57 protein-coding genes and 2 tRNA genes (1 of these 59 running past the window's edge) are annotated in these 56,672 nt (G+C 58.9%); 17 read left to right on the top strand and 42 right to left on the bottom strand.

From position 1 onward, the window contains the following. The 5 genes from WMP97_RS02105 to WMP97_RS02085 form a co-directional block, all read right to left on the bottom strand. Positions 1–196, bottom strand: partial view of an ABC transporter ATP-binding protein gene (locus WMP97_RS02105; protein WP_340439692.1) — the start only. The gene continues 566 nt to the left of window position 1, outside the view; 196 of the gene's 762 nt are visible here — the first part of the coding sequence; it begins with the start codon at positions 194–196; the stop codon falls past the left edge of the window. Next, positions 187–1,242 (bottom strand): FecCD family ABC transporter permease, encoded by a 1,056-nt coding sequence (locus WMP97_RS02100; protein ID WP_023027896.1) that lies wholly within the window; start codon positions 1,240–1,242, stop codon positions 187–189. The genes WMP97_RS02105 and WMP97_RS02100 overlap by 10 nt, the downstream gene beginning before the upstream one ends. Next, a complete protein-coding gene (locus WMP97_RS02095; protein ID WP_340439691.1) occupies positions 1,242–2,405 on the bottom strand; it encodes an ABC transporter substrate-binding protein in 1,164 nt (387 codons plus the stop codon). Before WMP97_RS02095 ends, WMP97_RS02100 begins: the two co-directional genes overlap by 1 nt. 89 nt (positions 2,406–2,494) lie before the next feature. Further along, entirely contained in the window at positions 2,495–3,772 is a 1,278-nt protein-coding gene (locus WMP97_RS02090; RefSeq protein ID WP_340432280.1) for a glutaminase, read from the bottom strand. 58 nt (positions 3,773–3,830) lie between these two features. Then, positions 3,831–4,109, bottom strand: coding sequence for a DUF3618 domain-containing protein (locus tag WMP97_RS02085; RefSeq protein WP_005323988.1), 279 nt, complete (start codon positions 4,107–4,109; stop codon positions 3,831–3,833). Positions 4,110–4,205: 96 nt separating this feature from the next. On the opposite strand from WMP97_RS02085, the gene bcp reads away from it, so the two are divergent. Together bcp and WMP97_RS02075 are read left to right on the top strand one after the other, a co-directional pair. After that, positions 4,206–4,673, top strand: a complete 468-nt coding sequence (gene bcp, locus WMP97_RS02080) for a thioredoxin-dependent thiol peroxidase (protein WP_150851338.1) — start codon at positions 4,206–4,208, stop codon at positions 4,671–4,673. 258 nt (positions 4,674–4,931) lie between these two features. Next, positions 4,932–5,918, top strand: coding sequence for an HNH endonuclease signature motif containing protein (locus WMP97_RS02075; protein ID WP_301732119.1), 987 nt, complete (start codon positions 4,932–4,934; stop codon positions 5,916–5,918). Positions 5,919–5,939: 21 nt separating this feature from the next. On the opposite strand, the gene bioD is transcribed toward WMP97_RS02075, so the two are convergent. Next, entirely contained in the window at positions 5,940–6,599 is a 660-nt protein-coding gene (bioD, locus tag WMP97_RS02070; RefSeq protein WP_239204935.1) for a dethiobiotin synthase, read from the bottom strand. Next, complete coding sequence (locus tag WMP97_RS02065) at positions 6,596–7,867, bottom strand: adenosylmethionine--8-amino-7-oxononanoate transaminase (RefSeq protein WP_239204933.1); 1,272 nt, start codon at positions 7,865–7,867, stop codon at positions 6,596–6,598. Before WMP97_RS02065 ends, bioD begins: the two co-directional genes overlap by 4 nt. Positions 7,868–7,910: 43 nt before the next feature. Here WMP97_RS02065 and WMP97_RS02060 point away from each other — a divergent pair, with 43 nt between their 5' ends. Continuing rightward, entirely contained in the window at positions 7,911–9,341 is a 1,431-nt protein-coding gene (locus tag WMP97_RS02060; protein WP_239204931.1) for a peptide MFS transporter, read from the top strand. A gap of 131 nt (positions 9,342–9,472) precedes the next feature. On the opposite strand, the gene WMP97_RS02055 is transcribed toward WMP97_RS02060, so the two are convergent. The 5 genes from WMP97_RS02055 to pflB are packed head-to-tail and all read right to left on the bottom strand — an operon-like array spanning position 9,473 to position 15,182. After that, the gene (locus tag WMP97_RS02055) at positions 9,473–10,621 is read right to left on the bottom strand and encodes an SPFH domain-containing protein (protein ID WP_200288698.1); all 1,149 of its coding nucleotides are present in this window, start codon (positions 10,619–10,621) and stop codon (positions 9,473–9,475) included. Between the two features lie 59 nt (positions 10,622–10,680). Beyond that, entirely contained in the window at positions 10,681–11,919 is a 1,239-nt protein-coding gene (locus WMP97_RS02050; protein WP_340439690.1) for an alpha/beta fold hydrolase, read from the bottom strand. An 11-nt stretch (positions 11,920–11,930) separates the two neighbouring features. Beyond that, positions 11,931–12,800 carry a pyruvate formate-lyase-activating protein gene (pflA, locus tag WMP97_RS02045; protein ID WP_049360991.1) on the bottom strand — a complete coding sequence of 290 codons (870 nt, stop codon included), beginning with the start codon at positions 12,798–12,800 and terminating at the stop codon, positions 11,931–11,933. A gap of 2 nt (positions 12,801–12,802) precedes the next feature. After that, complete coding sequence (gene grcA2, locus WMP97_RS02040) at positions 12,803–13,054, bottom strand: autonomous glycyl radical cofactor GrcA2 (RefSeq protein ID WP_005323969.1); 252 nt, start codon at positions 13,052–13,054, stop codon at positions 12,803–12,805. Between the two features lie 40 nt (positions 13,055–13,094). Next, a complete protein-coding gene (gene pflB / locus WMP97_RS02035) occupies positions 13,095–15,182 on the bottom strand; it encodes a formate C-acetyltransferase (protein WP_239270266.1) in 2,088 nt (695 codons plus the stop codon). A 314-nt stretch (positions 15,183–15,496) separates the two neighbouring features. On the opposite strand from pflB, the gene WMP97_RS02030 reads away from it, so the two are divergent. Next, positions 15,497–17,407: a solute carrier family 23 protein gene (locus tag WMP97_RS02030; protein ID WP_340439689.1), complete on the top strand. Its 1,911-nt coding sequence runs from the start codon at positions 15,497–15,499 to the stop codon at positions 17,405–17,407. Here WMP97_RS02030 and WMP97_RS02025 read toward each other — a convergent pair whose 3' ends face one another. After that, positions 17,408–17,998 (bottom strand): hypothetical protein, encoded by a 591-nt coding sequence (locus WMP97_RS02025; RefSeq protein ID WP_239204925.1) that lies wholly within the window; start codon positions 17,996–17,998, stop codon positions 17,408–17,410. A 74-nt stretch (positions 17,999–18,072) separates the two neighbouring features. Continuing rightward, a tRNA-Leu gene (locus tag WMP97_RS02020) sits at positions 18,073–18,157 on the bottom strand. Positions 18,158–18,247: 90 nt separating this feature from the next. Here WMP97_RS02020 and WMP97_RS02015 point away from each other — a divergent pair. Beyond that, complete coding sequence (locus tag WMP97_RS02015; protein ID WP_316328116.1) at positions 18,248–18,670, top strand: hypothetical protein; 423 nt, start codon at positions 18,248–18,250, stop codon at positions 18,668–18,670. Between the two features lie 2 nt (positions 18,671–18,672). Next, entirely contained in the window at positions 18,673–19,017 is a 345-nt protein-coding gene (locus tag WMP97_RS02010) for a DUF3817 domain-containing protein (RefSeq protein ID WP_023020867.1), read from the top strand. Here the strand turns inward: WMP97_RS02010 and rdgB are convergent. The 8 genes from rdgB to clpS form a co-directional block, all read right to left on the bottom strand. Then, positions 19,014–19,622 carry an RdgB/HAM1 family non-canonical purine NTP pyrophosphatase gene (gene rdgB, locus WMP97_RS02005; RefSeq protein ID WP_340439688.1) on the bottom strand — a complete coding sequence of 203 codons (609 nt, stop codon included), beginning with the start codon at positions 19,620–19,622 and terminating at the stop codon, positions 19,014–19,016. The genes WMP97_RS02010 and rdgB overlap by 4 nt on opposite strands. Beyond that, on the bottom strand, positions 19,616–20,344 hold the full coding sequence (gene rph / locus WMP97_RS02000) for a ribonuclease PH (RefSeq protein WP_340439687.1): 729 nt from the start codon (positions 20,342–20,344) through the stop codon (positions 19,616–19,618). Before rph ends, rdgB begins: the two co-directional genes overlap by 7 nt. Positions 20,345–20,359: 15 nt before the next feature. Then, positions 20,360–21,121 (bottom strand): MBL fold metallo-hydrolase, encoded by a 762-nt coding sequence (locus WMP97_RS01995; RefSeq protein ID WP_023020865.1) that lies wholly within the window; start codon positions 21,119–21,121, stop codon positions 20,360–20,362. Between the two features lie 72 nt (positions 21,122–21,193). Next, positions 21,194–21,973 (bottom strand): glutamate racemase, encoded by a 780-nt coding sequence (murI, locus tag WMP97_RS01990; protein WP_023020864.1) that lies wholly within the window; start codon positions 21,971–21,973, stop codon positions 21,194–21,196. Next, positions 21,973–22,626, bottom strand: a complete 654-nt coding sequence (locus WMP97_RS01985) for a rhomboid family intramembrane serine protease (RefSeq protein ID WP_023020863.1) — start codon at positions 22,624–22,626, stop codon at positions 21,973–21,975. The genes murI and WMP97_RS01985 overlap by 1 nt, the downstream gene beginning before the upstream one ends. Positions 22,627–22,639: 13 nt before the next feature. Beyond that, a complete protein-coding gene (locus tag WMP97_RS01980; protein WP_340439836.1) occupies positions 22,640–23,566 on the bottom strand; it encodes a P1 family peptidase in 927 nt (308 codons plus the stop codon). Further along, entirely contained in the window at positions 23,566–24,102 is a 537-nt protein-coding gene (locus WMP97_RS01975) for a DUF2017 domain-containing protein (protein ID WP_239204919.1), read from the bottom strand. Before WMP97_RS01975 ends, WMP97_RS01980 begins: the two co-directional genes overlap by 1 nt. A gap of 4 nt (positions 24,103–24,106) precedes the next feature. After that, positions 24,107–24,433, bottom strand: coding sequence for an ATP-dependent Clp protease adapter ClpS (clpS, locus tag WMP97_RS01970; protein ID WP_023020860.1), 327 nt, complete (start codon positions 24,431–24,433; stop codon positions 24,107–24,109). Positions 24,434–24,555: 122 nt separating this feature from the next. On the opposite strand from clpS, the gene WMP97_RS01965 reads away from it, so the two are divergent. Beyond that, positions 24,556–25,884, top strand: coding sequence for a nicotinate phosphoribosyltransferase (locus tag WMP97_RS01965; protein WP_324291865.1), 1,329 nt, complete (start codon positions 24,556–24,558; stop codon positions 25,882–25,884). An 18-nt stretch (positions 25,885–25,902) separates the two neighbouring features. Beyond that, on the top strand, positions 25,903–27,882 hold the full coding sequence (locus tag WMP97_RS01960; RefSeq protein WP_200288694.1) for an ATP-dependent DNA helicase: 1,980 nt from the start codon (positions 25,903–25,905) through the stop codon (positions 27,880–27,882). On the opposite strand, the gene WMP97_RS01955 is transcribed toward WMP97_RS01960, so the two are convergent. The 4 genes from WMP97_RS01955 to nrdF all read right to left on the bottom strand — a co-directional run bounded on the left by WMP97_RS01955 (position 27,848) and on the right by nrdF (position 32,890). Beyond that, positions 27,848–28,579: an aminoacyl-tRNA hydrolase gene (locus WMP97_RS01955; protein WP_239204917.1), complete on the bottom strand. Its 732-nt coding sequence runs from the start codon at positions 28,577–28,579 to the stop codon at positions 27,848–27,850. The genes WMP97_RS01960 and WMP97_RS01955 overlap by 35 nt on opposite strands. Then, entirely contained in the window at positions 28,572–29,762 is a 1,191-nt protein-coding gene (serB, locus tag WMP97_RS01950) for a phosphoserine phosphatase SerB (RefSeq protein ID WP_340439686.1), read from the bottom strand. Before serB ends, WMP97_RS01955 begins: the two co-directional genes overlap by 8 nt. Before the next feature lie 101 nt (positions 29,763–29,863). Further along, entirely contained in the window at positions 29,864–31,558 is a 1,695-nt protein-coding gene (gene ctaD, locus WMP97_RS01945; RefSeq protein WP_023020855.1) for an aa3-type cytochrome oxidase subunit I, read from the bottom strand. 342 nt (positions 31,559–31,900) lie between these two features. Beyond that, on the bottom strand, positions 31,901–32,890 hold the full coding sequence (nrdF, locus tag WMP97_RS01940; protein WP_023020854.1) for a class 1b ribonucleoside-diphosphate reductase subunit beta: 990 nt from the start codon (positions 32,888–32,890) through the stop codon (positions 31,901–31,903). A 142-nt stretch (positions 32,891–33,032) separates the two neighbouring features. On the opposite strand from nrdF, the gene WMP97_RS01935 reads away from it, so the two are divergent. Beyond that, entirely contained in the window at positions 33,033–33,728 is a 696-nt protein-coding gene (locus WMP97_RS01935; RefSeq protein ID WP_023020853.1) for a FadR/GntR family transcriptional regulator, read from the top strand. A gap of 55 nt (positions 33,729–33,783) precedes the next feature. Here WMP97_RS01935 and nrdE read toward each other — a convergent pair whose 3' ends face one another. From nrdE to WMP97_RS01905, 6 genes are all read right to left on the bottom strand, one after another. Continuing rightward, complete coding sequence (gene nrdE, locus WMP97_RS01930) at positions 33,784–35,946, bottom strand: class 1b ribonucleoside-diphosphate reductase subunit alpha (protein WP_340439685.1); 2,163 nt, start codon at positions 35,944–35,946, stop codon at positions 33,784–33,786. A 54-nt stretch (positions 35,947–36,000) separates the two neighbouring features. Then, positions 36,001–36,432: a class Ib ribonucleoside-diphosphate reductase assembly flavoprotein NrdI gene (gene nrdI, locus WMP97_RS01925; RefSeq protein WP_023020851.1), complete on the bottom strand. Its 432-nt coding sequence runs from the start codon at positions 36,430–36,432 to the stop codon at positions 36,001–36,003. Between the two features lie 22 nt (positions 36,433–36,454). Next, the gene (gene nrdH / locus WMP97_RS01920) at positions 36,455–36,694 is read right to left on the bottom strand and encodes a glutaredoxin-like protein NrdH (RefSeq protein WP_023020850.1); all 240 of its coding nucleotides are present in this window, start codon (positions 36,692–36,694) and stop codon (positions 36,455–36,457) included. Positions 36,695–36,998: 304 nt separating this feature from the next. Further along, positions 36,999–37,904 (bottom strand): esterase/lipase family protein, encoded by a 906-nt coding sequence (locus WMP97_RS01915; protein WP_340439684.1) that lies wholly within the window; start codon positions 37,902–37,904, stop codon positions 36,999–37,001. Between the two features lie 163 nt (positions 37,905–38,067). Then, positions 38,068–38,190, bottom strand: coding sequence for a type B 50S ribosomal protein L36 (gene ykgO / locus WMP97_RS01910; protein WP_003847162.1), 123 nt, complete (start codon positions 38,188–38,190; stop codon positions 38,068–38,070). A gap of 120 nt (positions 38,191–38,310) precedes the next feature. Next, positions 38,311–39,666: a sugar porter family MFS transporter gene (locus WMP97_RS01905; protein ID WP_239204909.1), complete on the bottom strand. Its 1,356-nt coding sequence runs from the start codon at positions 39,664–39,666 to the stop codon at positions 38,311–38,313. Positions 39,667–39,693: 27 nt separating this feature from the next. Between WMP97_RS01905 and nadE the strand changes: the two genes are divergently transcribed. Then, positions 39,694–40,515: an ammonia-dependent NAD(+) synthetase gene (gene nadE, locus WMP97_RS01900; RefSeq protein WP_239204907.1), complete on the top strand. Its 822-nt coding sequence runs from the start codon at positions 39,694–39,696 to the stop codon at positions 40,513–40,515. Here the strand turns inward: nadE and WMP97_RS01895 are convergent. Then, positions 40,512–41,237, bottom strand: coding sequence for a fructosamine kinase family protein (locus WMP97_RS01895; protein WP_340439683.1), 726 nt, complete (start codon positions 41,235–41,237; stop codon positions 40,512–40,514). The genes nadE and WMP97_RS01895 overlap by 4 nt on opposite strands. A gap of 30 nt (positions 41,238–41,267) precedes the next feature. Beyond that, positions 41,268–41,642: a DUF805 domain-containing protein gene (locus tag WMP97_RS01890; RefSeq protein WP_239204903.1), complete on the bottom strand. Its 375-nt coding sequence runs from the start codon at positions 41,640–41,642 to the stop codon at positions 41,268–41,270. A 78-nt stretch (positions 41,643–41,720) separates the two neighbouring features. On the opposite strand from WMP97_RS01890, the gene WMP97_RS01885 reads away from it, so the two are divergent. Then, the gene (locus WMP97_RS01885) at positions 41,721–42,629 is read left to right on the top strand and encodes an NAD(P)/FAD-dependent oxidoreductase (protein WP_340439681.1); all 909 of its coding nucleotides are present in this window, start codon (positions 41,721–41,723) and stop codon (positions 42,627–42,629) included. 53 nt (positions 42,630–42,682) lie between these two features. Here WMP97_RS01885 and WMP97_RS01880 read toward each other — a convergent pair. From WMP97_RS01880 to pgm, 4 genes are all read right to left on the bottom strand, one after another. Further along, positions 42,683–42,755 (bottom strand) — tRNA-Ala (locus tag WMP97_RS01880). Between the two features lie 76 nt (positions 42,756–42,831). After that, positions 42,832–43,581: a DsbA family protein gene (locus WMP97_RS01875; protein ID WP_239207955.1), complete on the bottom strand. Its 750-nt coding sequence runs from the start codon at positions 43,579–43,581 to the stop codon at positions 42,832–42,834. Positions 43,582–43,635: 54 nt separating this feature from the next. Next, entirely contained in the window at positions 43,636–44,100 is a 465-nt protein-coding gene (locus tag WMP97_RS01870) for a MauE/DoxX family redox-associated membrane protein (RefSeq protein WP_239204897.1), read from the bottom strand. Positions 44,101–44,116: 16 nt separating this feature from the next. Continuing rightward, entirely contained in the window at positions 44,117–45,733 is a 1,617-nt protein-coding gene (gene pgm / locus WMP97_RS01865) for a phosphoglucomutase (alpha-D-glucose-1,6-bisphosphate-dependent) (RefSeq protein WP_340439680.1), read from the bottom strand. A gap of 133 nt (positions 45,734–45,866) precedes the next feature. Between pgm and WMP97_RS01860 the strand changes: the two genes are divergently transcribed. From WMP97_RS01860 to WMP97_RS01840, 5 genes are all read left to right on the top strand, one after another. Next, on the top strand, positions 45,867–47,288 hold the full coding sequence (locus tag WMP97_RS01860; protein ID WP_340439679.1) for an alanine/glycine:cation symporter family protein: 1,422 nt from the start codon (positions 45,867–45,869) through the stop codon (positions 47,286–47,288). 10 nt (positions 47,289–47,298) lie between these two features. Further along, on the top strand, positions 47,299–47,601 hold the full coding sequence (locus tag WMP97_RS01855) for a fluoride efflux transporter family protein (protein ID WP_340439678.1): 303 nt from the start codon (positions 47,299–47,301) through the stop codon (positions 47,599–47,601). After that, the gene (locus WMP97_RS01850; protein WP_340439677.1) at positions 47,598–47,957 is read left to right on the top strand and encodes a fluoride efflux transporter FluC; all 360 of its coding nucleotides are present in this window, start codon (positions 47,598–47,600) and stop codon (positions 47,955–47,957) included. Before WMP97_RS01855 ends, WMP97_RS01850 begins: the two co-directional genes overlap by 4 nt. Positions 47,958–48,018: 61 nt before the next feature. Continuing rightward, complete coding sequence (locus tag WMP97_RS01845) at positions 48,019–49,221, top strand: alpha/beta hydrolase (protein ID WP_340439676.1); 1,203 nt, start codon at positions 48,019–48,021, stop codon at positions 49,219–49,221. Beyond that, on the top strand, positions 49,208–51,517 hold the full coding sequence (locus WMP97_RS01840) for a bifunctional lysylphosphatidylglycerol flippase/synthetase MprF (protein ID WP_340439675.1): 2,310 nt from the start codon (positions 49,208–49,210) through the stop codon (positions 51,515–51,517). The genes WMP97_RS01845 and WMP97_RS01840 overlap by 14 nt, the downstream gene beginning before the upstream one ends. Before the next feature lie 54 nt (positions 51,518–51,571). On the opposite strand, the gene WMP97_RS01835 is transcribed toward WMP97_RS01840, so the two are convergent. From WMP97_RS01835 to WMP97_RS01820, 4 genes are all read right to left on the bottom strand, one after another. Further along, on the bottom strand, positions 51,572–54,115 hold the full coding sequence (locus tag WMP97_RS01835) for an ABC transporter permease (RefSeq protein ID WP_340439674.1): 2,544 nt from the start codon (positions 54,113–54,115) through the stop codon (positions 51,572–51,574). Beyond that, complete coding sequence (locus WMP97_RS01830; protein WP_023020834.1) at positions 54,116–54,844, bottom strand: ABC transporter ATP-binding protein; 729 nt, start codon at positions 54,842–54,844, stop codon at positions 54,116–54,118. Positions 54,845–54,988: 144 nt separating this feature from the next. Continuing rightward, the gene (locus WMP97_RS01825) at positions 54,989–55,393 is read right to left on the bottom strand and encodes an HNH endonuclease signature motif containing protein (protein ID WP_340439673.1); all 405 of its coding nucleotides are present in this window, start codon (positions 55,391–55,393) and stop codon (positions 54,989–54,991) included. After that, positions 55,371–56,237, bottom strand: a complete 867-nt coding sequence (locus WMP97_RS01820) for a hypothetical protein (RefSeq protein ID WP_340439672.1) — start codon at positions 56,235–56,237, stop codon at positions 55,371–55,373. The genes WMP97_RS01825 and WMP97_RS01820 overlap by 23 nt, the downstream gene beginning before the upstream one ends. Positions 56,238–56,443: 206 nt before the next feature. Here WMP97_RS01820 and WMP97_RS01815 point away from each other — a divergent pair. Beyond that, a partial coding sequence (locus WMP97_RS01815; RefSeq protein ID WP_340439671.1) for a hypothetical protein occupies positions 56,444–56,672 on the top strand: 229 nt, incomplete at its 3' end.

The raw sequence follows: 56,672 nt of genomic DNA, 5'->3' as shown, positions 1-56,672 counted from the left end.
CGCGGAAATCCACGTCTCCGTCGCAACCGCGGTGCACGCCGGCCAGGGACTTAATGAGCGTGGTCTTGCCGGAGGCATTCGGCCCCAACAATCCCACCAGCTGCCCGCCGTGGAGTTTTTCCACATCCACAGACTCCAGCACGCGGTGCTTGCCATAGGCCGCACTCAGCCCGGAAATAGTCAGTTCTACGTCCACAGGGCCCTCCTTCGGGTCATAACGATGGCAATGAAGAATGGCACGCCCAGAAGCGAAGTAACAATGCCAATAGGAATAGCCAGGCCCGGCTTAATCATCAGACTCACCGCATGCGCGGCACACATCACGGCCGCGCCCGCCGCCATGGAGGCCGGCAAGAAGTAGCGCTGGTCCTCGCCCACCAGCATGCGGGCGATGTGCGGGCCCACCAAGCCAATGAAGCCGATGATGCCTGCGAAGGCCACGGTGGTCGCCGCAACGAGCGAAACTACGATGAGCACTACAACGCGCAGACGGGAGGTATTGATTCCCATGGCGGTAGCGCGGGCGTCGCCAAGCCGCAAGGCAGTAAGGCGCCAGCCCAGCGCCCATAGGATGGGCAGGGCGATAATCAGCACGGCGGCCAGTACGCCGTTGGCCGCCCAATTGGCGCGGGTAAGTGAGCCCATGGACCAAAAGACGATCTGTTGCAGCGCTTCGGCCGAGGACTGGTACTGAATGAGCGCCAGCATAGCTTGGAAGAAGAACACCAAGCCGATGCCCAACAGCACCATGGTCTCCGCCTTCGCGCCGCGGATAACGGCCGCGATAACAATAATGGCCGTAGCCACCGCGGCAGCAAGCCACGCCATCAGCGCCAGGTTGAACTGCGGCTGCGCAATCAGCTGCCACTTGAGCACGATGGAGGTGGCGCCGCCAAACGCGGCGGCCGCAGAAATGCCGAGGGTAAAAGGCTCAGCCAGCGGGTTATTGAGGATGGTCTGCATCTCCGCGCCAGCCAAAGACAGGGCCGTGCCGATGAGCACGGCCATCACGGCCATGGGCAGGCGCAGCTGCCACAGCACCGTGCGCGTCTGGTCATCCAGCCCCGCGGGATTCACGATGCCCTTCATGACCTCGGCCGGGCTGATATCAATCGCGCCCACAAAGTTGCTGATAATAAAGGCCACGGCCGCAATCAGCGTCAGGCCCGCAACGATGCCGATGCGTTGCCAGGTTAACTTCTTATGTTGCCGCGCGAGGGCGGCTACCTCTGCGCCCTGCATTAGTTGGTGCTAAAGAAGGTTCCCTCGCCGGAGACCGGCGAGTACTTTTCTTGCGCATCCATCCACTGCTTGGCGACGTCCATATCGGCATACGCCTCCGGGTCGATCCACTCCGCCACCTGCAGCAGTGCCAGGTAGTTAAACGGCGAATCATAGAACTGGTGCCACATGCTGTGCAGGTGGTGCTCCTTAACCGCACGCAGCTTATCGAAGCCAGCCTGCTTCTCCGGCAGCTTCGCGATGCTGCCCTTGGCTTCCTTTTCATCAATGCCGTAGCCCACTGCAGCGTATCCGACAGGGTGGCCTTCATCGTCCTTCATCTCGGACCAATCGCCACCGGTGGCGATGATCATATCCGGGTCAGATTCCAGGACCTTTTCCGGGGTGATTGTGCCGGACTCGCCCGGAATGACTTTATCGCCGATATTCTCGCCGCCGGCCGCGTTGACCAGCTGGGAGATATTGGAATCGTTCCACGAACCGCAGCAATCGGAGACACCTGCTGCTCTCCAAACGAAGGTCTTTGGTTTATCTTTTACCTTCTCTGCGCGGTCTTCAACCAGATCCACCGTCTCTTGCCAATCCGCGTTGAATTCCTCAGCGCGATCCTCTTGGCCAAAGATCTCGCCGAAGATGTCCATAGTCTTTGGCGTATTCTCCAGCGGGTCGCGGCGGAAGTCGGTGACTGCATACTTCAAACCAGCCTGGTCCATCTTGTCGGTCAGGCCCGCTTCGCGGGAGGCATCGTATTGATCCAGCGAGAGCACAATGAGCTCCGGGTCTAGGCTCACGAGTTTTTCCACGGTCACATCGCCCTTGGCAAAGCCGCCAATCTCTGGAACCTCGTTTACGGACGGCAGTTCCTTTTCCAGCGCCTTGTAGTAATCCGGCACGTTCTGCTTGAGATCTGTACCGATGCCAACGACCTTGTCCAGTGGATTATCGGGGTCGAGTACACCGGTGGCAAAAATCGATCGACCCTCCCCCAAAATCACGCGATCGGGAGCCTTATCTAGTTCCACGTCACGGCCAGTGATATCAGTAAAAGAGAAGGCAGCATCGTCGCTTGCTCCGCCGGTTACTTCCTCGGCCGCACCGCAGCCGACCAGCGCCATTGCCGACGCCGCCACAACCGCCATCACCTTAAGGGGAGTATGAGCCATTTTTAGTCCTTGGTCGTTGGATGCCCCGCGGCTAACGCGAAGGGCCTTACATAGGACATCCTAACCTGATTAAGTAAGGTAACCCAAACCTAAACGGGTTCACCGTTGATCGCATAGTCTTCCGGCTCGCCCTTGGGCACCTCGGTGCCGTCCGACATGGTGCGATCTTCCAGCTCTCCATCCGGATCCACGATGGCGATATCGAAGCCGGACTCGCGAATTCGGCGCAGCCCCTCTTTCAGCATGCGCCGGCCCATGCGGTTCGTACCGGTGATATGCGATAGCTCGAGCACCACCGTGCCTTCGCCAAAATCCGACTCCATCAGCTCGTACAAGATGGTCTCGGCCGCGTTGAAGTTAATCAGGCCCTGCAGATAGATGACGGTCAGCTCGGCATCCTGCTCCACCTTGCGCACTGGGTTCACGCCATAGCGCTCATCCGTAGACATTAGGTGCAGGCCCATATCCTTCGACAACAACTTAAACGCATCCACCCCGCGCACCGAGTTGCCCTCCTTGTTCAGCCGCGGCGAGAACGTCGCCACACCCAGCTGGCCGGGCAGCGTGCCCAAGAGGCCACCTGAAACACCCGACTTCGCCGGGATTCCCACCTCGGCCATCCACCGGCCGGCGCCGTCGTACATGCCGGCCGAGCTCATCACTGACAGCGTCAGTCGGCACACGTCCGCATCCAAAATCTTGTCTCCCGTTACCGGCTGCACCCCACCATTGGCCAGAGTTGCCGACATCACGGCCAAGTCCCGCACCGTCACCACAATCGAACACTGCTCGATATACGTCGAGACCGCATCGTGTGCCTCGTCCTGGATGATGTCGTAATTGCGCAGCATGTGCGCTAGCGAAAGGTTGCGTTCGCTGACATCGAGCTCGGAGGAGCGCATGGCGTCGTCGATAAGCAAGTCGCGGCCTGCCAACCGGGAGAAATAGGTGCGCAGCCGCTCCACGCGCGCGGCCGGCTCCGAATCCACGCCATTAATCAACTGCGTGACCGCAATCGCGCCCGCATTGATCATGGGGTTGACCGGCCGGTGGTCATCACGGTTGAGCGAAAGCTCATTGAAAGCCTCCCCCGAAGGCTCCATGCCCACTATCTCACGCACCGCGGAAAGGCCGAGCTCCTGCAGCGCCAGCGCGTAAACAAACGGTTTAGACAGGGATTGCAGGGTAAATTCCACCTCATCATCGCCCGCAGAATATACGTGGCCGGTGGTGGTGCACATCGCGGCGCCGAGGTACTCGGGCTCCGCCTTAGCCAACTCCGGAATATAATCCGCCACGGTGCCGTCGCGATTATCGCGCACTTTATTGAGGATTTCCTGCAAATAAAAAGGGATTGGTGTCTTCATCCCAACCCAGCCTACGAAAAAAGTCCCCGCGGTGTGCGGGGACTTCCTTAATTAGTAATTAGTGGCGCTCGGACAGCAGGCGCTGCAGCTCCTTCAAGTCGCTCTTGCGGCGGCGAGAGCGGAAGACTGAGAAAGCAATTAGTCCAACCACAGCGGCGCCGACGCCGCCAAGGGCCATCTGCACGTTGCGGTCCTGCAGCTTATCGGTAGCCGCGGTCTTGGCCTCGTTGGCAAAGTTCTGCGGCTTGCTGCGCTGCGCAAGCTCGTCCAGGGTGCCGGCCAGCTGGCGGCGAGTGCGCTCGATATCGCGTTGAATGTCTTCAATATTGCGTGCCACGAAGTTCTCCTCTTAACTTAGGTTCGCTCTTAACGGGCTCATTCTACCCCGCCGGTGCAAAAGCGTGCAGCCCGGCCGGTAAGTATGGTGGGAACCATGACTGAAAACCGATTGAACGTTGGAGATACCGCCCCTGCCTTTGCGCTTGCCGACGACGCCGGAAACACCGTTTCCCTCGCCGATTACGCAGGCCAACGCGTACTCGTCTATTTCTACCCCCGCGCCAATACCCCGGGCTGCACCAAGGAGGCCTGCGATTTCCGTGATTCCTTGGAGCAGCTCAATGATCTCAATATTGCCGTCGTAGGCATCTCGCCCGATAAGCCAGAGGCGCTGGCAAAATTCCGCGCGGACCATGAGCTGAACTTCCCGCTCCTGTCGGATCCGGATAAGTCCGTCATGACCGCCTACGGCGCGTTTGGGGAAAAGAAGAATTACGGCAAGGTTGTCCAGGGCGTTATCCGCTCCACCTTCTTGGTCGAGCCGGACGGCACCATCGGCCAGACGCACTACAATGTCAAGGCCACCGGCCACGTCGCCCGCGTGATGAAGGGCCTAAACTAGCGCGGCGTCGTCCAGCGCAGTGACGAACGCATTGACCGGGCCGGTCTCCTTATCCACAGCCTGGCCGTACGGTGCAATTGCGCAACTGCGCGCGATCCGGGGGCCTTTCTAGCACGGTGGTAGCGATCTAAAGCGCGCTCGTTTCGCGCCTTTGTGCCACTTCCGCCCACCGCAGGCAGTTGACACTTAAACAAGCTATCCACAGCTGCGGCCGTCTACGACTCGGTTCTACTGCCGGCCCTGTTTAGAGTTGCGGCCATGAGCGCACTGAAGGCTTATGCCTCCCACATAGCCTCGGCGATGGATATCCTCGCCGAGGCCCGCGGCATGTCTGAGCGCGCCCTCATCGAGCTGGGTCTACCAGATGTAGAAGCTCGCAACCTCCGCGCGCTTGCCGCAGTTTATTACGGCCCAACCCGCTTCAGCCGGAAGCAACGCCACGCCACCACGGCCGCTCGCCACCATGACCTCATAACGCTCAAGCTGATTGAAAAATATGTCTCCCGCGTGCGCACACAGCGCGATGCGTGGAACTTGCGGGTAGAGCTGTGCCGCCTGCGAGGCCCCGCCTCTGAAATCGCCCGCCGCGCCAAGCAACGCCTGCGCGACCTCCGCCCGCGCCGCACGCCGCCCCGCGAAGGGGTCCAGCTCCTTCGCCGCCCGAATGGCCCCTGGACCATGCGGATTACCGCCCCCTCGGCCTTCCTCGCGGAGTTTGACGCCGCGCTCGACCCCGCGCGCCCACTCGATTCCCTGCGCGATCTCCTTCGCGGCACGGGTGCGCCTTCGGCGCGCACCACAACCAACGTCATCATCCCGCTCAACGCGCTGGACCGCATCTTGGACGGCGACGGTGAAGAAGTCACCCTGCGGCTGACTAATGGCGCCACGATTACCGGCGCCGAGTTGGTCGAGCGCACCTTCACCGAGCACGGACTAGCCACCCTTATCCATCCCGTTAAAGGCCCCGTCAACCTGTATCGCACCTCGCGCTACGCCACCGAGAAACAGCGGCAGATGGCCGCGGCCGAAAACCCTACCTGCCCGTGGCCGCCGTGCAACCACCCTGCGGACAAGGCCCAGATCCATCACCTGAAGGCTTGGAAGCACGGAGGACTGACCAATATGGACAACCTCACGGTGTGCTGCCCGTATCACAACGGGGTCAACCAAGATGATCCGAATGCCCCGCCGCTGCGTGGGCGCCTTGCCCGAGTCAATGGCAAGGTTCGTTGGGTCCGCTAGCGCTGCCTCTGCGAGGTAGCGCTACTCGGCGTGCTCGACAAAGTCCGCGTAGACTTCCGCGGCTACCCGAGCGAATTCGGCCGGTGCCATGCGCGCCATGCCCTCCGGCAGGCTGCCCCAAAACGTACAGCCTGTCACCTCCGGCATCTCCTCCAGGTTCAGGCGCGTAGCCAAGTCCGGATCGGCCGGCAGCGAGCCGCCAACTAGCCCGAGCACCTCAATTCCACGGCGTTGTGCCTCGCGCACGGTCAGCTCGGCCGCGTTGAGGCTTCCTAGGTTAAGGGAGGTGACGATGAGGAGCTTATCGGCGACGTCGGCAAGCGTATAGGCGTCCGTTAAACGCACGAGGAGCCCGCCGGCGCCTTCCACGAGCACCACACGGCCGGGTGCGTCAAGGGCGGCAATCCATTCTTTAAGTTCCTGCAGGCTGGGTTGGCCCATGCCGGCCCGGCGCGCAGAAAGATTCGGCGCCAGCGGCTCCGGAAAGCGCACCATCTCTGCTATCTCCACCCCCGCAAGCTTGCCGACAGTCGCCGCATCCCCCTTGCCTTCCGGCTCTCCCGTCTGCAGTGGCTTAGCGTAGACCACCTCGCGGCCGCGCTGCTTGAACGCGCTGGCGAGCGCGGCCGTGGCCACAGTCTTACCGACGTCAGTATTCGTCCCCGTCACGTAAATTATCACTGTCGTCCTCCTGCCACCGCAGCGCGCACGCCGCGGCACATTTGCGCTATTTCATCTGCGGTGCTGATAAACGGCGGCATGATATAAATCAACCGGCCGAACGGACGTAACCACACACCTTGGGCTACGGCTGCGGCCGTCGCTGCGGACATATTTACATCGCATTCCATTTCCACCACACCTATGGCGCCAAGTACGCGCACGTCGGCTACCCCAGGTTCCTCGGACAGGCCCTCAAACCCTCGTTGCAGCTGCTTTTCGATGCCGGCTACCTGCTCGCGCCAATTGCCCTCCAAAATGAGCGCAGTTGCCTCGGCCGAAACGGCACAAGCGAGTGGATTAGCCATAAATGTTGGTCCGTGCATTAGCGCGCGCGGACGCATCCCCACGGCCACCTTCGCGGTGGCGAGCGTGGCAGCCATGGTCATAAAACCGCCGGTCATCGCCTTGCCAACGCACATGATATCTGGCACAACGCCAGCGGCTTGGGTGGCAAAAAGTTCGCCGGTTCGCCCGAACCCGGTGGCGATTTCGTCCGCGATCAGCACGATACCGTGGCGGTCGCAGATTTCTCGGGCCCCGCGGACCAGCTCGTGGTCGTGAAAGCGCATGCCACCCGCACCTTGGACTACAGGTTCAATAATTAGCCCCGCAACTTCTTCCGTGATGCACGCTTCCAGCTCGCGCAGATAGTTCGCGCGCTCGGCCGGGCTAGCCCCGCGAGTGGGCGGCGCCGGGGCGAAAATCTGCTGAGCTAAGGTACCGGTCCACATCGAGTGCATGCCGCCTTCGGGATCGCACACACTCATCGCCGCGAAGGTATCGCCGTGATACCCCGATCGCCATGTCAGCATCTTGGTGCGCTCTGGGTGCCCTGCGCCACGGGCATACTGCAGTGCCATTTTGATGGCTACTTCTACCGATACAGATCCGGAATCGGAATAAAAGACCTGCTCAAAATCACCACGCGTTAATTCCATGAGGTTACGAGTAAGCCGCGCAGCCGGTTCGTGGGTGAGTCCGCCGAACATGACGTGGCTCACCCTCTCGATTTGTTCGTTCGCTGCCGCCTTGAGCCGTGGGTGACTGTGGCCGTGGGCGGCGGCCCACCAGGAAGACATGGCGTCGATAAGCGTGGTGCCATCCGCGAGTGTTAAATAAACGCCGGCGGCCGAGTCCACCACAAGCGTGGGCTCGCCTGGCTCGGCGTAGGGATGCCAAATGTGGCGTGCGTCGAGAGCGGCAATGTCCTCCGCTGAAATATCCATGATTTTAGGTTTATCACAGACTTTCGGCCGTTATAGTGCTTTTATGACAATTATTAAACATCGTTCAATTCGGCGTTTACCGGTGGCTTTGCCAGCAATCGCCGGAATTGAAATGTGGGAGCGCTTTAGCTTCTACGGCATGCAGGCCATCCTCGCCTACTATCTCTATTCCACCTCCGGCGGACTCGGCATGGACCAGGCGCAGGCCACGGCGCTCGTCGGTGCCTACGGCAGTCTGCTCTACCTGTGCACGTTCGTTGGCGGGTGGGTCAGCGACCGGCTCCTAGGTGCCGAACGCACGTTGCTTACCGGCGCGAGTCTGCTCATGTGCGGGCACCTTTCGCTGTCCTTGGTGCCTGGTATGGCGGGCCTCGTGGCCGGACTGTTGCCGCTTGCGCTGGGTTCAGGGCTGCTTAAAACGGCGGCAATTACCATTCTGGGCGCGGCTTTTCCTCCCACAGCCGGCGCACGGGATGGGGCTTTTCAAATCTTTTACCTGGGGATAAATATCGGCGCTTTACTCGGACCGATGCTCACGGGCTGGCTGGCACAAAAGCACGGCTACCATGCCGGTTTCCTCGCAGCCGCAGGCCTCATGTGCTGCGGGTGTGTCTTCTACGGGTTATTGCGCCAGCGGGTAGTCACGGAGTTCGATACCCGGCCTCCCAACCCTACTGCCGCGCCAGGCAAGGCCGCGGCGGTAGCTGTGGTGGCTGTAGTGGGCAGCGTCGCGGTCGCGGTGACGGTCCCACCAGACAAGCTCGCCATGCTTTTGCTCTTTGCGACGATCGCGGCCGCCCTCGCTCTCTTCGCCAGCATGCTGCGATCCCCGCGGGTCAGCGTGCCGGAGCGGAAGCAGGTTCTGGCGTATATCCCGCTCTTTTTCTGCTCGACGGCCTACTGGACTCTCCAGCCGCAGATTTACGGGGTGCTAGCCGTGTACTCGGATCAACGTGTAGACCGCATGGTCGGCGGGTTTGAGATTCCGGCGGCATGGACGCAATCGCTCAATCCACTGTTCATCCTGGCATTGTCCCTACCGCTGGCGGCGAGCATGTCTCGGTGGGCATGCTCGCGGCGTGTGCTGATGGCCGTAGGCATCATGGTGGCAGGTTCCGGAATGTTTGTGCTGTTGCCATTCGTCGGGGGCGGAGAAAATTCAACGCCATTTGTGGTGTTGGCCGTGACCATCTTGTTGATGTCGCTCGGCGAGCTATTTATCGGGCCGGTGGGTATGGCGGCATCGGCCGCGCACGCGCCGCGAGCGTACGCGACGCGCTTTTCCGCGCTGTATTTCCTCACCATGGCCATTGGAACCTCGCTAGCGGGAACGCTGTCGACGCTGTATGACCCTTCCTCGGCGGGTGCGGAGCGGACCTACTTACTTGTTGTCGGAATTGTCCCCGTCGCGCTGGGACTCATGCTCTTGGTCGGCAGAAAGGGCGTCGTGAACGAGGCTTCGGGCAGCGTTTAAGGCATCGACTTGTGAGGCAGCCTTGGTCTCGGCGGGGAAAATCTGACACTCGTGGTCGGGTACAACTTCTGCGCGGCGGGTAATACCGCGCTGGGCGGTATAGGCGTCAAAGAGGTTATCGATGCTCAGGGCTAGTCCTCGTTTTTGAGTTGGTCGCGCAGCTGCTGGAAGTACTCGCGGGCAGCCTGGGGCTGCGCGGTGGAGTGCTGGCCCTGCTGCGCCTGTTGCTCACCGCGATTTTGCTCGGAGCGCTCCTGCTCAGCACGCTGGGAGGCAGCGATGGCTTCGCGCTTGGCACGCTCTGCCTGACGCTTGGACTCGCGCTCGATTTCCTCGGCGCGGGATGGCTTGTGCGGCTGCGGGCGGCGGTGCTGAGGCGCCCCCTCGGCGGAGTCGAGGGCGCGGTTGGCCATGAGCACGTCGCGCATGCCGCTGAAGAGGTCACCCATGCCCTGCGGGTTGGAGGGCATGTACAGCACAGAGGCCTGGCCGTTGTGGGAGACATCGACCATCGCGTCAAGGTATTGAGAGACCAGCATGAGCGCCTCGGGGGATTCTTCCACGCCGGCGTCGCGAAGCATTTCGTATTGCTGGGCAATGCCCTCGACGATTTCCTTGCGCTGGTCCGCAACGCCGCGTCCCTGCAGCTTCTTTGCTTCGGCGGCACCCTCGGCCTCTTTGACCACGCGGATCTTCTCGGCCTCTGCTTGGGCGACGGCCGCTTCGCGCTCACGCTGCGCCGCGTTAATGGAGTTCATGGACTCGCGCACGCGGGAATCGGGGCGGATATCGGTAACCAGGGTGTTGACAAAGTTCCAGCCGTACTCGGCCATATTATCGCGCAGGGAAGCCGCAACATTGCGAGCAATGGTGTCCTTGGAGGAGAAGGAATCATCCAAGTCCATATTCGCCACGGAGGAACGAACATTATCCTGCACGTAGGCCACAATCTGCTGTTCGTGGTTGGAGAGCATGTAATATGCCTCGCGCTCTCGGCCTTCAACTACCTCGTATTGCACGGCCACAGGGATCTGGACGAAGACATTGTCCTTGGTCTTGGTCTCCACCATCACATCCAGCTGGCGCACCTGCAGCGAAATTTTATCGCGTACGCGGTCTACCCACGGCATCTTGAAGTGCAGGCCAGCATGCGCCACCTTTTGGAATTTACCCAAGCGCTCCAAGATGGCAGCTTCGCGAGTGCGAACGATGAAATAGCCATCAAAGAGGGTTCCCAAGATAAGCAACAGGATGAGGACTATAACTATGGTGGCGATCAAAATATCTCCCTAAATGTCGTGACAATCACCAATATTTTCGCATAGGAAATAGCGAAACGCTAGTGATCGTCGATAAGCGCAAAAAGCCTGCCCAGGATGGTCGCACCGTCTTCGCGAATGCCGTTGTGCTGGAACTCGTTGCTAATCCACGGCCGCAGGTCCCCCAGGTGGGCGGCGGTAGCCAAGGATTCTTCGAGCGGAACGAAAATATCATCGACATATATGGCCGCGGCCGTGGTCGGCACCTCACCGAGCGCATAGGGCGGGGAGAATTCGTGGCGGGCGAGGCCGTGGGCGGCGTCGGCAAACGCGTGCAGAGCAGGGTCCTCGTCGAACTGCCAGGGAAAGATATGCTCGCCAGTCAACCACGTGCCGGACTCCGCAAACTCCGGGAATTCCTCGCGCACACGATGCGCCGCCCAATGAGTAACGGCCTGCCCACCGGCGCCGCCATAGATTGACTCATGGATAGCGGCATACAGCGGGCCGTCTGCAAAGCTCACGCGCTGGCCGACATCCACCAAGAAATCGCCGCGCAGCCGCTTCTCCCCTGCCACGGTGCGGAAAGGCTCTTCCAGCAGATAAGCCAGCGAATCAAAACCGGTGCCGCGGCCGAGCTCAATACCGATGGTGCGAAACCGCAGCGAGGACAGACGCTCTCCGGTGGGAAGGCACTCATCCGAATTGTCCAAGTGGGAGATGATCTCCTCGATACGGTCCTGGGCCCACGGGAATTCGCGGTAGAAACGCTGCTGGCGGGCCTTGAGCTTGCTAAAAGTGGCGCGGTAGAGATCGTCTGCCCCCTTCAGCGTGGGGATGCCGCCGGTGAAAAATGCATGCTCAATGTGCTCGGGCGCCTGGGATAGGTAGGCGGTAATGCAGAAGCCACCGAAAGATTGGCCAAAAAGTGACCACTTCTCCAGGCCGAGGTGCTCGCGCAAACGCTCGGCGTCGCGGACGATATTATCTTGGCGCAGCAACGCCAAGTGCGCTGCGGTGCGCTCCGCGGCCGGGCTCAATGCATCGATGCGGTGCGATCGGCCGGTGCCGCGCTGGTCCATGAGGATCACGCGGTACCGCTCCAGTGCCTTGCCAATAAGCCCCGTGGGTGTCAGCGGCCGGGGTGCTGGGAAACCAGGCCCGCCCTGGAGGTAAAGCAACGCGGGCAGGCCCTCTCCGCCGGGCGGGATGATTTCGCGGGCATAAAGCCCAAAAGTCCCGTGGGGATTGGAATAATCCCACGGGACTTCTAGGTGGTGCTCTTTAATTGTGTGGCCAAAGCGGCGGTAGTCGGTCATGCCCTCCCAGGCTAGTAGACTTCCAAGCCCTTCGAGCGGAAGACGTCGCGGATTTTCTCCACGTCCTCCGGCTTTGGCGGCTTCGTGTCTGCCAACTGGTAGGTCATATCTAGGCCTTCCCACTTGTCCTTGCCCATATTGTGGAAGGGCAAGACCTCGACGCGTTCGACGTTAGATTTCCATCGAGCCACGATATTGGCCACATTTTCCACGTTCTCTGGCGAGTCCGTGAGGTCAGGCACCACTACGAAGCGGATCCATACCGGCTTACCTATCTTGTTCAACCTGTCGCCGAAATCCAGTGTTGGCTGGAGCTGGCGTTGGGTGACCTTGCGGTAAGTTTCCTCGTCGCCCGACTTGACGTCGAGAAGCACGAGGTCGATATTGTCTAGGTCCTCGTCGCGCAAGCGCGCGCCCAAGTACCCAGCCGTATCGATGGTGGTGTGAATACCCGCATCGTGGACTTCCTTAAGCACGCGGCGCGTGAAGGAAATCTGGAAGAGGGGTTCGCCACCGGAGATGGTCAGACCGCCACCGGAAGCTTGGAAGATGGGCTTATAACGCTTGATGCGCTTGACCACATCCTCGACCCGCTCCAGTGTGCCGGTCTTCATCTCCCAGGTGTCTGGATTATGGCAGTACTGGCAGCGCAGTGGGCATCCGGACATGAACATCGTCATGCGGGTTCCTGGGCCATCGACGGCGGTCACGAGCTCCCAAGAGTGCACGAGGGCGATATCGCCGGTACGGCGCGCCTCCATGAGCTCCGGGCGGGTAATGTCATCGAGTTGTGCATTATCTCCCAGGCCCGCAGCTACGCCGCGGACACGCTCTCCTTCTTCCGGAGAGAGGGTGACAACACCAGTAACGCCATCAGCCATGATTAAGAACCCTGGTGGAAGGTGCGGGAGATAACGTCGAGCTGCTGCTCCTTGGTCAGCTTGACAAAGTTAACAGCGTAGCCAGAGACGCGAACGGTGAGGTTCGGGTACTTCTCTGGGTGCTCAACGGCGTCCTCGAGGGTGGACTTGTCCAGCACGTTGATGTTGGCGTGGTACAGACCAGAGTTCATCTGGTGTGCATCGCGGTTTGCCTTCATTGCTGACATGCGGTCTTCGAAAGTTGGGGTTGCCATGATTTTCTCCTTTTCGAGATGGTTGAGGGTTGAGTGGTTTTTACTTCTCCATGATGAAGCCGGCATCCAGAACGCCCACCAAGTTATTGATGCGCTCTTCTGGGGTGCGGCCCAATCCGGAAGGAGTAATGGTGTTGGTCAGCGAGATGCCGTCCAAGGCGTCCTTGTAATCCAGCTTGCCAACGGACAGCATGGAAGCAACCATGCCGTGGCTGTCGGCACCGTTTTCAGGGTTTGCGCCTGGGGAGAACGGCGTGCCGGCCTTGTGGCCCGACGGGAAGGCGCCTGTTGCCTTGCCGTAGACCACGTTCGAGGTAATGGTCAGCACGGACTGGGTTGGGATGGCGTTGCGGTACATCGGGATGGCCTTAATCTTTTCCATCACGGTGTGGACGATGGTTGCGGCGATGTCATCGGCGCGGTCATCATCGTTGCCATAGAACGGGAACTCGCCCTCGGTGACGTAGTCCGTAATCAGGCCGGTCTCGTCACGGACCGGAGTGACCTTGGCGTACTTGATAGCAGCCAGGGAGTCGGCGACGATGGACAGGCCGGCGATGCCGCAGCCCATGGAGCGTACGATATTGGAATCGTGCAGCGCCATCTCGACTGCCTCGTAGGCGTACTTGTCGTGAGAGTAGTGGATGATGTTGAGGGCCTCAACATAGGTGCCAACAACCCAGTCCAGCATCTCTTCGTACTTCTGCCAAACTTCATCGAAGTCCAGCGGGCCATCGCCCTTGATGGGCTCGTAGCCTTCTACGACCTGCTTGCCGGTTACCTCATCGCGGCCACCGTTGATGGCGTAAAGCAGAGCCTTAGCGGCGTTCACACGAGCGCCGAAGAACTGCATCTGCTTGCCCACTTCCATCGGGGAAACACAGCAGGCAATTGCGGCGTCGTCGCCCCACTGCTCACGAATCTGGCGGTCAGACTCGTACTGGATGGAGGAGGTCTCAATCGAGATGTGGGCACAGAATTCCTTGTAGCCCTCTGGCAGCTTTGGATCCCAGAAAATGGTGATATTTGGCTCTGGTGAGGGGCCAAGGTTTACCAGGGTCTGCAGCAGACGGAAGGAGGTCTTGGTGACCATGTGGCGGCCGTCGTTGCCGAAGCCAGCATCAGACCAGGTTGCCCAGTACGGGTCGCCGGAGAAGATCTGGTCATAATCGATGGTGCGCAGGAAGCGGACGATGCGCAGCTTGAGAACCAGGGAGTCGATGATTTCCTGGGCGTCTTCCTCGGTGATGATGCCAGCGGCGAGGTCGCGCTCGAAGTAGCAATCGAAGAAGGCGGACAGGCGGCCGATGGACATTGCGGCGCCATCCTGGGACTTAATGGATGCCAGGTAGCCGAAGTAGGTCCACTGTACTGCCTCGTGAGCGGTCTTAGCCGGCTTGGAGATGTCGAAGCCGTAGGACTCAGCCATCTTCTTGAGCTTCTTCAGGGCCTTGATCTGCTCGGAGTGTTCCTCGCGGAAGCGTGCCCAGTGCTCAGAGAAGCCAGCGTCTGCGACGGAATCGCGGGAAGCCTGCTTTTCCTCGATCAGGTAGTCCACACCGTAGAGAGCCACGCGGCGGTAGTCACCGATGATGCGGCCACGGCCATAAGCATCCGGCAGACCGGTGATGATGTGTGATGAACGAGCAGCGCGGATGCGCGGGGTGTAGATATCGAAGACCGCATCGTTGTGGGTCTTGCGGTAACGGGTGAAGATCTTCTCCACCTCAGGGTCGACTTCCTTGCCTGCTTCGCCGATGGCCTGCTTGACCATGCGCCAGCCACCGAACGGCATCATGGCGCGCTTCAGCGGGGTATCGGTCTGCAGACCGACGATAACGTCGTCGTCCTCTGAGATATAGCCGGCCGGGAAAGCGTCAATGTCGGTCGGGGTGTGGGTGTCAACGTCGTAGACGCGCTTTTCGCGCTCGACGGACAGGTAGTTCTTCTCCAGGGTCTCCCAGACGCGCTTGGTCTTTTCGGTCGGGCCCGCCAGGAAGCTGGAATCGCCGTCGTACGGCGTGTAGTTACGCTGAATGAAGTCGCGGACGTTGATGCCCTCGGTCCATGGACCGGACTCAAATCCCTTCCACGCTTCAAACTGTTGAGGCTGCGTTGCGGTAGTCATAATTCCCTTCTTTCGGGCGAATTTCTATCAGGGGTAAATGCCGCTTTTTCGAGCCACAGCACCAAGCCCCTCTGGCCTCAATTGTTGACTACATCAGCGGTAATAACAAGTTCAGCAGACGTTGGAAAGGCTAAAAATAAACCGGTCGTGTTGTTTCGCTGGTTAGTGATTTCATGCAGAACGCACGTACGTCTTAGATCGGGGGTGAACTAGCCCCGAACGTGTTCCTCATCACCCCGATTTTTTGGCCGCTACCTGCACGAACCTCTACTGTTAAACCCGTTCAGCTTCGCTTCCGCACAAAGGAGGACTTCGTGGCTTCCCAGCCCAAGCATCCAGTAGATACCGTCCCACCCGCCCCCAAACTAGCCGCCTTGGGTTTGCAGCACGTACTGGCCTTTTATGCCGGGGCGGTTATCGTTCCACTGCTCATCGCCGGCTCGCTTAACCTGGATGCGGAAACCACCATCCACCTCATCAATGCGGACCTTTTGACCTGTGGCATAGCAACGATCATTCAGTCCATGGGCGTCGGCAAGCGCATTGGCGTGCGCCTGCCCATCGTGCAGGGCGTAACCACAACGGCCGTCTCCCCGATTATTGCCATTGGCCTGGGCGCAACCGACGGCGAAGGCGGGGTGGCCTCGCTGCCGACCATTTATGGCGCCATCATCGTCGCCGGCCTGTTTACTTTCTTCGCGGCGCCGGTCTTTGGCAAAGTGCTGCGTTTCTTCCCGCCGGTGGTCACCGGTTCGGTCCTGCTGGTGATGGGCACTTCACTATTGGGGGTTTCGGCCAATGACTTTGTCAATTACACCGAGGGAGTTCCAGCCACCCGTGACCTGCTCTACGGTTTTGGCACGCTCGCGGTCATCATTTTGGTGCAGCGTTTTTCCTCTGGCTTCCTAGGCACCCTGGCCGTGCTCATCGGCCTAGTCTTGGGTACGGGCGTAGCGCTCGTGCTAGGCGACGCCTCCTTTAGCGAAGTCTCCTCCGCCCCCGCTCTCGGTATCACCACCCCGTTCTACTTCGGCATGCCAAAGTTCGACGTGGTGGCTATTTTCTCGCTCATCATTGTCATGATCATCACCATGGTGGAGACCACTGGCGATGTCTTTGCCACCGGCGAGATTGTCAAAAAGCGCATCCGTCGCGATGATGTCGTGCGCGCCATCCGCGCCGATGGCCTTTCCACCCTGGTGGGCGGCGTAATGAACTCCTTCCCGTATACCTGCTTTGCACAAAACGTCGGTCTGGTCCGCCTGACCAGCGTGAAATCGCGCTGGGTGGCCGTGGCTGCCGCCGGATTCATGATGGTATTGGGCATTTTGCCCAAGGCCGGTGCGGTCGTGGCCGCCATCCCCTCCCCTGTGCTTGGCGGCGCCTCCCTGGCGCTTTTCGCCAACGTAGCGTGGGTGGGCCTACAGACCATCGCCAAGGCCGATCTTTCCGATGGCCGCAATTCCGTCATCGTCACTTCCGCGCTCGGCTTGGCCATGCTGGTGACCTTCAAGCCGGATATCGCCACGGCCTTCCCGGAGTGGGCGCAAACCTTCGTCTCCTCCGGCATGTCCATCGGCGCCATTACCGCCATCGTGCTTAACCTGCTGTTCTTCCACACCGGGGGAAAGCAGGGCACGCAGGTGTCTCGGGCCGTCGGCAAGAGCGTAAGCCTACAGCAGCTCAACAATGCCTCCCGCGAGGAATTCGTCTCCGCGCTGCGCCCGCTGTTCAATAACGAGACGTGGCCGCTCGAACTGGCGTGGGAGTCGCGGCCTTTCAGCGATGTCAATGAGCTGCGCGCCGCCATTCAGGTAGCCGTGCTGACCGCGGATGATTCCCGCCGTGCTGCCCTCATCCACGATTACCCTGCCATGGATGAGCTGCTGCTTGCCGACGCCGACGAAGCCGCCACCATCTCCGCCGACCGCGGCTCCTTGGGGCTAACCGACTTGGATGATGTGCAGACCGAGCGCATTACCGAGCTTTCCGCCGCCTACCGCGAGCGCTTCGATATGCCCTTTGTGGCTTATCTGGATACCAATGACACCGTTGACCGCGTCATTGACGCCGGCGTACGCAGGCTGGCTAACTCCCCAGAGCAGGAGTACCGCACCGCGCTGGGTGAGATCGTAGAGATTGCCAACGACCGCTTCGATATCTTGCTAGCCGATGCCAACCCGGTCCGTTCTTCCTGGGACCGCAAGTTCACCGAGGTGGACTAGCTAACGGAAGGAAAAATCTACCTCAGCCTCCGGGTCCACGCCGGAAATAATGCCGGTGTAGAACTGCTTGGCCTGGCTTTGGAGGACATCGCGATTATCCGCGATGTCCTTTTTCTTTTTGTCCTCATCCAGAATCTTGGTGATGGTTTCCGCTTTATCGATATCCGGGGTAATCCAGCTCAGCGCGCCATTATCGTCCACCGCGGTTTCGAAGTTCTCATCCGAGTGGCCAATGAAAATGAACTCGGGGACCTGCACGCGGAAATGGTGCGGGGATTCCTCTTCTACGTGCACCCGGGATCCTTCAATGCCGAGCTTCGCGCGGTAGGAGTACTTGATGTATTGGGTACGCTCACTGCCTGGGACCTGCCAATTCCACAGCGTGCTGGTGGCGGACTCCTCCGATAATCCCTCAATCCCCAAGGAGACGAGCACCACTTGTTCCTCGCGCTCCACGGCCTTGATGACCTTGGTATTGCTCGATTCGGTCTCCACGTCCACCGGTTCCCGGACTTGCCACACCACCACCGCAGCTACCGCCAGGGCGGCGATGAGAATGACAGCGATAAGGGTGGAAAACAGCTTTTTCATAATGCCCATCTTAGGGTGAAATACGGACGGTGATATGCGAAAACGCCGCCGGCCACGAGGGTCGACGGCGCCTATGGTGCGCCCGGTGAGACTTGAACTCACACGTCATAAGACACTAGAACCTAAATCTAGCGCGTCTGCCAATTCCGCCACGGGCGCGGGGGACTTGACATAGTGTACACGGTGGGCGGGTAATCCAGAAACCAGGGGTGTTCTGTTTTCCGGCCGCTGGTGGGTAGGGTGGAACGCGTGAGCACTCAAGAGGAACAGAAAAACAAGCGCGTGCAGGTGCGATGGTGGCACATCCTCCTCATCGCGTTTTTCGTCGTGCTCTTCCTATTCCTGGCCTATTGGCAATGGACCCGCTTCCGCTCCGGCTCGGGCACCTTCCAAAACCTGGGCTATGCCTTCCAGTGGCCACTGTTTGCCGTGTTCGTGGTTTATGCCTATCGCACCACGCTGCGCTATGAAAACGAGCGCCTCGCGGCCGAGGAAGAAGCCCGCGACATGCATGACACAGACAAAACCGCCCCGGCCGACACTCCCACACAGCCGCAGGCAGAAACCAAAATTGATGAGGATTTTTTGCCCCAGCGGCCCCAGATGGATGTGGAAACGTTCAACGCCATGAATACCCCGCGCCGCCGGCGCGGCGAGAATGAAGAAAGCTGATTATGACCAATAAAGTTCACCCCGCCCGCCAAGCCCGCATCCGCGGACCCTTGAAGTTTTTCTCCATCGCGGCCACTGTGACCGGTATCTTCTTGATCATCCTGGTCATCCGCATGGTCTGCCAGTACATCATTGGCATGGATATCCCCGAGTGGGCCACCTATATCGCGATCGTGCACGGCATCGCGTACATGACCTACCTGCTGTCCATCCTCATCCTCGGCCCGCGCGCGCTGTGGCCGGTGGGCAAGCTCTTTACCACCGCCCTTGCGGGCGTGGTGCCCTTCCTGTCCTTCTGGATGGAGCACAAGCGCCGCAAGGAAATCACGGAGGAGTTCCAACTCTAAGAGTTGTGAACAAGCTCCGCGATGGCGGGGACAAGTTGACTAAGAGCGCGGCCGCGATGCGAGACCGCGTTCTTTTCTTCTGGGAACATCTCTGCAGCCGATCGGGACTCGCCTTCCGGCTGGAAGAGCGGGTCATAACCAAAGCCGTTTTCCCCGCGCGGCTCGCGCAAGAAGCGGCCTTCCCAGCGGCCCTCGGCCACGTGCTCTGCGCCTTCGGGCGTGACGAGCGCGCAGACCGAGACAAAGGCTGCGGCACGGCGCTCATCAGGGACATCGGCCATCTGCGCCAAGACTAAGTCATTATTGGCCTGGTCATTGCCGTGCTGGCCGGACCAACGGGCGGAAAGCACGCCGGGCATGCCGTTGAGCTCTTCGATAGCGAGGCCCGAATCATCCGCCACGGTGGCATAACCGGTAGCGGCCACGCCAGCACGGGCCTTGATGAGCGCATTATCGGCAAAAGTGCGGCCATCTTCTACCGGTTCTGGATAAGGTTCCACGGCGGAAAGCGGGCGCAGCTCGACGCCCTCGATGCCGGCATCAACCAGAATCCGTTCCAGCTCGCCGAGCTTCTTAGGGTTATTAGATGCGACGAGAATTACCACCCCAGCGCCGCCTTCTGTGCGGCGATGAGTTCGCGGCAGCCCTTCTGCGCTACGTCGAGCATCTCGTTGAGCTCCTCCCGGCCAAAGAGACCGTGCTCACCGGTGCCCTGGATTTCAACGAAGTCGCCGGATTCCTGCATTACTACGTTGAGGTCGACCTCGGCGCGGGAATCCTCCTCATAAGGCAGATCAAGGCAGATTTCACCATCAATAATGCCTACCGAGACCGCAGCGATGGGATCGAGCAGCGGCTCGCCGGGGACGACGCCCTCGGCCTTGAGGTGTGCGATGGCGTCAGCCAGCGCAACATAGGCGCCGGTGATAGAGGCAGTGCGGGTGCCGCCATCAGCCTGGAGGACGTCGCAATCGAGCTGAATGGTGTTCTCCCCTAGCTCCTCCAAGTCCACTGCGGCGCGCAGGGAGCGGCCGACGAGGCGAGAAATTTCATGCGTGCGGCCCTTGACCTTGCCCTTCATGGATTCGCGCGGCATGCGATCGTGGGTGGCGGAAGGCAGCATGGCGTACTCGGCGGTAAGCCAGCCTTCACCGGAATCGCGCTTGAAGCGCGGCACGCCATATTCCACGGATGCGGTGCACATGACGCGGGTATTGCCAAACTCCACCAGCACGGAGCCGGCAGGGTTGGTAGTGAAATTGCGGGTAACGCGGACGCTGCGCATCTGGTCCAGCGCGCGCCCATCGGCACGAGTAAATTCAGTCATGCCGTCCAGCGTATCTTAGAACTCCATACCCGCGGCGCCGAGGATAATCTCACCGTCGAATTCGGAGCGAGCGGCCTCCAAGGTAGCTTGGGCATCGCCCCACGGTTGGATGTGAATGAGCACGAGCTTGCCCACGCCCGCCTCGCGCGCCGCCCTGCCAGCTTCCGCGCCCGACATATGCATATCCGGTGCCATCCCCTCCGAGCTCGCGCCCCAGGCTGCCTCACAGAGGAAAATGTCGGCGCCCCGTGCGGCGTCGACAAGCGCGGGCGTATATGAAGAATCACCGGAGTAGGTGATGGTCTGGCCCGTCTTAGTATGTTCCACGCGCAAAGCATAGGCCTCTACCGGGTGGGTGACCGGGAAGGGAGTGATATATACATCGTCGACAAGCTGGCGCTCGCCCGGCTCCCATGCGCTAAAGGCGAAGGTATCGGACATGTCATCGATGCCATCGACCTCATCGGAAGACAGGCGGCCCAGGTGCGTCGGCGTAGCCTCCGGCCCGAAGCACATATTTCTTGAGGCCGCGGGCGCCGTGGGATGGAAGCGGCGCCACACCATCAGAGAGGGGAAATCCAGGCAGTGATCGGCATGCAGGTGACTAAAAGCCACGTGCGCATCGCAAGGATCCTGCTGCTGTTCCAGCTGCGCTAAGGTGCCAGGGCCCATATCGAGGACGATGGACGGCGCATTATCGAAGGACAGCAAATAGCCGGAGGCGGGGTTCTGGGCGGTGGGGACGCTACCGGAGCAGCCTAAGATGGTCAGCTTCATGGGCTCAATAGTTCCATGAAATCGCCCCGCATGCGTACTCAACGTGCAAACGGGGGAGAAATTTGCACCTACTTATGCAATCCGCGGGCCGAGAAAGCGTGTGGCAAGGCGGGCAAAGGCTTCCGGGTCACCGGTCGATTCAAAGGTGTGGACCGGCTGAGTATCTGCGGGGGCCAACATATCGGTTTCCGTGAGAATCCGCATAACGTCCTTGGTGGTTTCCTCCGAAGATGTCACCAGCGAGACATTATCTCCCATAGCTAGCTGGATGATGCCGGTCAACAGCGGATAGTGCGTACAGCCCAAGACCAGCGTGTCTACTCCTTGTGCTTGGAGCGGGGCCAAATAGCCCTCAGCGACGCCGAGGATCTGGCGGCCGGCGGTAATGCCACGCTCTACAAAAGGAACAAAATCCGGGCAGGCGGTAGCGAAAGCCTGTACCTTCGGATTGAGCGCAAAAAGGTCCTGATAGGCGCCGGATTTGATGGTGCCTTCGGTGCCGATGACGCCAATTTTTCCGTTGCGCGTGGTGGACATGGCGCGGCGCACCGCGGGACGGATAACCTCCACGATGGGGATATCGTAGCGTTCACGCGCATCATGCAAGAAGGCGGCTGTGGCGGTATTGCACGCTATGACCAACATCTTGCAGCCGCGTTCCACCAGCCGATCTGCCACGTCCTGAGAAAAGGCGCGGACTTCTGAGATGGGCCGCGGACCGTAGGGGCTATGGGCAGTATCGCCGGTATAGATGACGGATTCCTGCGGCAGCTGTTCCATCACTGCGCGTGCCACGGTGAGCCCGCCCACGCCGGAATCAAAGATGCCAATTGGAGAGGTTGCGGTAGGCATTAGCGCTTCACTGCCTTAACCGGATCGTCCGAGGTAATGGTCATGCCGGCTAGAATGCCGCCGATGGCGCCGAAAAGGTGGCCTTGCCAGCTCACTCCCTCGTAGACGGGCAGCACGCCCCACACCAAGCCGGAATAGGCAAAGCCGAGAACAATGCCCAAAATGGTCTGGATGAGCGATCGATTGAAGATACCGCGCACAATCAGATATGCCAGCCAGCCATAGACCAAACTGGACGCCCCGATGTGGGAGGTACCGGGGCCACCAATGAACCACGTGCCAAGGCCTGCGACCAGAGTGGTAATCAGGGTAACTTCCCACCAAGCCTTGCGGCCGGACAGGCCGATAAGGAAGCAGAAAATGGCGCCGGGCACCGAATTGGACATGAGGTGCTCAAAGTTTGCATGCAGCAGTGGGGCGGTAAAAATGCCCCAGATGCCGTTGAAGTCCAGCGGGCGAATGCCGTAATTAGATAGCTGGCCGCCAAAAAGGAACGCGTTAATAATGTGGACCGCCCACTCCACCACGAGGAAGCCAAAAGCTATAGAAAATCCGGTGGTGATGCGCCCGCTGCGAGTGTAGTTTTTGGAATCGCCACGATTGACCTGGCCCGCGGGCGCCGGCCGGTAGTTAAATGTTCCACCTGAAGTCATAATGCGCCTTATCTTAGTCCAGCAGATCGCGGTACACGCTCAAGCCCAAGCCAGGCTCGGCGGCGGTAACCGCGTTGACAATCGCTTCCTCCACGGCATCGGCGGCAGCGGCGCAAATCTGGGTCATTATCTGCGTGCTGAGTTCGGCCGGGCGCTGCGCGGTGGATAAGGCGAAGATGGTGTCACCATCTAACGGTGAATGCGCAGGACGCACCGCGCGGGCAATGCCATCGTGGGCAGTCATGGCCAAGCGCTGGGCTTGGGCAGTGTTAACGGGGGCGTCGGTAAGCACGGCACCGATGGTGGTATTGAGCTTGGACTCCGCTGGATGTGGCAAGGCGCGGTAGGCAGCAGCATTGACCGCGGTGCTCCCTGGCGCACCGTAGAGCCGGCCGGACTGCGGATCGATGACCTCACCCACAGGGTTGGCGACCATCGCGGCGCTAACCTCGTAATTTCCTTCCCGGCGCGTAGCTAGGCCGAAGCCACCCCGCAGCTTGCCGGCGGTAGCACCCACGCCGGCTCCCACCGTGCCCATGGTTTCATCATTGCCCGCCAGCGCGGCTCGGAGCGCGGCCGCGCCCTCTTCCGGCCCGGGTCGGGAAGGCCCGACCAAGAGGTCAAAAATGACGGCACCGGGAACGATGGGCACACGCGGACCGGGTTTTTCCTCGCCAAAGACCGGGAAGCCAATCCCCTGCTCTGCCAGCTCATTCATCACGCCGTCCGCGGCTGCCAAGCCAAAGGCGGAGCCGCCCGACAACACCACTGCGTGAACCCGCTCGACCGTATTATGTGGCTGCAAGAGATCCGTTTCCCGGGTGCCTGGTCCGCCACCGCGCACGTCGACGCTGCCGAGCGCGCCGCCCGGCCCGCAATAGAGCACCGTGACGCCGGTATCGGTGCCGCTAAAATGCCCGATGCTAATGCCGCCCAGCATTAATCCATCAGCACCTGAAGTAGCGAATCCTGGCAAAAGGCAAGCCATTCCACCAGGCTATCGCGGTCCAACATCAGGTTGTCATCAGAAACATCGCCCGCCGCAACGTAGAGGCGCAGATCGTTTAGGCCGGCAACGAAGGCGTGGGCCTCCTGCTCATTAATGCTGACCTCTACCCCACCGGTGGGGCCGAGAGCCGTGCCGATCACCTGGAGGTTTTCCAATTTGGCGCGCGCAATGTCATTTTCGTGCAGCGAACGCAGCAAAGAAGCATCGCCTTCGTATTCCTCATCGCCGGGCATTTCAAAGTCTGGAAAGAGGCGGGCCAGTGAAGGATCTTCTGGGGCTTCCGTATGCCCAGTAGGCATATCCAGCATCTCTGCTAGCTCATCCTTAGGTGCGGACTGGGCGCGCCCGATGATGGCCTCAGAGACGGTAGCGGTGAGATCTCCCAAAACCTCGCGCTCCATCGGCTCGAAGACAGCCGTAATTTTTGGCGCGCGCATAAGGGACTTCTTTTTCTTCCACGGTTGCATCTAGTTAACCTGCCTGCTGCATCGTCGCCCACAGACCAGCGATCTGGAGCTTTTTCACGTCCGCTTCAATCTTGTCGCGCTCGCCGCTGGACACGGCGGCCTTGCCCTCAGTATGGACCTGCATCATAAGTTCATTGGCCCGCTTCTTGTCGTATCCCAAAACCGTTTGGAATACATAGGACACGTAGCTCATGAGGTTGACTGGGTCATCCCACACGATGCACATCCACGGGAGGTTCTCGCTCGTGGCCACATCTACGTCGATTTCTTCGTCCAATTCGGGCGTAGCCATAGGAGAGCTCATGCGGACTACGGGAAATTGCGCCTTCATGCTTTCTAGCCTAACCACTTTTGGGGATTTATTGTGGGCCAGCCCGATCTAGCTGCGGACAATCTAGGTCCAAAGAATCTAAACCTCTGAAAAACACCTAGTCAGTGGGTATTATCACTCACGTGAATGACAAAGCTATTCCTAATGATCGCTCCACCGCTTTACTGACGGATAAATACGAGCTCACTATGCTCCAGGCCGCGCTGCGAGACGGCTCGGCAAACCGCCAGGTCACCTGCGAGGTATTCGGCCGCCGTCTGCCCAATGAGCGCCGCTACGGCGTGGTTGCCGGCACCGAGCGGGTCCTGCGGGCGGTGGAGGATTTCCGCTTTTCAGCCAATCAATTGGCAGAGATGGACTTCCTGGATGAGAAAACCAAGGAATACCTGCGTCACTACCGCTTTTCTGGGCAGATTGACGGCTACCGCGAGGGTGAACTCTATTTCCCCAACTCCCCCATCTTGACGGTGCGCGGCACCTTTGGAGAGTGCCTCATTTTGGAGACCGTTATTTTGTCCATCATGAATGCCGATTCCGCGGTGGCCTCGGCCGCCTCCCGCATGGTCACGGCTGCCGATGGCCGCCCGATTATCGAGATGGGTTCGCGCCGCACCCACGAGTATGCGGCGGTAACCGCCGCCCGCGCAGCCTACCTGGCTGGCTTCGAAGCCACCTCCAATTTGGAGGCGGGCTACCGCTACGGCATCCCTGTCTCCGGTACCGCGGCCCACTCCTGGACTTTGGCGCACACGAACCCGGATGGCACTCCGAACGAAGAGGCCGCCTTCCGCTCCCAGATCGACACCCTAGGCGTGGACACCACGCTGCTCGTAGATACCTATGACATCACCAAGGGCGTAGAAACCGCAGTGAAAGTAGGTGGCCCGCAGCTAGGTGGGGTCCGCATAGATTCCGGTGACTTGGGCGCCGTTACCCGCCGCGTGCGCAAACAGCTGGATGATTTGGGCAACCACAACACCAATATCGTGGTCTCTTCCGACCTCGACGAGTTCGCTATCGCCGGCCTGCGCGGCGATCCGGTAGACGTCTACGGCGTCGGTACGTCTGTGGCAACCGGGGCTGGCGCACCCACCGCCGGCATGGTCTACAAGGTCGTAGAAGTAGACGGCATCCCAGTGGCCAAGCGCTCTACTTCCAAGCAGTCCGTCGGCGGTGCCAAGCGCGCGCTGCGCACCTACCGTTCCTCTGGCGTGGCCGTGGAGGAAATCGTTTACCCCTTTGACGCACCAGCGCCGGATACCGGTCAGCTCGACACCCACGAGATGACCATTCCGCTCATGCGCGATGGACACATCGTTGACGACCTGCCGGATCTGCATGCCTCCCGGGAATATTTGAACCAAGCCCGCAAGACCCTGCCGTGGGAAGGCCTAGCGCTCTCCCGCGATGAAGCGGCCGTGCCTACGCGGATGGTGGGGTTTAAAAAGTAGACCGCTAGACTGTGTGGGGTGAGTGAGCACGCAGATGAGCCCCTAAACCTCGACACGGAAACGCTGCTGGACAAGGCCGTTGCTGCGTTGGGTGGCAGCCAGCGCGAAGGCCAGGTGCGCATGGCCACGGCCGTCGCGGCCGCGCTCGATAAGGAGCGCCACTTAGCAGTGCAGGCCGGTACCGGCACCGGTAAGTCGCTGGCCTACCTAGTCCCGGCTATCCGGCATGCAATGAACTCAGGGTCCACCGTCATCGTCTCCACCGCTACCCTGGCATTGCAGCGCCAGCTGGTGGAGCGCGATCTGCCCCGGCTCACGAAGGCCCTTGCCCCTGTTATGGAGCGCACTCCTACCTTCGCCATCATGAAGGGCCGCAATAACTACTTGTGCATGAATAAGATTGCGGCGACCCCGGATGATCCGGAAGCTCTTATCGACGAATCCGAAATCTCCCGCCGCGGCAAGGCCGTGCGCCGCATCCACGAGTGGGCACAGGAAACCGAAACTGGTGACCGCGATGACCTCGAGCCAGGTGTACCGGACCTGGTGTGGCGGGCGGTGTCGGTAACGTCAAACGAGTGTTTGGGGGCTTCGCGTTGCCCGCACGGGCCAGACTGTTTTGCGGAAGAGGCTCGCCGGGCGGCTGCCGACGTCGATATCGTGGTCACCAACCACGCCATGCTGGCCATCGACGCTATCTCTGAGGCAAATATTTTGCCCGAACACGACGTGGCCATTATCGATGAGGCCCACGAGCTCGACGGCCGGATCACCTCCGTGTCCACCGCGGAGATTACTACCCGCGCCATCAAGATGGCCGCCAACCGCGCGAAGTCCTTAGGCAATGCCGGCAATCTTTCGGATCTGGCCGAGGAATTCGATGACCTGATGAAAATCCAGGAGCCCGGGCGGTGGACCGACTTGGATGAAACTTCGCAGGGCCACCTGCGCGCGCTTGCCGAAGAGTTCCTGCGCGTTAAGTCTCTCGTTTCACGCGCCCCCGAAGGCGAGGCCACCGATGACCCAGAAAAGAACGCCGAGCGCCAAAACTTAAGCAACCACCTCTCCGACCTCGCGCAAGCCGTATCACGCATGCTGGAGGTCTTCGCCACCGATGACCCAGCCAAGCAGGACGACGTAGTCTGGCTCGAACGCGATCCGCGCAGCGACGCCGAAACCCTCGCCGTGGCACCCCTGTCCATCGCCCACATGCTGCGCGAGAACCTCTTTGGGGAACAAACTGTTGTGCTTACCTCGGCCACTCTCGCCCTCGGCGGCCGCTTTGATGCTATGGCCGCACAGTGGGGCATGCCGAGCGGCACCTATGACACCTTGGACGCGGGCACGCCCTTCGACCCAGCCAAATCCGGCATTTTATACACCGCCAAGCATCTGCCCGCTCCGGGCCGCGATGGGCTGTCTAAAGAATCGATCGAGGAGATCTATGAGCTCATCATGGCCGCCGGCGGGCGCACTCTCGGATTGTTTTCCTCTCGCCGGGCCGCGGAAGAAGCAGCCGCCGCGCTCAAACCCCGTATCCCGTTTGACCTCTTCGTGCAGGGCGAAGATTCCATCGGTGCGCTAGTAGAGAAATTCTCGCAGAAGGAAAACTCCTGCCTCTTCGGAACGCTTACCCTATGGCAGGGCGTGGACGTGCCAGGGCCGGCGTGCTCGCTGGTCATCATCGACCGCATTCCATTCCCTCGCCCAGACGATCCCCTCATGCAGGCGCGCGCCCAAGCAGCCGATGCCGCCGGCCGCTCCGGGTTCATGGAGGTCTCCGCCAATCACGCCGCCTTGCTGATGGCGCAGGGAGCCGGCCGTCTGCTGCGCCACGTGACCGATCGCGGCGTGGTCGCCGTGCTTGATAACCGCCTGGAGTATAAGCGCTACGGCAGCTTCCTCAAGGCCTCCATGCCGCGCTTTTGGCAGACCACTGACGCGAGCACGGTCCGGGGTGCGCTTAAGCGATTGGTCGCCGCAGGGCGCACACGGTAGCCGAGTCTGGCGCGATTTCCGTAAAGCCGGCGTCAACGATGACCACGGCGCCGTCCTGTGCGCAGGCGGTGCGAAAATCCGTCGCGGAAACCTCGCGCACCGAAAGCCGAAAGTCAGTTTCTGCCCAGTCGCGTGCTTCATCCACCGACATCGCAGCGGCCAGCATCATCGAGCCGTGGCCTACCTGTGCCGCGACTTTGCCCGCAGACATGTCGAGGCTGCGGTCGACGTAGATAACGGGGGCATCGCTAAGCGGGGCTCCGGGTTCGTCATAGGCAAGGTCGGTGTGGCCGATCTGCAGCTTGGCAATGAGAGGATCCACCTCTGCTACGGCCGAGGGCGCAAAAGCGCGGGCGCGGTCCGCTACGGTCACGCCGGGCAGGCTTTGTACATCGCGCCACGCTTTATTGCGCGCGCGGCGGGCGATCTTGCGGATGCGGTGGCCATACCACTGCCCCAGCGCCTGCGCGAAGGCGCCGTCCTCGCCCGCGCGCTCGTCGAGGCACACCGCCACCACAGCGCGCGCGGCCGCTTCTAGCACCGCCGTACGTGTCGGCGGCTCCTGCTTCGGCAGATTAAGCGCAATCTGCATAGCTTGAATCGTGGCCGGATCATCTGGGTTCTCGGGATCATCGCGCCAGGAGCGTGAATCACAGGCTTCCACCAAACGCTGATGCGCTCTGTCGAATTTATTCATCAACAACCTCCTCGGCCGGAATACCCAAAATTTGCAGGACCTCATCCAACCGCCGGTGGTTCACAGAGGTATCTGCCACTTCCTGCAGGGCTGGTTTAGCATTGAAGGCAATCCCCAGCCCAGCAGCAGAAATCATATCGATGTCATTGGCGCCATCGCCCACGGCCACCGTCTGCTGCATACTCACCCCGGAATCCGCAGCGAACTCCCGGAGGAATTCCTCCTTCGCTTTGCGGTCAACCACCGTGCCGGTCACCCGGCCGGTGAGCTTCCCATCTGCGATCTCCAAGGTATTGGCGCGCACATAGTCCAATTCCATCTCCGCAGCTAGGCCCTCTAATACTTGGATGAATCCGCCGGAGACCACCGCAGTGCGGTAGCCAATGCGATTCAACGTGGCGATGGTTTCCCGGGCGCCCGGAGTCAATTGAATATCGCGGGCCACCTCATCGATAATGGCGGCATCCAGCCCTTCCAGCACGGCGACGCGCTCACGCAGGGAAGCCTCAAAGTCCAGCTCCCCGCGCATGGCCCGGGCTGTTACTGCGGCAACCTCGTTCTCCTTTCCCGCATGGGCGGCCAGCATCTCGATGACCTCGCCTTGAATGAGGGTGCTATCGCAGTCGAAGCACACCAAACGCTTGGAACGCCGACCCAGGCCCGCGGGTTCAATGGCGATATCGATGCCGATCTGCTGCGCCAGCTCCGCTAATGCCTGGCGCACAGGTGCGGCGGAACCATCGAGAGATAGGAAAAGCTCCAGCCCGGTCAACGGAGAGGTTGAAAGCCCGCGGATGCGATCGATATTGGCATCGAAGTTGGCCAGTACGCGGGCAACTTCCTCCATGTGATGGGCGGTAACCTGCGTGCCCATGAGGACCACCACATAGCTCGAGCGGGCTCGAGCGGTGGATTTTTCCTCCCGCAGGTCTACAGATACCTGCTGACCGTAAATGCTCAAGGTATTGCGCAGCCCCTGTGCAATTTGCTCGGCGCGCGCCCCGGGAATGAGGGTATGGGCAGCGAGGGTAATGCGGCCGGAAAAGATGGCTTGTTCGACGTCGACAAGCGTGGCGTTATGGGCCGCCAGAACGCGGAAAAAGGCCGCCGAGACCCCAGGCTTATCCGGCCCGCTGGTGGTGATGACTGCATTGGTATCAGCTTGAGTACTCACGCCGCCCATTATCGCACGTGGGGTACAGAAGATACGCCAAAGCCGCCTCCCATTACCCATTAAGGGCTGGGAGGCGGCTTTAGTCAGGAGTTTGTGCGAGTTACTTCGCTTTAGTGGCTACCCACGTGTGCTTCCTCGCGCATGCGCTGAACCATATGCGGGTAGTGCAGCTCGAAGGCCGGACGCTCGGAGCGGATACGCGGCAGGGACACGAAGTTGTGGCGCGGCGGTGGGCAGGAGGTTGCCCACTCGAGGGAGTTGCCGTAGCCCCATGGGTCATCCACGGTGACAATCTCGCCGTAGCGCCAGGACTTGAATACGTTCCAAATCAGCGGGATGACGGAGGCGCCGAGGACGAAGGAGAAGATGGTGGAAATCTGGTTGAAGACCGTGAAGCCATCAGACTCCAAGTAGTCAGCGTAACGACGCGGCATACCCATGTTGCCTACCCAGTGCTGAACCAAGAAGGTGCCGTGGAAGCCGATGAAGGTCAGCCAGAAGTGAATCTTACCCAAACGCTCATCCAGCATACGGCCGGTCATCTTCGGGAACCAGAAGTACAGACCCGCGAAGGCGGAGAACACAACGGTACCGAACAGGGTGTAGTGGAAGTGAGCAATCAAGAAGTAGGACTCAGCCAAGTGGAAGTCCAATGCCGGGGATGCCAGCATAACGCCGGTCATGCCGCCGAAGAGGAAGGTTGCCATGAAGCCCATAGCGAAGATCATCGGGGTATCCCAGGTGATGTGGCCCTTCCACATGGTGCCGACCCAGTTGAAGAACTTAACGCCGGTAGGCACCGCAATAAGGAACGTCATGAAGGAGAAGAACGGCAACAGGATAGCGCCGGTAACGAACATGTGGTGAGCCCACACAGCCATGGACAGGGCGCCGATGGCCAGCAGTGCGAAGACCAGGCCGATGTAGCCGAAGACCGGCTTGCGGGAGAAGACCGGAACAACCTCAGAAACAACGCCGAAGAATGGCAGTGCAAGGACATAAACCTCAGGGTGGCCGAAGAACCAGAACAGGTGCTGCCACAGGATGCCGCCACCGTTAGCGGAATCGTAGATGTGGCCGCCCAGCTTGCGGTCATACAGGACGCCCAGTGCTGCAGCGGTCAGCAGCGGGAAGATCATCAGCACGATGGCGGATGCGGTGAATACGGCCCAGCTGAATACCGGCAGGCGGAACATGGTCATGCCCGGTGCGCGCAAGGTCAGGATGGTCGTGATCATGTTGATAGCGGAGGCAATGGTACCGACACCGGTAGCGCCCACGCCGACGATCCACATATCGGCGCCAATGCCAGGGGTGTGGACACCATCAGCCAGCGGCATGTACATGGTCCAGCCGAAGTCAGCTGCACCACCTGGGGTGACGAAGCCCAGCAGCATCACGGTGCCGCCCAGCAGGGTAACCCAGAAGCCGAAGGCGTTCAGACGCGGGAAGGCCACGTCCGGCGCGCCAATTTGCAGCGGCAGGATGTAGTTACCAAAGCCCCACACAACTGGGGTTGCAAACAGCAACAGCATCACGGTGCCGTGCATGGTGAACAGCTGGTTGAACTGCTCATTAGACAAGAACTGGAGACCCGGGGTGAACAGCTCCGCGCGGATCAACAGTGCCATAAAGCCACCGAGGAAGAAGAAGCTGAAGGACATGATCAAGTACATGATGCCCAGCTGCTTGTGGTCGGTGGTGGTTAGAAATACCCAAGCCTTTGAACCGGTCTTCGCATTACCGGTTGGCTCTGGACGTGTAGGGGCGACATAATCGTCGACCCGTGGCGCCACAGCGGTCATAAAATCCTCCTGATTAACAAAGTGCCTGTGGGCAGGGCCCACCTACACCTAGGTTTACTCGCATTATATTAGGCCATTTTCCCCTGTTCTTTCCAGCTTCCCCCAATAATGAGCCGCACGACCACGCCTCGACACTAACCACATCTTTCACATAGGCCCTGCACGTGGCGCGGCCGCCAATTCTGGCACGGATTTTCGGCCCCCAATTACCGTGCTATATGTCACAGACGCGCTTAATTGTGCACCCCCAAAACGCGAAAACACACCCCCGCTCGTTATCAACCTTTCGATTGATTTAGAGCAGAAGGTGTGCCGCTAGACCACGCTGATCAGCGGGAATGCTTAGAAGTCCCAGTCGTCATCCGTGGTGTCCTCAGCCTTACCAATGACATAGGAAGAACCGGATCCAGAGAAGAAATCATGGTTCTCATCGGCGTTCGGGGAAAGCGAGGACAAAATGGCCGGCGAAACGCGGGTCTCATCGGCCGGGAAGAGCCCCTCGAAGCCCAAGTTATTCAGCGCCTTATTGGCGTTATAGCGCAGGAAGCGCTTAACGTCCTCAGTCCAGCCCAAGTCATCGTAGAGATCCTCGGTGTAGTCGATCTCATTGTCATACAGGTCGTAGACCAAGTCGAAGGTGTATTCCTTCAGCTCCGCCTGGCGCTCCTCATCCAGCTGCTTATAGGCCTGCTGGAACTTGTAGCCAATGTAGTAGCCGTGCACGGCTTCATCGCGGATAATCAGGCGAATGATATCGGCGGTATTGGTGAGCTTCGCGCGGGAAGAGAAGTACATCGGTAGATAGAAGCCGGAGTAGAACAAGAAGGACTCCAGCAAAGTGGAGGCCACCTTCTTCTTCAGCGGATCCTCGCCCTTGTAATAGGACAAGATGATCTTGGCCTTCTTCTGCAGGTTCTCGTTTTCTTCGGACCAGCGGAAGGCATCGTTGATCATGGGGGTGGACGCCAAGGTCATAAAGATATTGGAATAGGACTTGGCGTGCACGGACTCCATAAACGCAATGTTGGTGTAGACCGCCTCTTCGTGCAGGGTCTGGGAATCCGGGAGGAGGGAAATCGCACCGACGGTGCCCTGGATGGTATCCAGCAGCGTCAGGCCGGTGAAAACCCGCATGGTGGTTTCCTTTTCCTTCTCCGTCAGCGTCTTCCAGCTGGGAAGGTCATTGGAGACTGGGACCTTTTCTGGCAGCCAGAAATTACCGGTGAGGCGCTCCCATACCTCGAGGTCCTTTTCATCCGGGATGCTATTCCAGTTAATGGCCTTAACTGGCTTTTCATGACTAGAAACGTAGTCATCGTACTCGTGCGACACGCGGCGTCACTCCAATACTAAAAACGGACAAATTCAGGTCTCCAGCATACCCAATTCGCCCGCCCTCTAAGCCATTGTGCTGGATACCACTTACCTATACTGATTCCAGTTACTTCGGAGCATGCAAAGAAAGGATTTCCGCATGAGTGCCACCCCTCCCCTGCTGGGTTCCGTGGTGGATAGGCTCGGCGCCGAGATCGTAAGCGGAGACATCGCCGAGGGCGAGCGGTTCCGTCTGGGGGACGTCGAAAAGCGCTTTGGCATCTCCCGCACAGTGGCCCGTGAAGCCATGCGCACGCTCGAACACCTCGGCATGGTCCGCTCTGGGCGTCGCGTGGGAATCACGGTGCTGCCGATGGATAGTTGGGCGGTATATGACCCGGCGATCATTGGCTGGCGGTTAAATGATGACAAAACCCGCGGGCAGCAAGTGGCACGCCTCAACGAGTTGCGGCTGGGAATTGAACCGGTGGCGGCCCGACTCGCAGCCGGCAATGCCAGCGTCCGGCAGCGGGCGGAGCTCCTTCGCCTCGCCGCGCGTTTAGCCGAGCTAGAATCCACTCCTTCCCCGCGCGTGGGCGAGGAACTGGAAACCGATCTGCGTTTCCACACTTTAATTTTGCGGGCTTCCGGCAATGAGATGCTGGCCGCGCTCGCCCCTTCGCTAGTAGCCATGCTCAAGGGCAAGTCCGTCTTTGGTTCCCGCAAGCGCGATCCGATAGGCGGGACCACACAACTGCACATGGAGCTGGCCCGCGCCATTGATGCTGGGCTTGCCGACGCCGCCGAAAGCACCTCCCGCACCATCCTCGACCGCACCAGGGCAGAAAACGGTTAAACGCCTCGATGCACGTCCTTCCCCACGACGTGCATCGAGGCGTTCTACCTACCGTTTAGAGCATGCAGGATACGCAGCCCTCGACCTCGGTGCCCTCCAGCGCCATCTGGCGCAGGCGGATGTAATACAAAGTCTTAATCCCCTTGCGCCACGCATAAATCTGCGCACGGTTGACATCGCGGGTGGTTGCGGTGTCCTTGAAGAAGAGGGTGAGCGATAGACCTTGGTCCACATACTTAGTGGCTACGGCATAGGTATCGACGATCTTCTCGAAGCCGATCTCATAAGAGTCCTTGAAGTACTCCAAGTTGTCATTATCCATGTGCGGCGCCGGGTAGTAGACGCGACCGATCTTGCCTTCCTTGCGGATCTCAATCTTGGAAGCAATCGGGTGGATGGATGAGGTGGAGTTATTGATATAGGAAATCGAACCCGTCGGTGGCACTGCCTGCAGGTTGCGATTATATAGTCCGTACTTGGCCACGTCCTGCTTCAACTCCTCCCAGTCCTGGGCGGACGGGGTGTGGATCGAAGAGGACCCGAAAAGCTCCTGGACCTTCTTTGTCTGCGGCTTGAACTCTTCCGGATCGTAGCGGTCGAAGAATTCGCCGGAGGCGTACTCGGACTGCGGGAACTCCTTAAAGTACTCACCGCGCTCGCGGGCAATCTTATTAGAGGCACGCAATGCCGCATACAGCACGGCCGCGAAGTAGGCATTAGTGAAATCCAAGCCTTCTTCCGAGCCATACTCGATGTGCTCGCGACCCAAGTAACCGTGGAGGTTCATCTGGCCCAAGCCGATAGCATGAGACTCATCGTTTCCGCGGCGCACAGACGGCACGGAATCGATGGACGTCTTATCCGCCACAGCGGTCAGGCCACGGATGGCAGTCTCCACCGTAGTGGCGAAGTCCGGCGAATCCATGGTCATCGCGATATTCAGCGAGCCCAGGTTACAAGAGATATCGCTGCCCAGCTCCTGGTAGGTCAGATCCGCATTGAATTCGGAAGCGGAGTTAACCTGCAGGATCTCCGAGCACAGGTTGGACATGTTGATCCACGACGTCTTTACCGGATTGGCGCGGTTCACGGTGTCCTCGAACATGATGTACGGGTAGCCGGACTCGAATTGCAGCTCTGCCACGGTCTGGAAGAAGTGACGGGCGTTGATCTTCTTCTTACGGATGCGTGGGTCTTCTACCATCTCCTCATAGTGCTCAGTAACGGAGATGTCACCGAAGGCCTTGCCATAGACGCGCTCTACGTCATACGGCGAGAAGAGGTACATATCGTCATTGCGCTTGGCCAGCTCGAAGGTGATATCCGGCACGACGATGCCCAGCGAGAGGGTTTTAATGCGGATTTTCTCGTCCGCGTTCTCACGCTTGGTATCCAGGAAGTCCATGATGTCTGGGTGGTGCGCATTGAGATAGACCGCACCAGCGCCCTGGCGGGCACCAAGCTGGTTGGCATAAGAGAAGGAATCCTCCAGCAGTTTCATTACTGGGATAACACCGGAAGACTGGTTCTCAATGTGCTTAATGGGCGCGCCGGATTCACGAATATTAGACAGCAGCAGGGCCACGCCGCCGCCACGCTTGGAAAGCTGCAGCGCGGAGTTGATGGAGCGTCCAATTGACTCCATATTGTCCTCGATGCGCAGCAGGAAGCAGGACACGAGCTCGCCACGCTGGGCCTTGCCGGCGTTGAGGAAGGTTGGGGTGGCCGGCTGGAAACGGCCGTTCATAATCTCGTCCACAAGGCGCTCTGCCAAGCCAGTATCACCATCTGCCAAGAATAGGGCGGTCATGGAAACACGATCCTCAAAGCGCTCGAGGTAGCGGCGACCATCAAAGGTCTTCAGCGTGTAGCTGGTGTAGTACTTATACGCGCCCAGGAAAGACTTGAAGCGGAATTTACAGGAATAAGCGCGCTTAAAAAGCTCCTTAATAAAGGAGAAGTCATACTGCTCGATGACTCGTGGGTCGTAGTACTTGTTATTAATCAGGTAATCGATCTTTTCTTCCAGATCATGGAAGTAGACCGTGTTTTGATTAACGTGCTGCAGGAAGAATTGGTTTGCGGCCTCGCGGTCTTTATCAAACTGAATCTTGCCGTTTGCATCGTAGAGATTCAGCATCGCGTTGAGAGCGTGGTAGTCCAACTGCTCTTCCGGCTTTACTGGCTCGGCGACGGTCTTCCCCAATTGCGTACTCACAGCTGACAAGGCCTTTCTTAAAAATCAGGATCTTTATTTAAGTCGTGGTGGGTGCTAGGCCGCGGCCTCGAGCCCAAGCTCGGCGGCGTTAGCCATTAAGCCTTCACGACAAATTTTTATATCGTCATCGTTTCCCAGCAACTCGAAACGATATACATAGGGCACTTTACATTTGGCACTGATGACGTCACCAGCCTTGCCAAAGTCGGCGCCAAAATTGCTATTACCACCCGCGATTACCGCGCGAATGAAACTGCGGTTGTGCTCATCATTAAGGAACTTAATTACCTGTGAGGGCACGGGTCGGGAATTTTGGTGGCTAATGGACGCGCCCCCGCCATAGGTGGGACACACCAAGACATAAGGTTCGTTGACCTTGAGGGGCTCCTCCGTGCGGCGCAGCGGAATGCGCGCGCTGGGAAAGCCCAGTTTCTGCACGAACCGGTGCGTATTTTCCGTTGCGGAGGAAAAATACACGACCAACATCGCTACTGGCCTCCCCTACCCCTTAGGCGGATGCCGCTAGGGAAGCCAGGCCCTTGATACGGTCTGGGCGGAAACCAGACCAGTGCTCACCGTTGGCCTCAACTACTGGGGCCTGAACGTAACCCAATGCCATTACGTAGTCGCGAGCCTCGTCATCGGCCGAGATATCGACGAGGTCGTACTCGAGGCCGGCACGATCGAGGGCCTTCTTGGTGGCGTTGCACTGGACGCACGCTGGCTTGGTGTAAACGGTGATAGACATATAGATCCTTAAAGCTCCTGCATTGAAAACTCGTCAGAACGGGGAGCGTTTCCCGCCTATTCGGGCGCTTCCTGCGCCGCTCTGAACAACATCAACGACACTATACTTTGGGGGAAAGACCCGCAACCAACACAATATGTAGTAGTTACAAGCATGGTATTCCCAGGATGACACACCCCCAGGCCCCACATGTTGACCACACCCAAGGACAGCCATGAAACTACATCAATGAGATTCCTGCGGGTTTACCTGGAATTCACCGTTTTGTGTGTCAAAGTTCACATTTCCGGTGCGGCGCTTCGCTTCAGGAACCGACCGTCGATGACTCCCCGGAGACACAGGTCGACGGCCGCGGCCCCTCCCCTGGGGCGCGCTTCAGGCCAAAAATGACCTGGCTCAGCGCCGTGCGGTCAGTCAGCAGCTTATCGTGCCGAGGAGCCACGCCGCAGACCTCACCGAGGTCGAGGTTCACCACATCGGCGCCGTCGACAGCTACCAGCTGCGAGGAGCTATTCGGGGTTACCGTCGTATCCGCCGGCGAGTAGATGGAGGTGTAGAGCACGCCCGGCGCGGTGTCCGGCAGCGCATTGAGCCTTTGCATAAATTCCGAACCCACCACCTGTTGGATGCCGGCCGTGCTGGCCAAGAAGGCGGCGAGGCGGGGTGCGAAGGCGATGAAATTGGCCAGACCTTCGCCCTGCCCACCCAGCGTGGTGCCGTGGAAGTTGCCGCCTAGAGCCACAGCCCGAGCGACGTGCTCAGCCCCGCCGTACATTTGGGTATAGGTCTTAATATGGGTACCGCCCTGGGAATGGCCTACCAAGTCCACTTTCTCTGCGCCGGTTACCGCTCGGACATAGTCCACGTGCCGCGCTATTTCCTCGGCCGCATCATCCAAATCTGAAATGGCCTTCGTTGAGGGAGAGGCATTCTGCAAAGAAACATCATCCGCTCCATAATCAAAGGCCCATACGCACGCACCCTGATCCTTCAACATCGGAATCAAGCTTTTCCACACACCCGCATTGTTATAGGTGCCATGCAGTAGCACCACCGGCTCAACAATCTGGCCAGAAGGCACACAGGAAGGGTCATTGATCCCAAAGGACTCTGGAACAGAGGATTCCCACTCCGACTGAGAGGCATTAGCAATAGGGGCGGATAGCCCAAGGGCTGCAGCAGCAAGCACAGCAACAATTCGCCGGGACATTATTCTTCTTTCTCACGACACATAACGGCGATTTGATTATATTCATACATGTCTCTTTATTCCCCGTGGCCCTGGAGAAAATTATCCCTTGTGCCATAATTCACCCATAAAAAATCCGCCCCGCTCCGGAAAGCCGGAGGGAGCGGATGGAATCGCGTCTCAATTAGCCCTGACGAGCCTTGAAACGGGGATCCTTCTTGTTGATCACGAAGACCTTACCGTGGCGGCGAATAACCTGGGCGCCCGGCTTCTTCTTCAGCGACCGAAGGGACTTACGGACCTTCATCGGGCGCTCCTTTCGTTATGCGCAATCTACATGCGGTTGAATAAGTAAAGCACGGACTGGGAATCCCCAGCCATGACACGAGGAAAAATTTTACCTCACACGGCCGTCAATACCAAAACACTAAGGCTTGACGACTGCGGACTCGCGCTCGTAGCGCGACTTCATCTCCTCGCCTACCTCATCCAGGCTACGTCCCATTGTCTCTGGAACCAAAATGCGGGTATAGGCAATGGCGATGAGACCAAAGACTCCAAAGACCATAAACGCCACCGGGCCAGTCAGCCACTCCACTAGCGGCAAGAAGTACTGCGCCACGGCCCAGTTGGTGGCCCACAACGATAGTCCCGCAATGCCCATGCCTAGACCACGTACCTGCAGCGGCACTAGCTCGGAGATAAGCAACCACGTCGTGGGTGAGACCGCCGCCTGTTGGAAGGCAATAAACAGCGCCATAAATACCAACGAGACCATGGCCATAGCGGTGGAATCCTGGGCGTGGGAATAGGCGAAGGAAAGAATGAATAGCGAGACCACGTTGCCGGTCAGGCCGATGAGCAATAGGCGCTTGCGCCCAATGCGGTCTACTACCTTTAGGCCAACCCAGCAGGCGAGCACGGATACCGTGCCGATAACGATGGAGGTGTAGACCGAATTGGCCGTAGAAATCCCCACCTGATTCATCATGGTCGGCGCGAAGTACACGATGGCGTTCACACCGGTAATTTGCTGCGTTAGCCCCATCAGCATGGCCAGCAGCACCGTAATCTGCATCCACCGGTTGGCGGTAAGCGCCTTCCACTCAGACCCGCTGGACTTGCGTGCGGTCTCCTGCGACGTCAGCTCCGAGATATCCATTCCAGCGCGCCCGGCAATTTCTTGGGCACGAGCCATCTTATCGTTCGTCGCTAGCCATACCGGCGTCTCTGGCAGAAACACCATTCCGAGCGCCAACGCTAGTCCTGGCACGGCGGCCAAGCCCAGCATCCACTCCCAGCTGCCAGTAGAGGCCAACGCGGAGTTGACCAAGTAGGCCATCAACTGACCCACCACAATCGCCAGGGTATTGAGAGAGACCATGCGCCCGCGCACCTTGGCAGGCACGATCTCCGCGATGTACATGGGCGAAACGATGGATACCGCACCTACAGCAAAGCCCAAGAACGTGCGTGCCGTAGCCAGCATGCCCACCGAACCGGACAGGGCGCACCAGATGGAGCCCAGCACGAAAATGATGCCACCCGCAATCAACGTAAACCGCCGGCCAAATCTATCGGCAATGCGCCCAGCCGTAAGCGCACCAACAGCAGCTCCTACGAGCAGCATCGAGGTCACCCACCCCTCTTGGTGGGCGCTCATGTCGAATTCGGGGCTAATAAAAAGCAAGGCACCGGACATCACTCCGGTGTCGTATCCAAAAAGCAGCCCGCCGAGGGCCGCTATGCCAGCTACTACCTTGACATAAACATCCTTATTCACAGCACAATATTGTGTCAGGCGGCTACCATGAACGTCATGTCGAACGATGCCGAAAACCTGCAGCAAACCATCATAAAAGCCCTGGGTGTACGCCCCTTTATCGATCCAGAAGCGGAAGTCCAGCGCCGCGTGGATTTCTTGGTTGACTACCTGCGCACCACCGGCGCTAAGGGGTACGTGCTGGGGATTTCGGGCGGCCAGGATTCCACCTTGGCAGGAAAGCTCGCGCAACTGGCGGTGGACCGCGTAGACGGCGCGGAGTTTTGGGCCGTACGTCTGCCTCACGGTGTGCAGGCCGATGAGGACGATGCCCAGATTGCCCTGGATTTCATCCAGCCTGATCACCGTCCCACCGTCAATATCAAGCCGGCCACCCTCGCCCTCGACGAGCAGGTGGCGGATGCTGTGCAGCTTGCCGACGTCACCGATTTCAACCGCGGCAATACTAAGGCCCGCCTGCGCATGACCGCCCAGTACGCCATCGCCGGCGAGGTCGGCGCCCTCGTCATCGGCACCGATCATGCGGCGGAAAACGTCACTGCTTTCTTCACTAAGTGGGGCGATGGTGCGGCAGACCTCCTCCCCTTGGCCGGGCTCAATAAACGCCAGGGCGCCGCCCTCCTAGAGCACCTCGGCGCCCCGCGCTCTACCTGGGAGAAGGTCCCCACCGCGGACTTGGAAGACGATAAGCCCCAGATTCCCGACGAAGAAGCCCTCGGCGTCACCTACGCCCACATCGATGACTACTTGGAGGGAAAGGCGGTTCCCGATGCCGCCCGCGAACGCATCGAAACCCTATGGCGCCGCGGCGCTCATAAACGCATCATGCCGCAGGGGCCAAACCTTTAGGCCAGTGCCTCCAAGGTTGCGGCAGCCGCACGCTCCAGCGGCCGGTTATAGCTTGCACCGTGCGTGAGCGCATGCACCGCTAGTGGATGCAGCTGATGCATAGGAATCCAATTCTCGATATCTTTCGGCGCACCATAGCCCTGGAAAATTTCTTCTAGGTATGGTGCCCCGAAAAGGGCCAGCATTCCCAAATCCGTATGCGGATGCCCGCCGTGGGCAGCGGGGTCAATCATGATGCCGCCATCGGAACCAAAGAGCAGGTTTCCCGCCCACAGGTCACCGTGGATGCGAGCCGGCGCCACATCCCAACTGTGCGCGGCGATGGCATCGCAAGCTCGCCTTACCAAATCCAACTGCGCCGAACTAATCCCAGCCAGTTCCGCAAAAGGCAGCACGCGCTGCTCGACGTAGAACTCACCCCAGTTATCCGTCGGGATGCAGTCTTGCTCGATGCTGCCGATGAAGTTCTTTCCCTCCCATCCGGCAGGAGGTGCGCCAAACGCTTCGGCTCCTGCGCGGTGCATGCGAGCCAACTCCGCACCAAACTTCCTCGCCGCCTCCGGCGTGGGCATGACCTCGTCCACGCGCTCGGTAACGATCTCTAGCCCGTCGGCGCTTACTACGTTGACCACCGCGTCGGTAGCTTCTCCAAGCCACCGCAATCCTGCCGCCTCGGAGCCAGCTTGATCTGTGTCGCGTACTCGCTTTGAAAAAGTCTGCATGGCGCCCAGCCTAATCCGGCAGGGAAATTTTTAAAGCGCCGCGCGCTCCCGCGTGGGCAAACACATCATGAATAGAAGCGCTAACCCACCGAACACGGGGATAAACCCGATCAAGCATAAGAACCCTGTTCTTCCAGAATCGTGCAACCGCCGGAAAATTAAGGAAACGACCGGCATAGCAAGAAATCCTTTTACAACAGGCTTGATATTCACGCCATAATGCTGATCGACGGCGTTAATGGGCACTGAAATCAACACTAGAAAGCCAAATACCCACCAGAACTCACTCACAGACGCTCGACCAAGGAAGTTGAAGTATCGAATAAAGAACCTGCCCACTGCCTGTGCAGGAGACGCCCCGTAGAGCGCATCGCGTGTAAAGAACCCCGTGGATTCGTAAGTCATAACGCGCGGGCCCCTTCGACGTTGGCTGCATATACTCGGCTGCGAACCATGCTACCCACTTCCCATAAAGGATGAGCAATGCAATCAGACGTCATCATCATCGGCGGAGGTTTTGCCGGCACCGCCGCTGCCATCACTTTGGCCCGCGCTAACCGGAATGTTCAGGTTATCGATTCCGGCACTCCCCGCAATCGCTTCAGCGAACATTCCCACGGCGTCCTCGGCCTCGATGGCGTGGCTCCCACCGAGCTGCTCGAACGCGGCCACGCGGAATTGCAGAAATTTGGTGGAAATATTTCCCACGACACCGTGGAAAGCCTTTCCCGACCTTCCGAGCAGGCCCCGTGGCAAATAAGACTCACCGATGACACGCTTCTAGAATCCCGCCATGCCCTCGTTGCTACTGGCCTCACAGACAAGCTCCCTGATGTCCCTGGTCTTAGTGATTTATGGGGAACGCGCATCTTTCACTGCCCTTATTGCCACGGCCATGAGGTCAAGGGGAAGAAGGTTGTGCTCATTGGCGGCGCGAATCCGCCTTTTACTATCCGCATTAGCAAACTGCTTTCTAAGTGGACGAGTGCTCTGACCTTCTACACCAACGGCCTTGAGCTCACCGGGCTTGACCGCACCCAGCTCGCCGGATTGGGCGTAGAGATAAACGATGCGAAGGTGACACAAGTCCAGCCGGATCAGGCCTCGCCCACCGGCGTAGAAGTACACAGTGCCGATGGAGCACACATCTACGAAGCATCCTTTACTGGGCCCGATTTTCTGCCCAACGATGCACTGTTACGGGATGCTGGTTGCGAACCGGCCAATGGCTGGGTCAAAGCAGAGCGTGGCCAAACCTCAGTATCGCGCCTATGGGCAGCCGGCAATGTAGTCAGTTCGCCGGATCAGGTCTCCCAAGCGATGGGTAGCGGCGCCGCCGTCGGCATTGCTATCGACCAGTGCATGCTTGATGAGGACTTAGCGAAACTATAGACACCCGAGACAAACAAAAAGGAGAGGAACTAATGTTCCTCTCCTTTATATTGTGGAGCTAACGGGATTCGAACCCGTGACCCCCACACTGCCAGTGTGGTGCGCTACCAGCTGCGCCATAGCCCCTCAAACGAGGTGCAACCTTGTGGGCTGCAACTCGCTTAAATATACATGGAGGGCATTTAACTCTCCAAATCGCCTGCTACTGGGTGACGATTTCTACCCAATCGCCCAGGTTCTTGCCGGCCTTTTGATCCTTTTCGGTTGGAACATCCTTGCCATTTTGAACAATACGCGGCGAAGAGACAGAGCCGGTTTCTTTATCCAGCTTGTCGTAGTTGGTCTTCGCCACCTTATTGCCCTGCTTGATATCCACGTCCTTCATGGAGTCAACAACATCATCTTCCGCGCCAAGCTTCTTGGCTGCTTCTGCGATGTCCGCAATCTCCCAAGAAGAAGCCACCGTTTGTTGGTTTTGCAGCATGTAATCACGCAGGTTCCAGTAGGTCTTAACGTCACCGGACTTAGACAGCTCAGACATCGCGGCTGCCGCCTTAGTGGAGTAGCCTTCTTGGTTTTCAATATCCTTGCCATCCAAGAAGTTGAGGGTGCGCACGTGAACAATCAGCTTGCCATCTTCGATGGCCTTCTTCATGTCACCGTCGGTAGCCTGAGCTAATTCAGCACAGTGAGGACAGGAGAAGTCCTCATACAAATCCACCTCAGGGGTGTCCTTCTTGGCACTGTCAGACTTAAGGGTGATAGCTCCGTCGTTGTATTCCATGGACATATTCACGTCCTGGGCTTCAAGGTCACCGACAGAATCCGTGGACGACTGCTTGCCATTCCACACGATGTAGCCAATGACAACGGCAATGATGACAAGGAGTACGCCGACTCCCCAGATAAAACCGTTGCCACCCTTGGCGTTCGGGTCAGTTACTTTGCTCATTTGAACCTTGCCTTTGAAAATTTTCGGACCAATACAGCCTACCTTGCCCACCTATCAGGGGTGAAGGGCAAACTTAGTGAAAGGGCGTTTAATAGTCCAAACAGTGAGGAATAGATACGCGGCATCGCGCAACAGCGTCTTCGCATAATCCATTCCGCGGTCAGGATTTTGGGCGTCATAGCCAAAGCAGCCGCAGTCAATATCTAGACCGCGGGCCCAAGCCTGCGCGATGCCCACCATAAACAACAGCAGCACGATGGTTGCCACGATGGAGGACCTCCGCAAAAACAACCCGAGAAGCAAGAGCACGCCACCGATAACTTCCAATGGACCAATGACCGTTGCTAGGTAACCAGCCCACTCAGGCGTAAAAATGCCATAGCCCTTGATGGCCTGGGTCATGTCCAGAGTTTTGCCGAGCTTATGCACGCCGGCCTCAATCCACACCCAGGCCATGCCAAAGCGGGCGATGAAGCTAATGACATCGAGCACCAGCTTCCCATTAATCTTGCTACTCACGAGGATGAGTTTAGCGTTAAACCTCTAATACATGGGTAACAACTGCCTGTGCTTCTGCTTGCACCTTTCTGAGATGTTCCTCACCTAGGAAAGACTCCGCATAGATTTTGTATTTATCTTCCGTACCAGAAGGACGCGCGGCAAACCACGCATTCTTTGTCGCCACCTTCAGGCCGCCGATGGCAGCACCGTTGCCGGGAGCCTCGGTTAGTTTGGCCATGATCTCCTCCCCTGCCAGCTCCGTAGCGCTGACTTTTTCGGGAGATAGCTTCTTGAGGATGGCCTTCTGCTCGCGGTTCGCGGGGGCGTCGGTGCGAGCATAGGCTGGGGCACCGAATTTTTCCGCCAGCTCCGCATAGCGCTGAGACGGTGTCTTGCCCGTCACCGCGGTGATCTCCGCGGCAAGCAGATCCATAATGATGCCATCCTTATCGGTGGACCATACGGAGCCATCGAAGCGGAGGAAAGACGCACCGGCGGATTCTTCGCCACCGAAGCCAATGGTGCCTTCGACCAAGCCCGGCACAAACCACTTGAAGCCGACGGGAACCTCCACCAATTCGCGTCCCAAGCTTTCCACCACGCGGTCAATCATGGAGGAGGACACCAAAGTCTTCCCCACACCGGCATTCCCCCACTGCGGACGGTGACTGAAGAGATACTCAATAGCCACGGCAAGGTAATGATTGGGGTTCATCAAGCCCGCATCGGGAGTGACAATGCCATGGCGATCCGCATCGGCGTCGTTGCCGGTGGCAAGGTCGAAGCTTGAGCGGGCGTCGATAAGCGAGGCCATGGCATCCGGCGAGGAACAATCCATGCGGATCTTGCCGTCTGTATCCAAGGTCATAAAGCGGAACGTGGAGTCCACCTCAGGGTTGACCACGGTCATATTCAGCCCGTAGTGATCCGCAATGGCCTGCCAATAGTCCACCGAGGCACCACCCATGGGATCAGCGCCGATGCGCACGCCGGAATCCTTGATGGCCTGCATATCCACCGCGTTTTCTAGGTCAGCAACATAGTTTTGTACGTAGTCGTGCTTCACGCAGCGCTCGTCCAGCACGCCCGCGACAGACGTCCGCTTCACGCCCTCCAGCCCGGCGCGCAAGTAGTCGTTGGCGCGCCCTGCAATCCAATCGGTTGCCTGCGCATCGGCCGGGCCGCCGGTTGGCGGGTTGTACTTGAAACCACCATCGCGCGGAGGGTTATGCGAAGGAGTAATCACAATGCCGTCGGTACCGGGGTGGGTCAAAATCGCGTGGGATACCGCCGGAGTCGGGGTATAGCGGCCGCGATCGTCGACGCGAACCTCCAGCTCATTGGCCAGCAGCACCTCGAGGGCGGAGACCATGGCGGGCTCGGATAGCGCATGGGTATCGCGGCCGATAAAAATTGCCCCGGTAACGCCTTGCTCTGCGCGATAGTCCACAATGGCTTGGGTGATCGCCAGGATATGCGCCTCATTGAAAGCGCAGTCGAGTGCGGAACCGCGATGCCCAGAGGTACCAAAGGAGACCTGCTGGTCTGGGTTCTCCGCGTCCGGGGTGCGGGTGTAGTAGGCGGTGACCAATTCTGCGATGTCAATGAGGTCCGATGGTTGTGCAAGCGTGCCGGCGCGCTCGTGGGCCATGGCGTACTCCTTGGGGTTGGGGTCCGTATAGCTATAGCTTGCCTTCTCCCCAGTGATTGCGCAGGACGGATGATCCCCCGGCTGGGGGTATGGCCAAATTTACTCCATTTCTATAGTTCGCTAGATTTGCAGAATGGACTCGCTTAATTCCATTCTCTCCGCCATCAGCACCGTGGTCTGGGGACCATTCATCCTCATTCCACTCCTGTTGGGCACGGGCCTGTGGCTGACAATCCGTTTGGGTGGCCTCCAGTTCCGGACGCTAGGGCGTGCGACGCGCCACGTCTTTGCCACAGACTCTGATGATGAGTCCACCGAAGGAGATATTTCCAATTATCAGGCGCTGACCACCGCCCTTGCCGCCACCGTAGGCGTGGGAAATATCGTGGGGGTGGCTACCGCGCTGTCTATTGGTGGCCCCGGCGCGCTGGTATGGATCTGGATTACGGGCCTAGTGGGCATGGCCTCCAAATACACCGAGGCGTACCTCGGAGTGCGTTTTCGCACCACCGATTCCAAGGGCGAGATGTCCGGCGGCCCCCAGCAATATCTCAAGCGCGGCATCCCCGGACCGCTCGGCTCCGTGCTAGCTGTCTTCTTTGCCATCTTCGCAATCTGCGCCTCCTTTGGCATCGGCAACCTCGCCCAAGCCAATGCCGTGGCCACCAATATGGAATCCACTTTCGGCATCGCCCCAGCGGCCACCGGTGCAATCCTGTTCGTCTTGGTAGGCTCCGTACTCCTCGGGGGAATCCAGGCCATCGGCCGCATCACCGCGGCCTTCGTGCCTTTAATGATCATCGTTTATGTTCTTGGTGGACTGTTTGTGATCTTCTCGCACGCTAGCGAGATCCCCGCCGCCTTCGCCATGATTTTCAGCGGTGCTTTCACCGGCACGGCCGCCGGCGGCGGCTTCGTGGGTTCTACCTTCATGATGGCTATTCAATACGGCGTCGCCCGCGGCATCTTCTCCAATGAGTCCGGCATGGGCTCCGCCGCCATCGCCGCGGCGGCCGCCAAAACCCCGCACCCGGCGCGCCAGGGGCTAGTCTCCATGACGCAGACCTTCATTGACACCATCATTGTGGTCACCATTACCGGCTTGGTCATTGTGGTGGGTGGCACCTGGGACATGGGCCGCGACGAGGCCGGAATCATGACGGCTGAGGCCTTCTCTCGTGTACTGCCCGGAGACTGGGGCGGCACCATCGTTTCGCTCTCCATTATTTTCTTCGCCTTTTCCACCATCATGGCCTGGGCTTATTATGGCGAGCGTTCCCTGGAATCCCTGTGCGGCCGCAAGGCTTCCATCCCCTACCGCATGTTCTTTGCCTGTCTGCTTTTTGTCGGTTCCGTCTCAGAGCTCGAGCTTGCCTGGACCTTCTCCGATCTGGCCAATGGCCTCATCGCCATCCCGAACCTCATTGGGCTGCTCCTCCTTTCCGGCCTCGTGGCACGCGAGACTAAGGCGTACCTAGCCTTTGATCCCAAACTCACTAAACCGGTAGATGAGGTACGCGCGTTCGTAGAGTCCCAGGGAATGGACTGGAAGTAACATAGGCCGCATGCCTCAATTCCTCGTCGTGGGTGCTGGCGCCGCGCTCGGCGCGGCTGCTAGATACCTACTCTCCGCAGCGCTCGGCGGCGGGATGATCCCGCTGCTTATCATCAATATTCTCGGCAGCGCGCTCATGGGGTATTTCCGCCCCAGCCCATTCTGGGGCACGGGCGTGCTGGGCGGTTTTACTAGCTTCGCTACCTTCGCTTTCCTCACCTCCGAGGCGCAGTGGTCCATCGCCCTAGCCTATGTCCTAGCCACCATCGTTGGCTGCGTGGGCGGCTACCTGGCGGGTGACAAGCTGCGATGAATCTTCTATGCGTCCTTCTCGGCGGCTTCATAGGCGGCAGCCTCCGCTATGGTTTTACCCGGCTTTTACCTGCCCCCTATTGCACCTTCGTGGCGAATATTATGGGTTCCCTCACCCTCGGCCTAGCCTATGGTTTCGCCCAGCTTGCCGACGCCCCCCTCATCCACCCCTTCCTCGCCCTCGGCCTTGCAGGTGGCCTGTCCACCTGGTCCACGCTGGCCAAGGAACTAGGAGAGATGATCAAACGCAAACAATGGTGGCGGCTGAGCAAGTATCTCTTCTGGACCATCGGGCTCGGCATCGTATTAGCTTGGCGCGGCACCATCTGGGCGGCCCGCATTTATCACGGGATTTAAGGGGTAAACTCCCAGCTAACTAGCAGTTACTTTTGGCCCGCTCAGGCCTAATATTTTTCGCGTGAGTTTCCTTTTGAATCTGCCTTTGGCGGATCCCATCAATGGCGTGATCTTTTACGCCATCCTCGCGATTGCGGCCATCATCATTCTCCTCCAACGCAAGGTGTGGCCACTGATCATCGCCGCCCTGCTGTGCATTATTGCTTGGTTCTTACTCCGTCACTGGCAAGTGCCGTGGTACATCTTCCTCGCGGCCTTCGTCCCCGTGGCGGCGCTGGTACGCAAACCTAAGATTATCACGGTCACCGCCGGAATCTTTTCCCTTTTGGCCACGGTCGGCATCGTCAACATGGAATACCTAACCTATCCAGATATTGCGTCCCTTGACCCGCGCCCTGTGGCAAAGGAAATGAGCTACGAAGAGTTTTCCCACACCAAGTCTGGTGCAGCCATCGTCCATGTGGATCTTCCCGGCACCACCTCCCATTTCGCCGCTCGGCAAGCCACGGCGTATATTCCGCCGGCATACTGGACGGACCACACCTTGCCTGTCATCGTGCTCCTGCACGGCAACCCGGGCGGCCCGGATCAGTGGTTCGGTTCGGGCGAGGCGGCCGAAACTGCAGACCAATTCCAGGCGGCTAACGGGGGCCGCAGCCCCATCGTCATAGCCGTGGACGCCACCGGCTCTGAAACCGCCAACCCCATTTGCGCCGATAGCTCCCAGGCTATGGTAATGACCTACCTCAGCCAGGACGTACCACAGGCCATTAAACAAAAATTCAAAGTCAACCCGGATCAGCGCACCTGGACGGTGGGCGGATTAAGCTACGGCGGCACCTGCTCCCTACAGATCGCCACCAACCGCCCCGAAGCCTATGGTTCCATCATCGACATTTCCGGCGAGGCTGAGCCCACTATTGGCAACCACGCGGCGACGGTGAAGAAATTCTTCGCCGGGGACGAATCCGCTTTCAATGACCAAGACCCCGCCCACCTGCTCGCCCACAAGCACTTCTCTACCCAGGCCATCTTCATCGCTGGCGATAAGGACACTGCTTCGGTCAATGCTTTGCGCTCGCTTTCCGATGCCGCCCGCACCGCCGGCATGAAAACCTACTTTGGCACCCGACCCGGCGGCCACTCCTTCCAGGTGTGGCGCCCAGCCCTGCGCGAATCCTTCGCTTGGGCCGCTAGCCGCGGTGGAATGACCGCTATCAAGGATCCCTTCGATGGAATTGGAGCCCACGATGTCCGTTCTTAAAACCATCCTGACCAGGTTTCCCGTTTCCCTAGCCGTCTTAGTCATTATGTGGGCACTTCACCTAGTGGATTTCCCCACCTCCCACTGGCTGGCGCTGACTACCGCGCACCCCGGTGGCGCCATTATTTTGTCCGTGCTCATCGTGCTCTGGCTCGTTCCCGCTGAATGGCGCTTAGGTTCCTTGCGCACATTGGCGGTAGGAGTTGTCTCCCAGCTCATCAGCATCCCGCTGTCCATCGTGCTCGCCCGCGGCATTGAGACCGTAGGCCTAAATCGATGGGGCAATGACTTATTGAGCGATACCTTCCTCACCCCTATCGGCTTTATCGCCGGTGCTGCTGGTTTTGCTTCCGCTTTACTCCCTCGCCTATGGCGCCGGCGACTGCGCGTTTCGCTTATCGTGCTTACCGCCACTTTTGTGCTCTATTCCGGCACCATGTCAGATGTTCTCGGCATCGTCGCCGCCACGCTTTCTATTACGGCTGGCCAATTGCTCTTTAAACCCGAATCCGCGCCGTCTTCCATCAGGGAGCGTCGCGTGCTCCTCGCCGTCGGTATCGCCTGCGTAGCCATTGGCCCCGCCTTCGTGGCACTCGACCCCATGGCCGAAGGTCCGTTCTCCCAAATCACACAGCTCCTGTGGGCACCACACCTTTCGGCTCTGGAGGCCACTCAAGTCTGCGCAGATTCGCTAACTTCTACCAGCTGTACCGCCGCAGTCGATCTCGCCCGTGCCCAAGGCATCGGCGCCTTGGTAGCCAATATCATGCCATTCATCATCCAGCTGGTGGTGTGCTTTGGTCTCATGCGCGGCCGCGTGCTCGCTTGGTGGATGGCGGTTATCACCCAAGTACTGGCCATCGCGTTGCTGACCTACCAGCTTTGGGATGATTCCCGCCTGAGCTACCTCCTGCCCAACCTCGTGCTCGTCATCCTGCCCTGGCTCTTGGCGCTATTCATGCTGCTTATCAATTATTCGCTCTTCCGGATCCGCGAAAACCGCGCATTTTTCACCCGCACTATTGTCTTCGCCATCCTTGCCTCTTCCCTCGGCGCGGGCTTGTGGATCCTTACAGCCTCGTTGCACAACACCGTTCCCCCAGCAAATCTTGCCGACATCCTCGCAGAGACGCCCTTGCGCTTCGTTCCGGCCGTCGTTGCGCTTATCCTTCCCCACCACGTCGCGCCGGCAACGATGTTTTCCTGGTTCATCTACCTATGGGTTGGAAACGCCTTCTGGATCCTGCTGGCAGTCCGGCTCTACCTTGGCTTTTCTCGGCCCGTTGATCCTGCACAAGAATCCGACCGCGACTCGGCCCGCCGCCTGCTCGAATCCGGCACCGGCGATCATCTTTCCTTTATGACGCTGTGGAAATCCAACCGGTACTTCTTCCACGGTGACTCCTATGTGGCCTACCGTGTCTCCAATGGCATTGCGCTCACGCTGGGCGCCCCCGTCGGCCGCGATATCAGCGCCGAATTCGAGCGCTTTGCCTCCGAGCAAGGCTGGGCCGTGGCGTGGTATTCCGTCAATGCGCAGTTCGCGGATGCTCACCCGCAGCTCAAGCGCCTTCAAGTTGCAGAAGAAGCAGTCCTCAACTGCGAATCCGTGGAATTCAAAGGAAAGAAATTCCAAAATGTGCGCACGGCCCGAAACAAAGCCGAGAAGGAAGGAGTTAGTACTCGGTGGACCACGTGGGAGGAGCTAGATATAGCCTCTATCGCCCGCATTAGCGCACTCAGCGAGGACTGGGTTTCCGACAAGGCCCTACCCGAGATGGGCTTTACCCTCGGCGGCTTAGAAGAAATGACGGTGACCGGCACCCGGCTTTTGCTTGCTGAATCCGCCGACGGCACTTTGCATGGTGTGACCAGTTGGATGCCGGTATACGAAAACGGTGCTATTACCGGCTACGTTCTCGACGTCATGCGCCGCAACGAGCACGGCTTTAAGGGAGTAATTGAGCTCCTCATCTCAGAGGCAATGCTCATTGCCCAGTCCGAAGGCCTTGCCTGGATCTCCTTGTCCGGTGCGCCATTGGCTGGACAGCCTGACGAGCCTAACTGGCTCGACGTCGCCCTCAATCGCATTGGGGAAGAAGTCGAACCGCTCTACGGCTTCCGCACCCTCGCGGCCAGCAAGCGCAAATTCCAACCCGAGGAGCACCCGTGGTACCTGTGCTATCACGATGAATTGAAGCTTCCTTCCATCGCGCTGGCCACCATGCACGCCTACCTGCCCGATATGAAGACCAAGGATGCGGTATCGGCAGTCAAGGCATGGATGGCCGCGTAAAAGCATTAAGGCCTCCCCTCAACGTGTGATGAGGGGAGGCCTTAGACTAGGCAGCTAGTCGGCGATTGCTTCCAATGGCGGCGTCTTCGCCGCGCGGTGCGACGGCCATACTGCCGCGATAATGCCGACGAGGGCCGAGCCCACAAGCATAATGAGCACCATCGCCCACGGAATCTGCGCAGAGTCTAGTCCCTCATCGCCGAGGATCTTGATGAAAGACCAGCCCAAGCCGAGCCCAATGAGGATGCCCATCACCGCGCCAAAGAGCGCGATCTGCACGGACTCCAGGGTAATCATCGTGCGGATCTGGCGGCGTTGTGTGCCCACAGCCCGCAACATACCGATCTCCTGGCGGCGCTCGATTACACCCAAGGTCAAGGTATTGACAATGCCCAACACCGCAATAATGACGGCAAGGGCGAGCAGACCATAAAGGATGGAGAGCATCTGGTCAATAAAGCCTGCAGCTTGGCCCGCATACTCCTCACCGGAATTGACCTGAACCACAACCAGATCCTTGACCGCATCCTCCAAGTTATGGCGCAGTTCTTCCTTGTCATAGCCTTCTTGACCCAAGACGCCCACCATCTGGACGGTAAAGGACTTCTCCGGTGCAACCTTTTCAGCTACCTCCTGCGAGAGCACCATATTCTGCACCACATCGGTGGACTTAAAGAGGCCGACCAATTTGGCCTCGGCCTTCTTGTCCTTTTCCGCAGAAGCTACCTTATAGGTCTCTCCTACCTTCCAGCCGTGTTCCTTGGCAAAGTCTTCGGTAGCAATGAATCCCTTATCCAAGTTGGCATCGCCCTCGACCATATCGAGCGCAATCATCGACGACGGATCTCCATCCGCAGTCGTGGTCTGCTGGAATTGCGGACCATAATCCATCGATGCCTGACCATCAACGGTCACCGGAGCCATACCGATGGTGATGGCCTTATCTACGCCCTCAGCCTCAGCCGCACGCTTACCAGTGTCCTTCGGTGTTGGGAATTCACCGGAGCTAGGGCCAGAAAGGAGGTAATCGGAGGTGATGTTCTGCTCCACGGTATCGGCCACGGAGGACTTCATCGTCGCGCCAAGCATGCCAATAGCCGTCACCAAGGCCACGCCTAGGGTCAGGGCAAATGCAGTAGCAGCCGTGCGGCGTGGATTGCGACGCGAGTTCGTCGCCGCCAAAGAACCGATAGCACCGAAAGGCACACCGATTACCTTGCCTACCGTCGGCACCAAAGGGAGCGACAGGGCTGGGCCAGCCAAGAAGAATCCGACAATGATCCCGAACGCGCCCACACCGACGAGGACGGCGCGGACGTTCGTCTCGCCGTCGGAAAGCACGCCTGCCAACGCCGCAACAATGCCAACCAGCAAAATAATGGCACCGAAAATTGTGCGGACCTTCAGGGAAGACGCAGAAGCAGACTCGGTGGTGCGCATCGCTTCAACCGGTTGCACGCGACCTGCGCGCCGTGCCGGGGCCCACGCGGACACGACCGTCACGATGGTGCCCAAAATAATCGGGACCACGATGGCCGAAACGCTCAGGCCCAAGCCACCGTCGAACGGCATTCCTTTCGCGCTCATTACTGCCTTAATGATGGCCACCAAGCCCATGCCGGCAACAACGCCGACAATGGAACCCAGAAGTCCCACGATGGCAGATTCCACCACCACCGAGTTCGTAATCTGGCGGCGGGAAGCGCCCAGCGCGCGCAGGAGAGCGAATTCCTTGGTGCGCTGCGCGACAATCATAGAGAAGGTATTAGCGATGATAAACGTGCCCACCAGCAGTGCAATCAGGCCGAACGCAATGAGGAAGTAGTTAATGAACTTCAAGGCGGAGGACATCATCTCAGAGGTTTCCTCCGCCAGGCGCTCGCCCGACTCCGCCTTGACGTCATATTTGTCATTTAGGTGATCCACCAAGGCGTTCGCATCCACGCCTTCGGCCGCAGAAACCTTGAGCTGGCTCGGATCGCCGTAGCGCTCCAGGTAGTCCTTCTCGGCCATGCTCAGCACGATGCTATCGCCCTGGTCGACGGCGGGCTCCGAGATACCAGAAACGGTAACCGTATCCTGCTCATCGGGGTGAACCACAATGAGCTTTTGTCCCACGGAGATTCCGTATTTATCCGCCGCGGAGGAATTGACAAGGACTTCGTCCTTACCGCTCGGCTCCTCGCCCTCCTTTAGCTTATCGGCACCGCCAACGACCTTATCCTCTGGATAAAACGGGACAACGCTGGCCGTACCGCCCTGAGTCTGATAGGCCTCCGAGTTCTCATTGGCTGCGACGACAGTCTCCGAATCCGCAATATTGATGTTCTTGACATCTTCATCATCGGCCAACTTCTGGCGAAGCTTTTCATCCAGCTTCGCGCCATTGTCGTCCTTCTGGCTCACCACCGCATCCACGCCACGAAATTCATTATCCACGGCGGAGTCAAAAGTAGACTTCAGCGAATTGGTGAACATAAACGAGCCGGCAATAAACGCTGTGCCCAAGACCACCGCGAGAATTGTCAGCCCAAGGCGCAACTTATGCGCCACGATATTGCGCAGGGACACCCTGCGCATTGCATTTCCGCGTGCCATTTAGCCCTCAATCTCCGCCATTACCTGGTGAATGGCCTCCATCGTCGGATTGTGCAACTCGTTGACAAGCTTGCCGTCAGCAAGGAAAACCACTCGGTCCGCGTACGACGCTGCCTTCGCATCGTGCGTCACGATGACCACGGTTTGGTCATCCTTGTCCACTGCCGTGCGCAAAATATCGAGCACCTCGGCCGAAGAATTGGAGTCCAGGTTGCCGGTTGGCTCATCGCCGAAGATAATTTCCGGACGGGAAACCAGCGCGCGGGCACAGGCCACGCGCTGCTGCTGACCGCCTGATAGCTCAGCCGGTCGGTGCTCCAAGCGCTCTGCCAAGCCTAGACGGCGAGTTACCTCTTCGAACCACTGCTTATCGACGTCCTTACCCGCAATGTCGGTCGGCAACGTGATGTTTTCCGCGGCAGTCAGCGTAGGAACAAGGTTAAAGGACTGGAAAATAAAGCCCAGCCGATCACGGCGCAGCGCCGTAATGTCCTTGTCGTTGAGCGCCGACATATCGGTATCGCCGATAAACGCCGAACCGGAAGTCGCGGAATCCAAACCAGCCATAGTGTGCATTAGCGTCGACTTACCGGAGCCCGATGGGCCCATGATCGCAGTGAATTCGCTCTTGCCGAACTCAATGGAAACATGATCCAGGGCCACAACGGCTGTGTCATCGCTTCCGTATTGCTTGAACAAGTCAACGGCGCGAGCCGCAGCATCAGTCATGAAACAAATTCTCCTTGTAAATGGGAAATTACCTCTTATAGTTTAGCTACCATGAACGACGGCCAGCATCATCCCAGAGGAGGAAAACGGCACACTAAGGCATGGCGAGATCAATCATGGAGCCGTACTCCGGTTGCCATCAACCTAATCTGTTGCCGTTCCTCTTTTTGTTCTTTGTTGTTGTAGTGCGAGGTATTGTGCCCAGGTGTGGTTCCAGTGTGTTTGGTGTGTGGCTAGGGGCCCGGTGGGGTGGTCTAGTTGGTAGGTGCCGTCTCGGTGGAGCCAGGCGATGGTGCCGGTGATGTGGTCGAGGATGTAGTGGACGCGGCGGTCGGTTTTGATGTTGTGGTGGTGTTGGCAGAGGTTTACTAGGTTGTCTGGGCTGGTCGGTCCGCCTTGGTGGTATTCAATGCGGTGGTCTAGTTGGCATCGTGTGGCGGGGATGGTGCAGCCGGGCCAGCGGCAGGTGGCGTCTCTGCCTTGGGTGTAGGCGCGGATGTCAACATTTGGGGTGTAACCATCAACGTCATCGGCGACTAGGCAGCGCACGAAAGCGTGGTCTATGGGTGCTTGGTTGATGTTTATCCATCCGGCACCAGGAACATAGACGCTGTTTGCTTCTGGGGTTGGTGGTAAAGGTGTTGATAGCCACGCTGGTGTGGGTGTCTTCCAAGATGAGGTCGATAAGTCCTTGTGCTGCGGTGGTTTTCGCTTTATTGACGTAGGCGTCGATGTGGTGGGCGATGATGGCGGCTGTGGCGCGGTCGCAGGTCAGTGACAGGGTGGTGGTGTGGTCTGGATTGATATGAATTCGAAGGCGGGGTTCGGGCTGTTGTTCTTTGTCTTCTGGGCAAAGGTGGGTATCGATGAAGGTGCGGATAAACCGGCGTAGGTCGGCGTCGGTGGGTACTGTTTCGTTTGGTGTGGTGGGGGTGAGGAAGTCTGCGAGTGCTGCGTCGATAGCTTCGAGATGGTCGGGGTTGCTATCTAGGCGGTGTAGTTCGCGGTCGATGATGCGTAATTTGGTCAGATCGAGGATCCAGTGGAGGCCTTGTACTTCGGTGACTAGAGGTAACTGGCGCATGCGGAAGTGGGCGCGCAGGAAGCCGTGGAGTTTCGAGTAGGAGATACCAAGGTCTTTGGCGAGACTGGTCAGGCTTAAATCAACATCTTCGTCTAGTTGGGGGAGGATTGCGCGGTAGAGGAACCAGGAGGTTTTGCGGGTGTAGGTGCCGGCTTGGCCGATGTGGTTTCCGGGTGCGTTGGTGGTGTAGAACGCTTCCGGTACATCATCTTCGCCTAGAAGATCAGTATCGGGGTGGCTGGAAATGAGGAGGGTGTCGGGATAGTCGAGGGCAGTATCAGGTTCGGGTGGGGCGAGTGTGGCAGTCACGAGGTGCACTCCAAAAGGAAGCAGTGGTTCGTACGTGTTTTCTAACCAGTGGTCTTATAGTATCCCGGCTTCCGGACATATGCGCGCGATGGGGGGTGTTTTTGTTCGAATAGGGTGACCTAAACCCGCAGGGATCCCCAGAGTCGAGCGCCAATGGGCAACGGGGGTAAAAGGAAAGGTTGAGGGTTGGTTTCCGACTTCCCATTATGGTGGATGTTGAAGCCATCGTTGTGCGGCTGGTGGGCTGGCCTAGAACGATGAGTGTAAACGCAAAAGGAAGCCGTAGGGGCAACACGTATGTGTGTTGTTCCTACGGCTTCCACCAGCTGGGTGGGCTGGTAAAACGCAAGGAAGAGGGCGGTGGTATACCGTCCTCTTCTTTGTTGTATTTTGTTGTGTTTTTGTTGTTTGGTGTCGGCGGTGACTTACTCTCCC

Source organism: Corynebacterium sp. KPL4072, assembly GCF_037908395.1.
Taxonomy (GTDB): domain Bacteria; phylum Actinomycetota; class Actinomycetes; order Mycobacteriales; family Mycobacteriaceae; genus Corynebacterium; species Corynebacterium kefirresidentii.
The sequence above is the reverse complement of the archived record's forward strand: the minus strand, read 5'-3'. Positions and strand labels throughout refer to the sequence as shown.

Excerpts from the sequence above, each read along its gene's own strand:
- ctaD (WP_023020855.1), bottom strand. The coding sequence starts at position 31,558 with ATGACCGCTGTGGCGCCACGGGTCGACGATTATGTCGCCCCTACACGT.
- WMP97_RS02025 (WP_239204925.1), bottom strand. The coding sequence starts at position 17,998 with ATGAAAAAGCTGTTTTCCACCCTTATCGCTGTCATTCTCATCGCCGCC.
- WMP97_RS01830 (WP_023020834.1), bottom strand. The coding sequence starts at position 54,844 with ATGACTGATGCTGCGGCTCGCGCCGTTGACTTGTTCAAGCAATACGGA.
- WMP97_RS01995 (WP_023020865.1), bottom strand. The coding sequence starts at position 21,121 with ATGAAGCTGACCATCTTAGGCTGCTCCGGTAGCGTCCCCACCGCCCAG.
- murI (WP_023020864.1), bottom strand. The coding sequence starts at position 21,973 with ATGCCTACCGCAACCTCTCCAATTGGCATCTTTGATTCCGGCGTGGGC.
- WMP97_RS01915 (WP_340439684.1), bottom strand. The coding sequence starts at position 37,904 with ATGTCCCGGCGAATTGTTGCTGTGCTTGCTGCTGCAGCCCTTGGGCTA.
- WMP97_RS01975 (WP_239204919.1), bottom strand. The coding sequence starts at position 24,102 with ATGCAACCGTGGAAGAAAAAGAAGTCCCTTATGCGCGCGCCAAAAATT.
- WMP97_RS01980 (WP_340439836.1), bottom strand. The coding sequence starts at position 23,566 with ATGCTGGGCGGCATTAGCATCGGGCATTTTAGCGGCACCGATACCGGC.
- nrdH (WP_023020850.1), bottom strand. The coding sequence starts at position 36,694 with ATGTCTATCACCGTTTACACCAAGCCAGCGTGCGTCCAGTGCAACGCC.
- grcA2 (WP_005323969.1), bottom strand. The coding sequence starts at position 13,054 with ATGGCAACCCCAACTTTCGAAGACCGCATGTCAGCAATGAAGGCAAAC.
- rph (WP_340439687.1), bottom strand. The coding sequence starts at position 20,344 with ATGACTGAATTTACTCGTGCCGATGGGCGCGCGCTGGACCAGATGCGC.
- nadE (WP_239204907.1), top strand. The coding sequence starts at position 39,694 with ATGAACGTCATGTCGAACGATGCCGAAAACCTGCAGCAAACCATCATA.
- WMP97_RS02090 (WP_340432280.1), bottom strand. The coding sequence starts at position 3,772 with ATGAAGACACCAATCCCTTTTTATTTGCAGGAAATCCTCAATAAAGTG.
- WMP97_RS02050 (WP_340439690.1), bottom strand. The coding sequence starts at position 11,919 with ATGACCGACTACCGCCGCTTTGGCCACACAATTAAAGAGCACCACCTA.
- WMP97_RS01860 (WP_340439679.1), top strand. The coding sequence starts at position 45,867 with ATGGACTCGCTTAATTCCATTCTCTCCGCCATCAGCACCGTGGTCTGG.
- WMP97_RS01885 (WP_340439681.1), top strand. The coding sequence starts at position 41,721 with ATGCAATCAGACGTCATCATCATCGGCGGAGGTTTTGCCGGCACCGCC.
- WMP97_RS01850 (WP_340439677.1), top strand. The coding sequence starts at position 47,598 with ATGAATCTTCTATGCGTCCTTCTCGGCGGCTTCATAGGCGGCAGCCTC.
- WMP97_RS01955 (WP_239204917.1), bottom strand. The coding sequence starts at position 28,579 with ATGAATAAATTCGACAGAGCGCATCAGCGTTTGGTGGAAGCCTGTGAT.
- pgm (WP_340439680.1), bottom strand. The coding sequence starts at position 45,733 with ATGGCCCACGAGCGCGCCGGCACGCTTGCACAACCATCGGACCTCATT.
- serB (WP_340439686.1), bottom strand. The coding sequence starts at position 29,762 with ATGGGCGGCGTGAGTACTCAAGCTGATACCAATGCAGTCATCACCACC.
- WMP97_RS02075 (WP_301732119.1), top strand. The coding sequence starts at position 4,932 with ATGAGCGCACTGAAGGCTTATGCCTCCCACATAGCCTCGGCGATGGAT.
- WMP97_RS02010 (WP_023020867.1), top strand. The coding sequence starts at position 18,673 with ATGACCAATAAAGTTCACCCCGCCCGCCAAGCCCGCATCCGCGGACCC.
- WMP97_RS01895 (WP_340439683.1), bottom strand. The coding sequence starts at position 41,237 with ATGCAGACTTTTTCAAAGCGAGTACGCGACACAGATCAAGCTGGCTCC.
- pflA (WP_049360991.1), bottom strand. The coding sequence starts at position 12,800 with ATGGCTGATGGCGTTACTGGTGTTGTCACCCTCTCTCCGGAAGAAGGA.
- WMP97_RS01840 (WP_340439675.1), top strand. The coding sequence starts at position 49,208 with ATGTCCGTTCTTAAAACCATCCTGACCAGGTTTCCCGTTTCCCTAGCC.
- clpS (WP_023020860.1), bottom strand. The coding sequence starts at position 24,433 with ATGAAGGCGCAATTTCCCGTAGTCCGCATGAGCTCTCCTATGGCTACG.
- WMP97_RS01935 (WP_023020853.1), top strand. The coding sequence starts at position 33,033 with ATGAGTGCCACCCCTCCCCTGCTGGGTTCCGTGGTGGATAGGCTCGGC.
- WMP97_RS01985 (WP_023020863.1), bottom strand. The coding sequence starts at position 22,626 with ATGACTTCAGGTGGAACATTTAACTACCGGCCGGCGCCCGCGGGCCAG.
- bcp (WP_150851338.1), top strand. The coding sequence starts at position 4,206 with ATGACTGAAAACCGATTGAACGTTGGAGATACCGCCCCTGCCTTTGCG.
- WMP97_RS01835 (WP_340439674.1), bottom strand. The coding sequence starts at position 54,115 with ATGGCACGCGGAAATGCAATGCGCAGGGTGTCCCTGCGCAATATCGTG.
- WMP97_RS02060 (WP_239204931.1), top strand. The coding sequence starts at position 7,911 with ATGACAATTATTAAACATCGTTCAATTCGGCGTTTACCGGTGGCTTTG.
- WMP97_RS01875 (WP_239207955.1), bottom strand. The coding sequence starts at position 43,581 with ATGAGCAAAGTAACTGACCCGAACGCCAAGGGTGGCAACGGTTTTATC.
- WMP97_RS01855 (WP_340439678.1), top strand. The coding sequence starts at position 47,299 with ATGCCTCAATTCCTCGTCGTGGGTGCTGGCGCCGCGCTCGGCGCGGCT.
- ykgO (WP_003847162.1), bottom strand. The coding sequence starts at position 38,190 with ATGAAGGTCCGTAAGTCCCTTCGGTCGCTGAAGAAGAAGCCGGGCGCC.
- WMP97_RS02100 (WP_023027896.1), bottom strand. The coding sequence starts at position 1,242 with ATGCAGGGCGCAGAGGTAGCCGCCCTCGCGCGGCAACATAAGAAGTTA.
- WMP97_RS02095 (WP_340439691.1), bottom strand. The coding sequence starts at position 2,405 with ATGGCTCATACTCCCCTTAAGGTGATGGCGGTTGTGGCGGCGTCGGCA.
- WMP97_RS02065 (WP_239204933.1), bottom strand. The coding sequence starts at position 7,867 with ATGGATATTTCAGCGGAGGACATTGCCGCTCTCGACGCACGCCACATT.
- nrdI (WP_023020851.1), bottom strand. The coding sequence starts at position 36,432 with ATGTTGGTCGTGTATTTTTCCTCCGCAACGGAAAATACGCACCGGTTC.
- WMP97_RS01890 (WP_239204903.1), bottom strand. The coding sequence starts at position 41,642 with ATGACTTACGAATCCACGGGGTTCTTTACACGCGATGCGCTCTACGGG.
- pflB (WP_239270266.1), bottom strand. The coding sequence starts at position 15,182 with ATGACTACCGCAACGCAGCCTCAACAGTTTGAAGCGTGGAAGGGATTT.